Raw genomic sequence first — 55385 nt, 5'->3', positions numbered from 1 at the left:
CCGAAGTCTTTGCCGCAGGCGCGAGCGGGCTTGCCGTCGTCTCCGCCATCTCAGGCACGCCCGACCCGGAAGCGGCGACGCGCCGCATCGCCGCTGAAATTCGAAAGGCCCGCCCATGATCCGCAACGTCCTCTCCATCGCCGGCTCCGATCCCTCGGGCGGCGCCGGCATCCAGGCCGATCTCAAGGCCTTCTCCGCCCGCGGCGTCTACGGCATGGCGGTGCTGACCGCGCTGACGGCGCAGAACACGCAAGGGGTCACCGGCGTGCATCTGGTGCCGGCTGCATTCGTTGCCGATCAGATCAACGCCGTCTTTGCCGATGTGCGTGTCGATGCCGTCAAGATCGGCATGATCGCCAATGCCGGCATCGCCGAAGCCGTTGCTGGAGCGCTCGCCGCAGCTCTGGCCGAGGGACGCGGCATCCCCATCGTCATCGATCCCGTGATGATCGCCAAGGGCGGCGCCGCCTTGCTGGCACCCGAAGCCGTCGACGTGCTGACCCGCCGGCTGCTGCCGCTCGCGACGCTGCTGACCCCGAACCTGCCTGAGGCCGCCGCCCTGCTGCATCAGCCGGTGGCGACAAACCGCGCCGAGATGGCGGCGCAGGCCGAGCAACTGCGCGCGCTCGGCCCGGCCGCCGTGCTGGTCAAAGGCGGTCATCTCGACAGCGAGGAAAGCCCCGACGTGCTTGCCGCGGCCGATGGTCTGCACTGGTTCGAAGCCCGGCGCGTGCCGACCAAGAACACCCACGGCACCGGCTGCACGCTGTCGAGCGCGCTGGCAGCCGAGCTTGCCAAGGGTGCCTCGGCTGAAGAGGCCGTCGCCATCGCCAAGGATTACCTCGCCGGCGCGGTTGCGGCTTCAGGCAGCCTCAGCGTCGGCTCCGGACACGGCCCGGTGCAGCATTTTCATGCGCTTTGGAAAGCGGCGGGATAAGTGCCTCACGTCGCCGCACGCCTTCATTCAAAACGGCTCGGGCTCCCCGGGCCGTTTTGCATTTTGGACCCACCCCGCATTGAAACCCGGCCCTCGCGAGGGCCGGCTCTGCGGCTCATTTCAGAATCCCTGTTGACAAGCCCGGTCGCATGGCCAAATCTATATCATTAAAAGGGGATATATTCCGCAATAACGGAATATTAGGAGGAGTAACAGGGTGCCAGACCTGCTTGTGAGTCTATACTCGACAGAGCTCGCCGACCTGCAACGGAAAGCCGATCATGTCGGCGTCTCCATCCGCCCGGCCCTCCCCCCGGAACTGCATCTCGTCGTCAACTGGGTTCGCGAAGGGTTCAGCGAGAACTGGGCGAGCGAGGTCTCGGTCGCCTTCTCCCGCCAGCCCGTCGCCTGCCTGATCGCCGTCGACGGCAGCAAGCTTCTCGGCTTTGCCTGCTACGACACGACGGCACGCGGCTTCTTCGGCCCGACCGGAGTCGATCCTGAAGCCCGCGGCAAGGGTATCGGGCTCGCCCTGTTTTCCGCCTGCCTTCAGACCATGAAGACGCTTGGCCATGCCTATGCCTTTATCGGCGATGCCGGCCCGGTCGATTTCTACGCCAAGACCGCAGGCGCAATCACCATCCCCGCCCCCGACAAGGGCATCTACGAAGGCATGCTGAGAAGCATGCCGACATGACCATCTGATCCCGGAGCACCAGAATTGTCCTCGACCCCGCTCGCCCTTTTCGTCGGCCTTCCCAATCCCGTCCTTTCGGACGATGAATTCGCCCTGTTCCGCGAGACCAATCCGCTCGGCCTCTTCGTCGGCCGGCGCAATCAGCGCGAGCCGGAGCAGACCAGGCGGCTGATCGAGCGCTTTCGGCAAGCTGTCGGCCGCGACGATGCGCCTGTCTTCACCGACCAGGAAGGCGGCCGCGTGCAGCATCTCGATGCCGGGCCCTGGCCGCTCTTCCGCAGCTTCGGCCAGTTTGCCGAACTGGCGCGCCGCGATTTCGATCTCGGCAAAAAAGCACTGCGCCTTTCCTCCCAGGCGATGGGCGCGATGATGACGGAGCTCGGGCTTTCGAGCGGCTGCTCGCCCGTTCTCGATCTCGTCTTCGAGACGACGAGCGCGGTCATCGGCGCCCGCTCCTTCGGTCCCGATCCCGATGTCATCGCCGCCCTCGGCCGCGAAGTGGTCGATGGCCTGCTCGAGACCGGCAACATGCCCGTGATCAAGCACATTCCCGGCCATGGTCGCGCGACGCTCGACTCTCACAAGGAGCGCCCGGTCGTCGACGCCTCGCGCGAGACCCTCGCAGCGACCGATTTCAAGCCCTTCGTCGCGCTGAAGGATACGCCCTGGGCGATGGTCGCCCATGTCGTCTACTCGGCCTATGACGCGGAGCTGCCGGCCTCTGTATCGCCGGTCATGCACGACGTCATCCGCACGGAGCTTGGTTATGACGGCGTGCTGATTTCCGACTGCATCTTCATGGAGTCGCTCTCCGGCACGCTGCCGGAACGTGTCGCCCAAGTGCTCGACGCGGGCTTCGACATCGCCCTCCATAGCCATGGCGACGTCAGGGAAAGCGAAGCTGCCGCCAAGGCCGCCCGGCCGCTGACCGACGCCGCCTTGAAGCGGATCGCCGCCGGCAAGGCCCGCCTCAGCAATCTCAAGATCGACGTCCGCGCCGCCCATGCTGAGGTCGAAGACATGTTTGCCAGCGCGCTGGTCTCCTGACCGCCGCGCCATCTCTCACCGCATAAAAGAAGGGGAATAAAACATGAAAAAATATCTTCTTACCGCCGCTGCCCTGACACTGCTTTCGGGTTCCGCCATGGCGCAGACGGTCCTGACGGCGAATATCGAACCGGCAACGACCTGGGTTCGCAACTTCAACCCGTTCAACCAGACCTCGTCGCGCCAATCGACACTCGATTTCATCTACGAGCCGCTTGTCATCTTCAATCGCTTCGACAGCAACAAACCGGTCTATCGGCTGGCCGAAAGCTTCAAGCTCTCCGACGATCTGAAGAGCATCGATTTCAAGCTGCGTCCGAACCTGAAATGGTCCGATGGTAAGCCGCTGACCGCAGCCGACGTCAAGTTCACCTATGACTATCTGAAGAAATTCCCGGCGCTCGATTTCGTCAGCATCTGGACCTTCGTTACCGACGTCCAGGCCGTCGACGGCCAGACGGTGCGCTTCACGCTCGCCAATCCGAGCTCGCTTGCCGCCGAGCAGATCTCGCAGCTGCCGATCGTTCCCGAGCATGTCTGGAAGGATGTCACCGATCCCGTCACCTTCGCCAACGAGAGCCCGGTCGGCAGCGGCCCGCTGACGGAAGTGCCGCGCTTCACCGGCCAGACCTACGACCAGTGCCGCAACCCGAACTACTGGGACAACGCGCATCTGAAGGTCGATTGCATTCGCTTCCCGCAGCTTGCCGACAACAACCAGATGCTGACGGCGACAGCCGACGGCACGCTCGACTGGGGCGTCTCCTTCATTCCCGATATCGACAATGTTTATGTCTCCAAGGATCCGGCGCATTTCCACTACTGGTATTCGCCGAGCAGCATGGTCGCCTTCCTGTTCAACCTGGAAACGGCGAACGAGAACAACAAGAAAGCCTTCAACGACGTAAAATTCCGCCGCGCCGTCTCGATGGCGCTCGACCGCAAGACGATGATCGACGTCGCCGGCTACGGCTATCCGACGCTGAACGAAGATCCCGGCCTGATGGGCGAGCTTTACAAGAGCTGGTCGGACCCATCCATCAAATCAGACTTCGGCAAGTTCGCGACCTATGACGCCGACGCCGCCAAGGCGCTGCTCGACGAGGCGGGCTACAAGGACAAGGACGGCGACGGCTTCCGCGACAATCCCGACGGCAGCAAGATTGCCTTCTCGATCATCGTGCCGAATTCCTGGACGGACTGGGTCGACACCGTCAACATCGCCGTCGAAGGCATGCAGGCGGTCGGTATCGACGCCAAGATCGAAACGCCTGAAGAAGCGGTCTGGACCGGTAACCTGATCAACGGCAGCTTCGATGCGGCGATCAACAGCCTGCCGGCCTCGGCCTCACCCTATTATCCCTATAAGCGCGCCTTCAGCGCCTCGGACAAAGGCAAGACCCGCTTCACCGCGCAGCGCTGGTTCAACCCCGATGTCGAGAAGCTCGTCACCGAGTTCACCCAGACCGCCGATCTCGCCAAGCAGAAGGACGCGATGAACAAGGCGCAGCGCATCGTCGCCGAAAACATGCCCATGATCCCGGTGTTCAACAATCCGAACTGGTATCAGTACAACACCAAGCGCTTCACCGGCTGGTCGACCAAGGAAAACCCCTTCGTCAATCCGTCGATCTCGCGGACCAATCCGGCACGCCTGCTGAACCTCTTGGCTCTCGAACCCGTCAAGTAAGCATCGTAGTCCTCGGGAGCGGTGCAAACGCCGCTCCCGTCACGACGGAGTTCCCATGGCCTTCCTGCTTCGCCGCCTCGTCTTCTACATGGCAGCCTTCATCGCGGCAGCGACGATCAATTTCTTCCTGCCGCGGCTGATGCCGGGTGATCCCGTGCAGATCATGTTCTCCAGCGCCGGCACCGAATTGCCGCCGGAAAGCCTGCAGGCGCTGAAGCTCACCTTCGGCTTCGTCGACGGTCCGCTCTGGCAGCAATATCTCACCTATCTCGGCAGCATCTTCACCGGCGATCTCGGCCGCTCGATCAAATATTTCCCGCTGCCGGTCACCTCGGTGCTCGGTCATGCCCTGGTCTGGACCGTCGCCCTGATGGGAACGGCGACGGTCGTCAGCTTCGCGCTCGGCACCTTGCTCGGCATCCTCGCCGCCTGGCGCCGCGGCAGCAGGTTCGATGTCGTCGTTTCCGTCGGTGCGATTTTCGCCACCTCGGTGCCATCAGTCGTCACCTCGCTGATCGTGCTCTTCATCTTCGGCTTCACGCTCGGCTGGTTCCCGAACGGCTATGCCGCCGATCCCTCGCTCGATCCGGCCTTCAGCCTGCGCTATATCGGCAGCGTCGCCTATCACGGCATCCTGCCGATGGTGACGCTCTGCACGGTGCTGATCGGCGGCTTCACCGTCACCATGCGCAACAACATGATCAACCTGCTCGGCGAGGATTATATCGTCATGGCCCGCGCCAAAGGCCTGTCCGACCGGCATGTGATGCTGTGGTACGCGGCGCGCAACGCCCTGCTGCCGACGGTCTCCAGCCTTGCCATCGCCATCGGCACCATCCTCGGCGGCTCGCTGGTGACGGAGGTCGTCTATAACTATCCCGGCCTCGGCAACATTCTCTACCAGGCGATCCTCGCCCGCGATTACCCCGTCATCCAGGGCCAACTGCTCATCATGACCGCGACCATGCTGATCGCCAATTTCATCGTCGACGTCAGCTATATCCTGCTCGATCCGCGGCTGAAGGGAGCGTGAGATGAAGACCCTGCTTCGAAACCGCAAGGCGCTCACCGGCCTCGTCATCATCGCCGTCATCATCATCGTCGCGATCGCAGCACCGCTGCTGACGCAATACGATCCCGCCGCCCGCAGCGGGCGGCCGCACCAGCCGCCGTCGCTCGACCATATTCTCGGCACCACCCGTATCGGCCAGGATGTCTTCGCCCGGCTGATCTATGGCGCCCGCACCTCGCTTGCCGTCGGCTTCGGCGCCGGCCTGCTGATCACCCTCGTCGGCACCGCGCTCGGCATCATTTCCGGCTATCGCGGCGGCAAGACCGACGAGGTCATCAGCTTCTTCACCAACATGGTGCTGGTCGTTCCGAACCTGCCGCTGCTGCTGGTGCTGGCCGCCTTCATCGGCCAGGCAAGTCCCGTCGTCATTGCCCTCATCCTGGGGGCCACCTCCTGGGCCTGGGGCGCACGCGTCACCCGTGCCGAAACGCTTTCCGTCAAGCATAAGGATTTCGTCAAATCCGCCGAGATGATGGGCGAGCCGCAATGGCGCATCATGACATTCGAGATCTTCCCCAACGTCATCTCGATCGTCGGGATCAATTTCATCGGCAGCGTCATCTTCGCGATCATTACCGAGGCGACGCTTGAGTTTCTCGGCCTCGGTGACCCCCGCGCGATCTCCTGGGGCACCATGCTCTACAATGCGCAGAAGGCCTCGGCGCTTTCGGTCGGCGCCTGGTGGGATATCCTCACCCCCTGCTTTGCCCTCGCCTTTCTCGGCATCGGCATGTCGCTTCTGAATTTCGCCGTCGACGAGATCGCCAATCCGCGGCTGCGCACCGGCAATCACCTGAAGCGCTGGTCACTGCTCGTCCGTTCCGGGGAGGGCCGCCTGTGACGCAGCCGCTGCTGTCGGTGAGGAACCTCACCATCGACTATATCGGCGAGGAGAAGGATTTCCGCGCCGTCGACGATGTCAATTTCGACGTCGCGCCCGGCGAGGTCTTCGGCCTTGCCGGCGAATCCGGCTGCGGCAAAAGCACCATCGCCTTCGCCATCAGCCGCCTGCACAAGCCGCCGGCGCTGATCCGCAAGCAGAGCCGCATCCTGCTCGACGGCCGTGACGTGCTCGATCTCGACCGGCAGGCGCTTGCCGCCTTCCGTTGGCGCGAGGTCGCCATGGTCTTTCAGAGCGCCATGAATTCGCTGAACCCGGTGCTGCGCATCGAAACGCAATTCTCCGACATGCTGCACACCCATAAAGGCATGAGCCGCGCTGCAGCCCGCGAGCGCACCGCCGAAATGCTCAGGCTCGTCGATATCGCCCCGGATCGCATGCGCGACTATCCGCACCAGTTTTCCGGCGGCATGCGCCAGCGCATCGTCATCGCCATCTGCATGGCGCTCGATCCGAAGCTCGTCGTCATGGACGAGCCGACGACGGCGCTCGACGTCGTCGTCCAGCGCGAGATCCTGCAGCGCATCAACGAGCTGCGCCGCCGCTTCGGCTTCTCCGTGCTCTTCATCACCCATGACCTCGGGCTGATGGTGCAGTTCTGCGACCGCATCGGCATCATGCTGTCAGGCAGGCTGGTGGAGCAGAATTCAGCCGAGGCGATCTACAAGACTCCGGCGCACGATTACACGAAAAAGCTCTGGGCCTCCTTCCCCTCGCTGCATGGAGGAGTGCTGCTATGAGCGACGCCATCCTCGCACTCGACGCCGTCACCAAGAGTTTCGGCTATGGTTCGGCGGTCGTTCACGCGGCACGCGCCATCTCCTTTTCACTGCATGCCGGCCGGGCGCTGGCGCTGGTCGGCGAATCCGGCAGCGGCAAGACCACCTGCGCCCGCATGGCGATGCGCGAATATCTGCCGACATCGGGCCGCATCCTCTACAAGGGCCGGCCGGTCGAGGCGGCGAATTCCGCCGAAATCGCCCGCTACCGCCGCTCGGTACAGATGATCTTCCAGGATCCCTTCGCCTCGCTGAACCCTGCCCACACCATCGCCCACCATCTGAGGCGGCCGCTGAAGCTGCATCGCCCCGATATCAAGGGGGCCGAGATCGATGCGACGGTCCGCGAACTGCTGCAGCGCGTCAGGCTCGATCCCGATCTCGTCGCGCCGAGATATCCGCACGAACTCTCCGGCGGCCAGCGCCAGCGCGTCAACATCGCCCGCGCCCTTGCCGTCCGGCCAGAGGTGATCGTGGCGGACGAACCGACCTCGATGCTCGACGTCTCGGTGCGCCTCGGCGTGCTGAACCTCTTGAACGAGATGAAGCAGCAGATGAATCTCGGCCTGCTCTATATCACCCATGACATCGCCACGGCCCGTTATGTCGCGGAAGATATCGCCGTGATGTATGCCGGCCAGATCGTCGAATGGGGCAGCACCGCGGGGGTGATCGACAATCCGCAGCATCCCTATACCAGGCTGCTGCTCTCGGCCGTGCCCGACCCCGATGTCCGCTTCGAAGACCCGAAAGCCCGGCTCAGGCCTGAGGAGGTGGAGAATATCCGCAGTCGTTCAGCCGCGCCGCAGGACGAGATCGTCGAAGTGGAGCCGGATCATTTCATGCGGATGATCTGACAGTCCGTTTGATTGCGCCTCAGCTGAGTTCCTGGGCGAGTCCGAGGAGAATCCCTTCGGGCCCTCTTATGTAGCAGAGCCGATATGTATCGCCGTACTGGACGACGTCGCCGACGAGCTGCGCGCCACGCGCACGAAGCCTTTCAAGCGTGTCGTCGATGTCATCGACGGTGAACATGACGCGGAGATAACCGAGCGCGTTGACCGGAGCGTTGCGGTGATCTGCGACGACAGCAGGCATGAGGAAGCGGGAGAGTTCGAGCCGGCTGTGGCCATCAGGTGTGCGCATCATGGCAATCTCGACACGCTGATCGCCCAGCCCCGTGATGCGCCCGGCCCATTCGCCTTCGATCATGGCCCGTCCTTCGAGCGCGAGGCCGAGTTCGCCAAAGAAATCAATCGCCGCTGTGAGGTCTTCGACGACGATTCCGACATTGTCCATCTGCTTGAGCGCCATGTTTCCAATCTCCAAAGTGTCGTTGCAATCCACGAGGTGTCGCCTCGTCTGACAAAGGACGCTTGAGGTGCCCCGACACCGACAGCCTCCAGCCTAAATTCGCTGCTGTTCGCATCAGAAGCTTGAAGCATGGACGGCCTCAAACCACCGCCCGTTTTCAAACGGTCTCCGCCTGCTTACTGGCCCCGCTCATCGCCCTATGCTAGGGGACGGTTCTTTCACGTGAGGCGAAACCGTCATGCTGCCCTGGATCCAGCTCGATTGCGCGACCATTCCCGGCGAAGGCGGCGAACTCAGGCTGAAGCAGCGCGGCAGCGAGTTCTCGATCATGCTCGGCGCCAACGAACTGATGAACAGCCGCCTCAGCGGCTCGGAGGAGGCGCTGGCGACGCTTTCCTGGGAACGGATCAAGGCGCATCCAAAACCGAGGGTGCTGATCGGCGGGCTCGGCATGGGCTTTACCCTGCGCGCCGCTCTCGCCATCCTTCCCGAAGATGCCGGCGTCACCGTCGCCGAACTGGTGCCGGCCGTCGTGACCTGGGCGCGCGGCCCGATGGCCGAAGTCTTCAAGGGCTGCCTCGACGATCCCCGCGTCGGCATCCATCAGGGCGATGTCGGCGAGGCGATCCGCGCCGGCAAGGGCGCCTATGACGCGATCCTGCTCGATGTCGACAACGGCCCGGACGGGCTGACCCGCAAATCCAACGATCGGCTCTATGATTTCGCCGGCCTGCGTGCCGCCCGCGACGCGCTTCGCCCCGGCGGCGTTCTCGCCGTCTGGTCATCCGGTCCGGACCCCGATTTCACCCGACGCCTCAGAGACAGCGGCTTTTCCGTCGATGCCGTCAACACCCGCGCCAATGGCAAGCGCGGCGGCGCCCGCCATGTCATTTGGCTGGCGGTGAAACCGGCCCGCTGATCAAAGCTCCTCAACGAATGAGGTGATATCGCCTGGGTCAGCTGGCCGACACGATCCTGCGGGCGGCATTGATGGCGCGGCGGGCGCCGGACCGCAGCTGCGTGGTCTCGGCGCCGGCAATGACCAGGTCGAAGCCGAATTTCAAAAGTTCGCCGGCCCGCTCGCCGTCGGCGGCAAAGGCGCAGGCGAATTTGCCGTGGGCACGGCAGCGGGCGACGGCATGCTGCATGGCGCTGTCGATTTCGGCCGCGTTCGGCGCCACCTGATCGCCGTTCGACAGCGCGATCGAAAGATCGGAAGGGCCGATGAAAATGCCGTCGATGCCGGTCACGCCGAGAATGCCGTCGATCGCGTCGAGCGCAGCACGGGTCTCGATCATGGCGATGGCGACGGTGAGCGCATTGGCGCTCTTCAAATAATCGTCGGCCGACAGGCCTGTATGGTTCAGCGCCAGCGACGGCCCCCAGCTGCGCTCGCCGACGGGCGGATATTTCGTCGTCCGGACCAGGGCTCTCGCATCGTCGGGCGAATTGATCATCGGCGCGATGATGCCGGAGGCACCGGCGTCGAGCAGCCGTGAGGCGGAGGCGAAATCGCCGACCGGGATGCGCGCCAGGGCCGGCTTGCCGGCCAGACGCACCTGCGCGATGCCATTAGCCGCCGACGGCATGTCCCACATGCCGTGCTGCATATCCAGCACGACGGCATCGAAGGCCTCCTGCGCCAGATGGTTGACGAGCATGGCATCGGGAATGCCGACCCAGGCGGAGATCATGCCGCCCCGGCTGCCCCTGATCCGGTTCGCAAAGCCGTCGATGTCAGTTGCATCCATGCCCTTCTCCTCAATTCGTCAGCGCCCAGCGGCGGCTCACACTCTCCGGCGCAGTCGTGAGACGATGATCATGACGGCAATGCCGGCTGCGGCCAGAAGAGCACCCCACAGCATCCAGATCGTTTGCGCGATCATGAAGCTGGAGGCCGGATAGGGAAAATAGCCGCTTCCCTGCCCGATCCAGATCAGCCCGAGAAGGATCATAAGCAGTCCGATGATATATCCGATCGTTCGCATGCGTCCGCCACTTCGCTAAGGATTCGATCTCACAATGTCCGGCGGCATCGCCGATGACAAGGCTTCCCCGGAGAGAAATGCGGCCGTTGCTAACTGCTCCGCTTCACCTCATCCAATAACCAGGCACTGAGCCTCTCGCTGTGCGCGCTTGGAGATCGCGGCGGCACCAGCCAGTAACCACGGTCCTGCACATCGAGCGGCGGGCCGGCTTCCACAAGCATGCCCGCGGAGAGCAGCGTATCGACGAGCCCCATCCAGCCGATCGCCACGCCTTGCCCGCTCAGCGCCGCCTGAATAACCAGCGAGTAGGTATTGAAGCTGATATCGCCGCGGCCGGCATTGATGTCGCGCAGGACGGCGAATTCAGAGAAATAGCTGCGCCAGTCGAACCAGGGCGATGGCATCGGCGTGTCGAGATGGATCAGCACCGCCCTGGCAAGCTGCCCCGGATCGTCGAACGGGCCGTTTCGGTCGAGAAATCCCTGCGTGCAGACCGGCACGACCTTTTCCCGGAGCAGAAGCGTGCCGATGGCGCCGAATTCCGCCCGCGTGCCGAAAACGACCGCGACATCCGCTTCGTCACGAAAACCGGCTGAAAATCGCTGCGTCGCGACGATCTGGATGTCCGTTTCCGGATGAAGAAGCCGGAAGCCGTCCATGCGCGGGATCAGCCAGAGCGATGAAAAGGCATAGTCGGTTCTCAGCCGGACGACCGGTCTCTGGACTTCGGCACGGAAGCTGCGCGCGAGCGCATCGATATCGCCGACCGCCTTGGCGGTGACGTCGAGAAGCCGCTCGCCTTCAGCAGTCAGTGTCACGCCGCGATGCTGGCGGCGCAGCAGGCTGACGCCGAACTGTTCCTCCAGCCGACGGATCTGATAGCTGACGGCCGGCTGGGTAAGCCCGAGCAGTGCTGCGGCCGAGGAAAAGCTCCCAAGTCTGGCGACCTCGACGAAGACGCGCATCCAGCCAAGTTCAAGCGGATGGTCTGGCATAAAAATTCCTTTGGGCATCCATCGAAACAAGTCATCTTTACAGGCGCGATGATAGGCGCTTCAATAAAATCTTCAAATAGCACAGAGGATCGACATGGCGCGCCCGAATATTCTCATCCTGATGGTGGATCAGTTGAACGGGACCCTCTTTCCCGATGGTCCCATCGATTTCCTTCACGCGCCGCATCTGAAATCATTGGCGGAGCGTTCCGTGCGTTTCGCCAACACCTATACGGCAAGTCCGCTTTGCGCGCCGGCGCGGGCGTCCTTCATGTCCGGGCAATTGCCGAGCCGGACGCGCGTCTACGACAATGCCGCCGAATTTGCCTCCGACATTCCGACCTATGCGCATCATCTGCGCGCCGCCGGATATCAGACGGCATTATCCGGCAAGATGCATTTCGTCGGCCCCGACCAGCTTCATGGCTTCGAGGAGCGGCTGACGACGGATATCTACCCCGCCGATTTCGGCTGGACGCCCGACTATACCAAACCCGGCGAGCGCATCGACTGGTGGTATCACAATTTGGGTTCAGTGACCGGCGCCGGCGTTGCCGAGATCACCAATCAGATGGAATATGACGACGAGGTCGCCTACCACGCCAGCCGCAAGCTGTTCGATCTGTCGCGCGGCCAGGACGGGCGCCCCTGGTGCCTGACCGTCAGCTTCACCCATCCGCACGACCCCTATGTCGCGCGCCGCAAATTCTGGGACCTTTATGAGGATTGCCCGGCCCTCGACCCGGCGGTGGCGCCGATCGCCTTCGAGAAGCAGGATCCGCATTCGCAGCGGCTGATGAAAGCCTGTGAGCATGATGCTTTCGACATCAGCCCGGAAGAAATCCGGCGGGCAAGGCGGGGCTACTTCGCCAATATCTCCTATGTCGACGATAAGATCGGCGAGATTCTCGGCGTGCTGGAACGGACCCGCATGGCCGAGAACACGATCATCCTGTTCGTTTCCGATCATGGCGACATGCTCGGCGACCGCGGCCTCTGGTTCAAGATGAACTTCTTCGAAGGATCGGCGCGTGTTCCACTGATGATCGCGGCCCCCGGCTGGAGGCCCGGGCGTATCGATCAGCCGGTCTCCACGCTCGACGTGACGCCGACGCTGGCTGCCCTTGCCGGGATCGACATAGCCTCGTTGAAACCATGGACCGAGGGTGAGGATCTTTCAGCACTTGCCGCAGGCACGGGCAGCCGCGGCCCGGTGCCGATGGAATATGCCGCCGAAGGTTCCGAAGCGCCGCTCGTCTGCCTCAGGGACGGGCGCTACAAACTCTCGCTCTGCGAAAAGGATCCGCCGATGCTGTTCGACCTCGAAGCCGATCCACAGGAACTCGACAATCTGGCGGAAAAGCCGGCCCATGCCGACACCCTGGCACGACTTGTCGAACAGGCCCGCCGGCGCTGGAACCTTGCCGATTTCGACGCCGCCGTGCGTGAAAGCCAAGCGCGCCGCTGGGTGGTCTATGCGGCGCTGCGCAACGGCGCCTATTATCCCTGGGACCATCAGCCGCTGCAGAAGGCCTCGGAGCGCTACATGCGCAACCACATGGATCTGAACGTGCTGGAGGAAAGCCAGAGATTCCCGCGCCAGGAATGAGCGGCAGAGGCTCGCGGTTTAAGCCGTCCGGCGCGCCGGCGCCTCGCGCGGGAAATCCTCGATGAAGGCCTTTTGCAGCAGGATGCCGTCCCATTCGTCGGGGAAAAAGGGCGAGTCGTAGATCAATGTGAAGGGACCGGCGTAACCGGCCCGCTCGCACATCTCCAGGCATTTGCGGTAATCGTCGGCATCGAGGCCGGCGACGCCGTAATCGGCCTTGGCATGGCAGATTTCCGCCCGGCGCATGATGTCGGCAAGGCCCTCGTATTTCGCCGGTGCCGCCCAATTGCCGAGGTCGCCGTTGAGGCCGACCTTGCCGTCCAGCCGATCCAGCAGCCAGTTCATCTCGACGGGCGACGGCAGCAGGTCGAACCAGTTTTCGACGACGACGCGCACGCCGCTGCCTTCGGCCTTTTCAGCCAGCCAGTTCAGCTGACGGGCTGCACGGCTCAGGTTTTCCTCGATCGGCTTCTGCTTGCCGGCGATGACGCGCATCCTCTGCGCCCCAAGGGAAGCGGCGATATCGATCCACGGCGCCATCCATTTGACATCGCGCTCGGCCGTCTCGGGATGGCTCGGATCGCCGTCCTCGATGAGCAGCGTCTGGAACAGCACGTTTGACGCCGTCATCGCATCGCGCAATTCGCTTAAATAGCCGGAATCGAGGCTCGGCAGATGAAAGGAACAGATCTCCAGCCGGTTGACGCCGCGCGCCGCCAGCGCCGCCGGCATGTCGATCAGTGCCGCGGCCCCCGGGCCATAGGGTTCCTTGGGCGCAGCACTTTTGTCAGGATCGGGGCTATAGGCATAAACGGCGCCGAGCAGCCGATGCAGCGACCATGTCGAAACCGCGAAGCGTCCGTTTTGCAAGATCTGCACGTGCTTTCCTCCAGGATTTCCTCCTGCCATCAATCGCAATAAAAGCCCGGCGGTTCAATTGCCAATCAGGCGAAATCGCCGCGAATGACCGGCTCGGCAGCGAGTGCGACCCCCAGCAGCGCTTCGTCGCGATGGGCCGTGGCGGAGAGCAGCAGCCCGACTGGCATGCCGGAGGCACCCGTGCCGCAGGGGATGGAGACGCCACACCAGTCGAGAAAATTGCCGAGCGCGGTATTGCGCAGCGTCTTGTTATTTGTCGCGAAGAACAGTTCGTCGTCCTGCTCCAGCGGCCCGATCGGCGGAGCGACATGGGCGACGGTCGGAAAAGCGATGAGCCGGTCGCCGACAAGGCGCTCGACATCGGCGATCAGGCGGCTGCGCGCCGCAAGGATCGCCAGGTAATCGGCCAGACTCGTCCTGCTTCCCAAGCGGGTGCGCATGACGACGCGGTGATCCATCCTGTCCGCATCCGGTCCCGCGAGCCGCTCCTGATGCAATGCGAAAGCTTCCGCGGTGACCAGCGGGCCGTATCTCGTCATCAGATCGAAAATCTCGTCGAAGGCGGGAATGACGGCACGGGCAATATGGACGCCAGCCCTTTGAAGACGTTCCAAAGCAGCCTCGAACGCAGCGATCACTTCAGGCTCGGCTCCTTCGAAGACGATATTGTCAGGCACGAGCAATTCCAGCCCCTGAAGCGGACGCTCGACGACATCAGGCGCGGTGCGGCCGCGCATCGCCGCATCGATCCACACCGCATCCCGGACGCTGCGGCAGAGCGGTCCCAGCGAATCCAGGCTCTTGGCCAGCGGATAGACGCCCTCCATCGCATGACGGCCGCGGGTCGCCTTGTAGCCGACAATGCCGTTGAAGGCGGCGGGAATGCGCACCGAGCCGCCAGTATCCGTGCCCATGGCGACCGGCACCAGCCCGGCGGCAACGGCGACACCGGCACCGGAGGACGAACCGCCCGGAATGCGCGACAGATCGGCGCCGCGCGGATTGACCGGCGTGCCGTAATGCGGATTGATGCCGAGGCCGGAAAAGGCGAACTCGCTCATATTGGTGCGGCCGATAGCGACCATGCCCGCCTGCCTGAGGAGACCGACAACGGCCGCATCGCGCTTGGCCGGCGCATCACCGGCCAGCACGGCGGATCCCGCCGTCGTCGCCAGACCTTCGATATCGAAAAGGTCCTTCCAGGCGATCGGAATGCCGTCCAGCAATCCGAGCGATCGGCCCTCCCGCAAACGCATCGAGGAGGCGCGTGCCTCCTCCATCGCGCGGCTTTCCAGCAGCGTCGTGAAAACCGCCTTGTCGGCATAATCAGCGATGGTTCCGAAGACCGCCTCGGCCACGTCGACCGGATCGGCCGCGCCACCTTGAATGAGGACGGAAAGCTGGGCGACCGACATTGCGCCGAAGGATTTGCTCATAGGACGATCCACAGAAAGATGATCCTCTGGACTACCCCGGATCATTCCGGCGAGCCAGAGCATCACGATATTTTGCATTTATTAGGACGATTTTTTGAACACTGCGTTTGCAGATTGCCCCTTCAATTGCCGCGATTAAAGACACACATGCTGCACGCATGCGGGAGTCGGTCCGCCATGAGGGTTGAGAGTTTATTCTTGAGAGGCCGGCGTCGCATGTGTTGCAGGAGTAATTGAGATGACAGATTGTGAAACTTTGACCCGTCGCCAGGATATGGTGACGCTCCATGTGAAAGAGGATGGAACCGCCGGCTTGGGCGAGCGCGATTATGTGGAGCATGTCAGCGCCCAGAAACTTTCGGGCTTCGAGCGCATTGTCGTGGTCGCGGCGCTGGCTCTCTTGAGCTTCGTCGGTTTCGCCGCATATTCTTCCACCGAGACGGACCCGGTGACGACCTCGGCCATTGCCGCCACCGCCGGCGACAGCGCGCCGCACCATCAGCCTTACGGCCATTGCCGTGAGAGCAGCCCCTATGCCGAAAGGGTCTGCTGAGGGCGAGCGCGGCTCGCCTGGATAGAACCACTCGCCGGGCATGGAGACCTTGGCCCAGGCTGCATTGACAGCGAAAAGGGACGGACCATGGCCGGTGATATCGATTACAATCTCGACCGCTTCGTCGATGCCCAGAACGGCGTCTACGAAAAGGCGCTTTCGGAACTGAAAGCCGGGCGCAAGACCTCCCACTGGATGTGGTTCATCTTCCCGCAGATATCAGGTCTCGGCACCTCGCCGATGGCGGAAAAATATGCGATCCGTTCCGCCGAGGAAGCCGCCGCCTATCTCGCCGATCCCATTCTCTCCAGCCGGCTGCTGCGCTGCATCGAGGCGATCTTGTCGGTCAAGGACCGATCCGCGCATGCGATCCTGGGCTCGCCCGACGACCTGAAGCTGCGCTCGTCGATGACCCTGTTTGCCGCGATCAGCGACCATGGCTCGCCCTTCCACCGGGTGATCGAGCATTTCTACCAAGGGAAATTCGACGAGCGGACGATGGAAATCCTCAGGACTTAGATCATGCTCTCGCGGTCCGGCCTGCTTCCAGCGCGGCGATTTCGTCGGAAATTTCGCTCAGCCGCTGGCGCAGATCGCTGTCGGTGCCGTCATCGACCTCTTCCTCGCCGAAACAATAGCGCGCATCGTGAAGCTCCAGCTTGGCTTCAAGCTCGGCGCGTTTGGCATAAAGGCGCTTGAGATAGACGTAGTTCATCTCCCGGTCTCCACTTGTCCTCCGGTGATGGAAGAACGGCATGGAGGCGGTAAGGTTCCCGAAAGACCGGTTCAGGCGAAGGAAGCGATCGCCGCGTTGCAGGCCTTGGCGAAATGACCGCAGCAACTGGCAGCGCCCATGGCCTGGCGGCTGACACGCGCACCTTCGAGCAGCAGCGTCAGCGTATCGGCAAGAAGGTCCGGCTCGCGCGCATCGGCCGCTGAACAGAGCGCGGCCAGCCGATCTCGCTGTTCGGCCTTGTGGCGCTCGATCATTTCATGGGCCGGGTGGCCTTCGCCCTTCAGCTCGATGGCGGCATTGGCGAGATCGCAGCCGGCAGGCTCGCCGGTCAGACATTGCGCCCGCATCTCAACCCAGGCGTAGAGCTGGGCGCGCGGATTACCGGGATAGGCCGCCTCGAGATCGCGCCAGATGGCACCCGCCTTTTCGGAGGCGCGGCGCAGCGTCTCGCAGACGAGTTCGTCCTTCGAGCCGAAATGCCGGTAGAGCGTCATCTTGTTGGTCAGCGCCGCGTCGGCGATCGCATCGACACCGATGCCGCGGATGCCGCGCTCGCGGAAAAGCTCCGATGCGGTGGAGACGATACGTTCCCGCGGCGGGATTCGATCCTCTGGTACGGCTGCGGAGATTACATTCGAAGTTTCGGATTTTTTTGCGGACGTAGTCCTTGACATCAATGTGACCGATCGGTAACAAATGCATTGTTACTTACCGGTAACACCACGAAACGCGAAAGTCAATGTCGAGAACGGCAGCGCACAGTGGAACACGGGCGACCGCCCACGAAAGGAGGACAAGCCATGAGAAAGACCAGAGACGACCTGACGATATCCGAAGCCCTTCGCGACCCCCTGATCGCCATGGTGTTGCGCGCCGACGGCGTGAAGCTTGAAGATTTCAAGCAACTCCTGGAGACGGCGGCCGGCAAACGCGAACCGCGTTCGACCTCGGTGGGCAATATCATCGGAGCCATCGCAAGCCGCGCCAATCTGCCGGCAATGCCCTGCTTCGGCTGAACAGCCTGCTTGAAAATTTCGGGGGATCTCTCCCTGCCCCCGTCAAGGGCTGCCGTCACAAAGAGGCGGCGGCCCTTGCCGCTTGATCGTAGTGCCCGGAAAGCGCACGGAGCATGGCGGCCATCGCTGACGCCGCCGCGGCATCGAGCCCGAGACCTTTCATAGACTCCACCAGCAGCGCTTCACGCACGGCCCGGTATTTCAGGCAGATTTCAACGCCCTTTTCGGTAGCGGCGATCAGTTTCTCCTTGCCCGCCCGTGTGCTCGTCACAAGGCCGCGCCTTTCAAGCTTCTTGATCGCGTAGATCACCAGATGCGTATCCTCGACGCCGAGCACGCTGCAGAGATCGCCGAGCCGCTTCGGCCGCTGCCGGTGGGCAACCGAATGCAGCACCAGCACGTCGATCGCAGCACAACCGGGCTCGCCGGCCGCCGTCATGCAGCGCACCATCCAGCGATCGAAGGCATTGCCGGCGAGGATCAGGCCGAATTCCAGCTCGGAAAGCGCGGGAAGCGCACCGTCGGCCAGATGGGCTGAGGAGACGATCGGTCCGATGCCCTGTTGTCCACGCCCATCCGCCATGCCGACCGGCGGCGGTTACGGCAAGCCGGACTGAAACGGGTCGCGTCAAACCTTGATCGACCCGCTCAGTTCCTTGTTTCACGCATATCTTTAACCCGGAACCGCCAATCCCAGGCGACTTGCGTCAAAGGATCGGCTTGCCGCCAGTGACCGCGATTGTCGTGCCGGAGACATAGCTCGACAAGGGATCGGCCAGCATCACATAGGCTGTCGCCAGCTCGGCCGGCTGGCCCGGCCGTTTCATCGGCACCTGCTTGCCGAAATTGCTGACAGTTTCCTCAGGCAGCGTCGAGGGAATGAGCGGCGTCCAGATCGGCCCCGGCGCCACGGCATTGGCGCGAATGCCTTTCTCCGCCAGAAGCTGGGCAAGACCGGCGGTGAAATTCTGGATCGCGCCCTTGGTCGTCGCATAGGCAAGCAAGGTCGGGTTCGGGCTGTCCGAATTGATCGAGGCGGTGTTGATGATTGAACTGCCGGGCTTCATATGCGGCACGGCCGCCTTGGTCAGGTAGAACATCGCATGGATATTGACCTTGAAGGTCAGTTCCCACTCCTCGTCGCTGATCTCGTCGATGCTCTTGAAGCTCGCCTGATGGGCGGCATTGTTGACGAGGATGTCGATACCGCCGAACTCCTTGACCGCCGTCTCGACGATCTGCCGGCATAAAGCCGGATCCTGGATATCGCCGCTGACGAGCACGGCCTTGCGCCCGGCCTCTTCGACGAGCCGCTTGGTCTCGTCGGCATCCTCATCTTCGTCGAGATAGGAAATTACAATATCGGCGCCTTCCCTGGCATAGGCGATCGCCACCGCCCGGCCGATGCCGCTATCGCCGCCGGTGATGATCGCCCGCTTGCCCTTCAGCCGCTCGAAACCGCGATAGGTTTTTTCGCCATGGTCGGGAACCGGGTCCATCTGCGCGGTAAAACCGGGCATCGGCTGTTTCTGGGACGGGAAAGGCGGTGTCGGATAATTCGTCATCATGACCTCCTGGGTTCAGGGTCAAACTCAGGCTGCGGTTTGTTGTTCCAGTTTATGGGGGAGTTCTTCCCGAGCAGTAGCACCGCGGCGAGAACCATCCCCGCTTCGCATCCGACCGCACGATCAACCTACAAGATGTTGCGATTTGCCACGGCGACCGCTATGCCATAGTAATGTAACATGATCGCAGTTTAACGAGGTGCGTGGAATTGGACGGAAAGACATCACCCGCAGTTTACTCCGAAGATGAGGGCCATGCCGAAGAAGCCGCCGGCAAGGGTGCGCGGCGCGCGCGCGTCAGCGGCATCGACCGTGCGCTTCAGGTGATCGATCATCTCTATGAGACGGGCTCGCCCGCCGGCGTCTATGCCATCGCCAAGGCGGTGAAGGCGCCGCTGTCGACCGTTTACGTCATCGTCGACGATCTGGTCGAGAAGAACATGCTGACGCGCCAGGCCGATGGTTCGATATGGCTCGGTGCCCGGCTCTATCATTACGGGCTCGCCTATGCCCGGTCGCTGGATTTCATGAGCATCGCCACCCACGAGATGCACGATCTCTGCCGCCAGGCCGGCGAAACCGTGCAGGTCTGCGGCCGCGATGGCGATTATATGCTGGTGCTGGCCATGGCCGACGGCCCGAGCCACTTCCAGGTGGCGTCGCGCGTCGGCACCCGGGTGCCGCTGAACTGGACGGCGTCGGGCCGCCTGCTCGCCGGCCACCTGCCCGAGGAGGAGCGCATCGAACTGTTCAAACGTTGCGCCCGCTCGTCACCGACCGGCCGTGCCGAGATCGATCCGCGAACGCTGTCGGAAGCCGCCGGCAAGGCCTTCGAGTCGCGCCTGTCGATCCAGGCAGGAGAATCGGATTATGCGGTTGCCTGCATCGCCTCGCCGATCTGCGACCGCGACGGCCAGTGCGTCGCCACCATTTCCATCGTGCTGCCGGAACAGAAGGCTTTTTCCGACGAGAACCACTATACCGCGCATGTGCGCAGTTCGGCGGAGCGGATCGAAAAGCTGATGGGCTGGCGCAACCGCTGAGGCTTTCCTCAGCAGTCGAACCAAGCGCGGCGGCGGATCTTACCGGTAGGAATAACCATGGCTGTGGCGCACGAGTTTGCGTGCCCGCGGCACGTAGCGGCTGGCGGTAAAGGCATCGGCGCCGATCACCGCGTACCGCGGCTCGAACAGCTTGCTCAAGACCGAGACATCGCCGTTGGAATCCGTCGCTTCGAGTTCTGAATCGACGAGGTCGAAAATGGTGAATTCGGCATTTGCGCCGACCGAAAGCCGGTTCTCCATCGACAACTTGATGACCGATGCCGGCGCATGGGTGACGGCTTCCACCACCTTGTCGAAGGGCATGCCGACGCTGAGCAGCTTCGACATCGTCGTCGCCAGGTCCCAGACCGGAAAATTCATCGAGTGGCCGTGCAGGTCGGTCGAGATCGAGAAGGGCAGCAGCCCGCGCGCGATCGCCGCTTCCGCCACCTTGAAGGAGAAGGAGGCGCCGCCATGGCCGATATCGAGGCGGATGCCCTCGGAGGCGCAGCGCTCGGCGAGATTGAAGAGATCCTCGTCCTCCATGATGCTCGAACCGGCCTTGCCGTTGAAACAATGGGTGACGACGTCGCCGGGGCCGAGGATCTCCAGCACTTCGTCATAGAGCGCCGGCGGCTCGCCGACATGCACCATCATCGGCACTTTCAGGATCTTGGCGATCTTCTTGCCGAGCTTGACAGGGGTGACGCCCCAGGAGCCGGTGATGACATGGCTGGCACGCACCTTGATGCCGACGATGTGCTCGCTGTTTTCGGCATAGACTTCGAGGATGCGGTCGAGATCGATATCTCTTATATCCCTGAGTTCGGCGACGCGGTTGCAGGCGACGAGGCCGATCGAGCCGAGGTTCAGGAAGGCCTTGATGCGCTCGCGCGAGGGCTCGATGATATATTCGCGGAAACCGTGGAAATTCGCCTCGCCGGCCGAGCCGGCATCGACCAGCGTGGTGACGCCGCGCTCGAGACCGCATTCGGAGGGGCGAATGGAAATATCGGTGCCGCCGTGCCAGATATGCACGTGCAGATCGATCCAGCCCGGCGAGACGAAGGCGCCTTTGCCGTCGATGCGCGTCACATCATCGGACACCGCAAGCGACGGACCGATCTTGGCGATCCGGCCCTCGGCATCGACGAGAATGTCGATCGTCCCCTCGGCTGTGCCGGCACCGAAAGCCATCGGTCTGATATTGCTGAGAAGAAGCGGCTTCTTCGCCTGCTCGCCTGATACGATCATATCGCTGAATTCCACAGTTATGCTATATAAATCTTTATAATAGAATAAAGCTGAAGATGCAGCTGTCAAGGAAAATGAGGCGGTCTCCATCGCTCGGGAAACGGCAACGGCGCGCTCGTTCTATAGTGCGCCTGTTGCGGGGATCCGGTAAATCCGCGTTTATTTTCAATCCCGAAGGATCGAATAATCAAGCCGTTCCAGGTGATCCGGATCGGCAATGGCGTCGATCGCAGCGATCCTGCCATCGGCGATCGTCAGCGCCACGACCACGCGGAGCTGGCCGCCGATCTGCACGACGAATCCGAGTTCGCCGTCGACGACGGCGATTTCTGCCGCCTGCGCCCGGCCCTTGAAGGCTCGGGCAACCTCATCTGCGCCACGCATTTCGCCGATCGTGCCGAATCGCGCCGCCGTTGCATCCGGCCGGAAGACGACATCGGGGGCAAGCACGGCAAGCAAGGCTTCCAGATCGCCGTTGCGCGATGCCGTCAGAAAGGCCTCCGCGACCGTCCGCTTGCGGCCGAAATCGACATCGGGCGCCTCATCCGTGCCCTGCACCCGGCGGCGTGCGCGGCTTGCGAGCTGGCGGGCGGCGGCAGACGAGCGGCCGATGATCGGCGCGATCTCGTCGAAGGGCAGATCGAACATGTCGTGCAGCACGAAGGCGACACGCTCGGCGGGCGCCAGCGTCTGCAGCACGACCAGCAACGCCACGCCGACCGATTCGGCGAAGGCTGCGTCCCGCTCCGGATCGTTTGCCGGATCGGCGATCGCGGCATGGACCGGCATTTCCAGCGGCTCCTCGCGCCGCGTCTTGCGGGTGCGCAGCATGTCGAGGCAGATGCGCGCCACCACTGTCGTCAGCCAGCCGCCGAGATTGCCGACATCTGTCGTGTCGGCGCGGCTGAGCCGCAGCCAGGCCTCCTGAACGGCGTCATCAGCCTCGCTGCGTGACCCGAGCATCCGATAGGCGGCGGCCCGCAGATGCGCCCTGTTCGCCTCGAATTGATCGGCCAGCCATTTTTTCTCGTTCATCCGTCACATTCCTCCGCTGCGTTCCGTCAAGGCCATGACGAATGAAACCCGGCCGATGTGACAGCGCCGGCGGATCGTCGAAGAGTAAAACGCATCAAGGAGACATACCATGCAGGAAAAATTGGCCATGCAGGAGAGAATGGGAAATCCCGCGCTGGTCCTTCCCGAGGCCATGCAGGCGCTCACTGCCCTCAGCAAGGTGCCGACCGAGACCGGCCTTTCACCGAAGCTGCTCGAACTCGTCAATCTGCGCGCCAGCCAGATCAATGGCTGCAGCGTCTGCATCGACGGGCATCCGCGCATCGCAAAGAAGCTCGGCGAGACGGACGAACGGCTTTTCGCCGTCAGCGCCTGGCGCGACACGCCCTATTTCAGCGAAGCCGAGCGGGCAGCCCTGGCGCTGACCGAGGCGGTGACCCGCACCAGCGACCGCGCCGACCCCGTGCCGGACGAGATCTGGGACGAGGCGACCCGGCACTATGACGGCAGGAGCCTTGCGGCCCTCGTCATCGCCATCGCCAATATCAATGTCTGGAACCGGCTGAACATCGCCACCCGCCAGATCGCCGGCGCCTGGAAGCCGTAAACGGCAATTGCCGGCAGCGGGTCACCCCTGCGCTGCCGGCAATCGTTCTCTTATTCAGGTCGAAACTCAGATGATACCGCCGCCGCCGGCAGCGGAGGCGGGACGCTCGGCCGCCACCTTCCTGCGGTAGCCGCTGGCGCGGTAGGCGGCGATCGGGTCGATCGCGCCGCCGGCCCGGCGCCGGGCTTCGGCGAGGATCGGCTCGACATCGGCGCGATAGGCGCGCTTCAGGGTTTCCGACGCCATCAGCGCGTCATTGTCCTGCTGGTATCCGTCGAGCGCCTTGCGGTCGACGAGCAGCGCCTGCGCATAAGCGCGGCGGATTTCGTTGGCGCTGTTGATCAGGCTTTCGATCGGGTCGGTGACATTGTGCGACTGGTCGATCATATGGGCCGGGTTGAAGTCGTTGACGCCACGCTGCTCGGCATCGACCAGTTCGTTGAAGACGAGGAACAGCCGGTAGGGATCGATCGCGCCGGCGTCGAGATCGTCATCGCCATATTTAGAATCGTTGAAATGGAAGCCGCCGAGCTTGCCGAACTGGATCAGCCGAGCGACGATCATCTCGATATTGGTGTTCGGCGCATGATGGCCGAGATCGACGAGGCAATGGGCCTTGGGGCCGAGCGTCTGGGCGATCAGGTAATTGGTGCCCCAATCCTGCACGATCGTCGAATAGAAGGCCGGCTCGTACATCTTGTGCTCGGAGAACAGCTTCCAATCGTCCGGCAGCGCCTTGTAGATGTCGGCCATCGAAGCGAGGTAACGCTCGAATGCCCTGGTGAAATTGCTCTGGCCGGGGAAGTTCGAGCCGTCGCCGATCCAGACGGTGAGCGCCTTGGAACCCAGCGCCTGGCCGATTGCGATACATTCGAGATTGTGCTCGACCGCCTGCGCCCGCGTCGCCGCATCGGTATGGCTGAGCGAACCGTATTTATAGGAATGGGCCTGTCCCGGCGCATCGGAAAAGGTGTTCGAATTCATCGCGTCGAAGCCGAGGCCGAGCGCATCGCCCTTGGCCTTCAGCTCCTTGGCATCCGCCTTGTCCCAGGGAATATGCAGCGAGACATTCGGTGTCGCCTGCGTCAGCTGGTTGATGACGGCGCAATCGTCGAGCTTGTCGAAGATGCCGCGCGGCTCGCCGGTGCCTGGGAAGCGGGCAAAACGTGTGCCGCCGGTGCCGACGCCCCAGGAGGGAACGGCGACGAAAAACTCGGCGACCTTGCGGGTGATTGCTTCGATATCGACGCCGCGGCGGTCAAGGTTCGCGCCCAGCGCCTCGTAGTCGGCTTTCAGTGCGGTTGCCCGCTTGTCGTTTTCTGTCGCGACCAGATCCTGTGCGATCCTGAACTCGGCCATTTTTTCCTCCCGATTGTTTCTCTATTCTCTTCTCCCCAGCGGGGAGAAGGTGGCCCGAAGGGTCGGATGAGGGGGCGACACGGCATGACGCCAATAGTTCTTCGCTTTCCGCTCAGAACACGCATCGCTTCGCTCAGCGCCCCCCTCATCTGCCTGCCGGCATCTTCTCCCCGCCGGGGAGAAGAGACCAGGCCTTACCGCGTAAAGCTCTGCACGTTGCCGGCATCAACATTGATGATATTGCCGGTCGATTTTGCCGAAAGGTCCGAGGCCAGGAAGTAGATCGCCTCGGCGATATCCTCCGGAAACACGTTGAGTTTCAGCATCGAACGCTTGCGGTAATGTTCCTCGAGATCATCCACCTCGATCTTCGAGGAGGCGGCGCGTTGTTCGCGCCATTCGCCGCTCCAGATCTTCGAGCCGCGCAGCACCGCATCCGGATTGACGGTGTTGACGCGGATGCCGGCATCCGCGCCTTCCAGCGCCAGGCAGCGGGCGAGATGGATTTCAGCAGCCTTTGCCGTGCAATAGGCAGAGGCATTCGGCGAAGCGGCGAGACCGTTTTTCGAGGCGACGAAGACGATGTTGCCGCCGAGCGCCTGACGGCGGAACAGCCGGAAGGCTTCGCGCGAAACGAGGAAATAGCCGGTCGCCAAAATATCGATATTGCGGTTCCAGATCGCAAGCTCGGTGGCTTCGATCGGCGCGGAGGAGGCAATGCCGGCATTCGAGACGAGGATATCGATGCCGCCGAATTCGACCGAGGCTTCCGCGAAGGAGGCGATCACCGCATCTTCTTTGGTGACGTCGAGCCGGACGCTGCGCACGGCGTCGGCGCCAAACTTCTTGACGAAATCGGCCTCGGTGCCTTCAAGCGCCGCCTGGTCGATATCGGCAAGCACCACGCAGGCGCCCTCGCCGACGAGGCGCGCCGCCGTCGCCCGGCCGATGCCGCCGGCGCCGCCGGTGACGAAGGCCACCCGGCCGGCGAGGCTCTTCGGCTTCGGCATGCGCTGGAGCTTCGCCTCTTCGAGCAGCCAGTATTCGATATCGAAGGCCTCCTGTTCCGGCAGGCCCTGATATTCCGAAACCGTCGAGGCGCCGCGCATGACGTTGATGGCGTTGACGTAGAATTCGCTGGCGATGCGTGCCGTCGCTTTGTCGCGGGCAAAGGACAGCATGCCGACGCCGGGAACGAGGAAGATGACGGGATTGGCGTCGCGCATGGCGGGCGAATTGTCATGCTTGCAGTCGTTGTAATAGCGGGCGTAATCGGCGCGGTAATCCTCCAGCGCCTGGTCGAGGCCGGCAACGATCGCGTCTACATCCGGCCTGGCCGGGTCGAAATCGACGATCAGCGGGCGGATCTTGGTGCGCAGGAAATGATCCGGGCAGCTGGTGCCGAGCGCGCCGAGCGGGCGCAAATCCTTCGAATTGACGAATTCGAGCACGGCGTCCTGATCGTCGAAATGACCGAGCTTGCGTTCCTGCTTGCCAATGCGGCCGCGAATCTCCGGCATCAGCCGGGCGGCGATGGCGCGGCGCGCGGCAACGGGCAGGCTCTCAGTGACCGCGCCGCCGAAAATCGTCTTGCCTTCGGTCTTTTCGGCAAACCAGACGATCGCCTTGTTGATGATGTCGAGCGTCAGCTCGTAGCAGGCCTTGGCATCATTCGCCCAGGTGAAGAGGCCGTGGCTTTCGAGCACAACGCCCTTGGCATTCGGGTTCACCTTGACGAAGGCTTCGAGATCGAGGCCGAGCTGGAAGCCCGGACGACGCCAGGGCAGCCAGCCGATCTCGTTGCCAAAGATCTGCTGCGTCAATTCTTTCGAATTCTTCGAGGCGGCAATGGCGATGATGGCGTCAGGATGCATATGATCGACATGGGTGAAAGGCACGAAACCATGCAGCGGCGTGTCGATCGAGGCGGCACGGCCGTTGAGGTTGAAGGTGCAGTGCGGCAGGAAGCCGACCATGCGGTCTTCGTCTTCGACACCTTTATAGATGGATTTCAGCGATTCCAGCTTGTCCTGGTAGAGGGTGGCGAAACCGTCGAGCTTGATGGTGCCGACGTCACCGCCCGAGCCCTTTACCCAGAGCACCTTGACCTTGCCGCCATCAAGCGGATCGGTTTCCATCACCTTCGCCGAGGTGTTGCCGCCGCCGTAATTGGTGATGCGCTTGTCGGCGCCGAGCAGATTGGAGCGATAGAGCAGCTTGCCGGGCTCATCGAGGCCCGCCGCATAACCATCATCCCACCGGTTTTCCAAAAGCCGGACGTTCGCCGCCATGTCATCCTCCCTATAGGCTTGCAAGGCGCAGCGATCAGCGCGCCCTTTCGCTCACGGTATCGCGCATCAAAAGTGCGCTTGTCAATCGAAAACGATCAAATTCGATTATTGTGCAGCGCAATATGAAAATTTATGATCGTTTGTGATTGACAGTCTTTAACGGATACGAAATAAATATGACAAGAGGAGGAGCCCAATGCACGAACGCGAACGCCATCGCATTATCTTAAGCGCCGTTCAGGAAAAGTCCGTCGTTACGATCCAGGACATTTCCGAGCTGACGGAAGCTTCCGAAGCGACAATCCGGCGCGACATTGCGGCTCTTCACGTGCAGGGCAAGATCCGCCGTGTCCGCGGCGGCGCGGAGGCGGTGCATCCGCCGCAGCTCGGCAATCTCGCCGGCCGGCCCTTCCGGGTTTCAGAATCAGTCAATATCGATAAAAAGCGCGCAATTGCCCGCGCCGCCGTCGATCTCTGCGAGGCCGGCGACGCCATCATCATCAATGGCGGCACGACGACCTTCCAGATGGTGCATTACATGGCCGGCCACCGCCTGCAGGTGATGACCAATTCTTTCGCCATTGCCGAACATCTGGTCAAACACTCCAAAAACACCGTGACGGTGCCGGGCGGCGCGATCTACCGCGAGCAGAGCCTGATCCTGTCGCCTTTCGACAATGACGCGATCCGCAATTTTTATGCGCGGCGCATGTTCATCGGCGCCCAGGGCGTCGGCCCGCTCGGCATCATGGAGGCGGACGCCCTCATTATCCAGAGCGAGCAGAAGCTGATGCACCAGGCCGACGAACTCGTCGTCATGGCCGATTCAAGCAAATTCAATCGCCGGTCGAGCCTCATTCTCTGCGCGCTCGACCGCGTGTCTGTGATCATCACTGATGACGCGATTTCGGACGAGGCGGCTCGCATGGTCGAGAATGCCGGCGTCCGGCTCGTTGTCGCAAGTCCGGTGGCCCAGGCGGTGAAGGAGGATTCCTCGTCGGTCGCATGAGGCGCCGGCGAGGTGTGGAAGTCTAATCTTTAAGGGAGGAAAGTACATGAAACTCGCAAAGACACTTGCGCTCGGCGCAGCGCTCGCCGTCGCCATGATGGCCGGCACCGCCAGCGCCAAGGACATCAAGATCGGCCTGGTCGTCAAGTCGCTCGGCAACGGCTTCTTCGACGCCGCCAACAAGGGCGCCCAGGAAGCCGCCAAGGAACTCGGCGGCGTTGAGGTCATCTACACCGGCCCGACGTCGACGACGGCGGAAGGCCAGATCGAAGTCATCAACTCGCTGATCGCCCAGGGCGTCGACGCCATCGCCGTCTCCGCCAACGATCCCGACGCGCTCGTCCCAGCGCTGAAGAAGGCTGCCCAGCGCGGCATCAAGGTCATTTCGTGGGATTCCGGCGTCGCACCGGAAGGCCGTATCCTGCAGCTCAATCCGTCGTCCAACGAGCTGATCGGCAAGATGTGCCTGACGCTCGCCAAGGATCATCTGGAAGGCGGCAAGGGTGACTTCGCCATCCTGTCGGCCACGACCACCTCGACCAACCAGAATATCTGGATCGACCAGATGAAGAAGCAGCTCAAGGATTTCCCGGGCCTCAACCTCGTCACCACGGTTTACGGCGACGACCTCTCGGATAAGTCCTATCGTGAAGCCGAAGGCCTCTTGAAGTCGAACCCGAACGTCAAGGTCATCGTCGCTCCGACGACGGTCGGCGTTCTCGCCGCTTCCAAGGTCGTCGAAGACAAAGGCCTTGTCGGCAAGGTCTACGTCACCGGTCTCGGCCTGCCGTCCGAAATGGCCGGCGCGATCAAATCGGGCGCCACGAAGGAATTCGCCATCTGGAATCCGATCGACCTCGGCTACTCTGCAACGCAGATCGCCTATCACCTGGCAAAGGGTGATGCCGACGGCAAGCCGGGCAGCGAAATCGAAGCCGGCCGCATGGGCAAGATCAAGATCGGCGACAATGGCGAAGCCGCCATGGCTGATCCCTTCGTCTACAATGCCTCGAACATCGACCAGTTCTCCAAGGTCTTCTGATCCGAAGAAACACAGAAAAACCCGGCGGCCTCAAGCCGCCGGGATTTCCCATTCGACACTGGTAGAAATCTGATGAACGCCGCCTTCCAACAAACCGCCACGGACAGCAAAACCGGCGATGCGCCCGCCATTCTGGAAATGCGCGGCATCTCCCAGATCTTTCCGGGCGTGAAGGCGCTCGACAATGTCAGCATCGCCCTTCATCCCGGCACGGTGACAGCACTGATCGGCGAAAACGGCGCCGGCAAATCGACGCTCGTCAAGATCCTGACCGGCATCTACCGGCCGAACGAAGGCGAGATCCTGGTCGACGGCCGGACAGTGACCTTCGCCAGCGCCCAGGCGGCGATCGATGCCGGCGTCACCGCTATCCATCAGGAAACCGTGCTGTTCGACGAACTGACGGTTGCCGAAAACATCTTCCTCGGCCATGCGCCGCGCACGCGCTTTCGCACCATCGACTGGCAGGTGATGAACAGCCGCTCGAAGACGCTGCTGACGGCGCTTGAAAGCAATATCGATCCGACGATCCGGCTGAAAGACCTCTCGATTGCGCAGCGCCACCTGGTGGCGATTGCCCGCGCTCTGTCGATCGAGGCCCGCATCGTCATCATGGACGAGCCGACGGCCGCCCTTTCCCGCAAGGAGATCGACGATCTCTTCCGCATCGTCCGCGGCCTGAAGGAACAGGGCAAGGCGATCCTCTTCATCAGCCATAAGTTCGACGAGGTTTACGAGATCGCCGACGATTTCGTCGTCTTCCGCGACGGCCGCGCCATCGGCCAGGGCCGGCTCAAGGAAACGCCGCAGGACGAGATCGTCCGCATGATGGTCGGCCGCGACGTCGAGAACGCCTTTCCGAAAATCGACGTGGCGATCGGCGCTCCGGTGCTCGAAGTGGAAAAATACAGCCACCGCACCGAATTCCGCGATATTTCGCTGACCCTGCGCAAGGGTGAGATTCTCGGCATCTACGGCCTGATCGGCGCCGGACGGTCGGAACTCGCACAGTCGCTCTTCGGCATCACCCGGCCGCTCTCCGGCCGGCTGACGCTCGAAGGCCGGGAGATTTCGATCAACTCGCCGCATGATGCGATCAAAGCCGGCATCGTCTATGTGCCGGAAGAGCGCGGCCGCCACGGCCTGGCGCTGCCGATGCCGATCTATCAGAACATGACGCTGCCGTCGCTGACGCGGACCTCGCGCAAGGGCTTCCTGCAGGCGGCGGAAGAATTCGCGCTCGCCCGCAAATATGCCGAGCGACTGGATCTGCGCGCCGCCGCCCTCTCCGTGCCGGTCGGCACGCTGTCGGGCGGCAACCAGCAGAAGGTCGTCATCGGCAAGTGGCTCGCCACCATGCCCAAGGTCATCATCCTCGATGAACCCACAAAGGGCATCGACATCGGCTCGAAGGCTGCCGTCCACGGCTTCATCAGCGAGCTTGCGGCCGAGGGCCTCTCCATCATCATGATCTCTTCCGAACTGCCCGAAATCATCGGCATGTCGGACCGTGTGCTTGTCATGAAGGAAGGCCTATCGGCTGGGCTCTTCGAGCGCGATCAGCTTTCGCCGGAAGCGCTGGTGCGCGCGGCGACCGGAAATGCATGAGGTGATGGGCATGGCCAAACTGATCAGAAAACGCGAAACCCTGCTCTTTGCCATCATCGTGCTGATGATTGGCATCTTCTCGACGCGGGCGGCCGATTTCGCGACACCGGATAATCTCGCCGGCATTTTCAACGACACAGCGATCCTCATCATTCTGGGCCTTGCCCAGATGACGGTTATCCTGACGAAATCGATCGACCTCTCGGTTGCCGCCAACCTTGCCTTTACCGGCATGGCGATCGCGATGATGAACGCCGCCTTTCCGGGCCTGCCGCTGATCGTGCTGATCCTCGCCGCGGTCGTGATCGGCGCCGCCCTCGGCGCTATCAACGGCTTCCTCGTGTGGCGGCTGGAAATCCCGCCGATCGTCGTGACCCTCGGCACGCTCACCATCTATCGCGGCATGGCCTTCGTGCTCTCGGGCGGCGCCTGGGTGAACGCCCATCAGATGACGCCGACTTTCCTGGCTGTCCCCCGCACGCCGATCCTCGGCCTGCCGGTGCTGAGCTGGGTTGCGATCATCATCGTCGCGCTGATGTACATGCTGCTGCGCTACAGCCCGTTCGGCCGCTCGGCCTATGCGACCGGCGGCAATCCTACGGCTGCCGTCTATGCCGGCATCGATACCGGCCGGACGAAATTCCTGGCCTTCGTGCTCTCGGGCGCGCTCGCCGGCCTGGCGAGCTATCTCTGGGTGTCGCGTTATGCCGTCGCCTATGTCGATATCGCCAACGGCTTCGAGCTCGACAGCGTCGCGGCCTGCGTCATCGGCGGCATCTCGATTGCCGGCGGCGTCGGCTCGGTCGCCGGCACCGTGCTCGGCGCACTCTTCCTCGGCGTCATCAAGAATGCGCTGCCGGTAATCGGCATCTCACCCTTCACCCAGATGGCGATCTCCGGAACCGTCATCATTCTCGCCGTCGCCTTCAATGCCCGGCGCGAGCGCAACCGCGGCCGCATCATCCTGCGCGACCGCGCCGCAGCGGAGGTCGCAGTATGAGCATGATGTCTTCAACACCCGAAAAGCGCATCATTCCCGACCGGCTCGGCACCCCCTTCCGCCGCATCGCCGCGAGCTGGGAAGTCCTGCTCTTTGCCGTCGCCGTCCTGATCTTCGTCTTCAATTCCCTGGCATCGCCCTATTTCCTCGATGCCTGGAACCTCTCGGACGCCACTTTCAACTTCACCGAAAAGGCAATGATCGCCTTCGCCATGGCGCTGCTGGTCATCTCGGGCGAGATCGACCTCTCCGTCGCCGCGATTATCGCGCTAGCCTCTACGGCGATGGGGGCGGCAGCGCAGCTTGGCGTCGGCACGCCGGGCCTGGTATTGATCGGCATCGGCACCGGCCTTGCCTGCGGCACCTTTAACGGAGTGCTGGTCTCGGTGCTGAAACTGCCGTCGATCGTCGTCACCATTGGCACGATGAGCCTTTTCCGCGGCATTTCCTATATTGTGCTCGGCGACCAGGCCTATGGCAAATACCCTGCTGATTTCGCCTATTTCGGCCAGGGCTATGTCTTCTGGGTATTCTCCTTCGAATTCGTGCTGTTCTTCGTGCTGGCAATCGCCTTCGCCATCCTGCTGCATGCGACGAATTTCGGCCGGCAGGTCTATGCGATCGGCAACAATGATTTCGCCGCCCGCTTCTCCGGCATCCCGGTCGAGCGCGTCAAATTCATCCTCTTCCTGCTGACCGGCGTCATGAGCGGTGTTGCCGCCGTCTGCCTGACCTCGCGCCTCGGCTCGACCCGGCCGTCGATCGCGCAAGGCTGGGAGCTCGAAGTCGTCACCATGGTCGTGCTCGGCGGCATCTCGATCCTCGGCGGCTCCGGCACGATCGGCGGCGTCGTCATCGCCGCCTTCGTCATGGGCCTCGTCACCTTCGGCCTCGGCCTCTTGAACGTGCCCGGCATCGTCATGTCGATCTTCATTGGCCTGCTGCTGATTATCACTATCGCCATCCCGATCATCGCCCGTCGCATCAAGCTCATGAGCTCCCGATGACCTTGGAAAAACACGCCTTCAAGATGCAGCTCAATCCCGGCATGGAAGCCGAATACCGCAAGCGGCATGACGAAATCTGGCCGGAACTGGTCGATCTCCTGCACCAGTCGGGCGCCAGCGACTATTCCATTCATCTCGACCGCGACACCAACACGCTGTTCGGCGTGCTGACGCGGCCGGGCGACCACACGATGGCAAGCCTGCCGGAGCATCCCGTCATGAAAAAATGGTGGGCTCACATGGCCGATATCATGGCTGTAAATCCGGATAATTCGCCGGTTCAAAGCGACCTCGTCACCCTCTTCCATATGCCATGACCGCAACCTCCTATCGCCGCATCGCCGTTCTCGACATCGGCAAGACCAATGCCAAGGTCGTCGTGCTCGACAGTGGGACAGGCGCCGAGATCGCTGTCCTGAAACGGCCGAACATCACGATCAAGACCGGCCCCTACCCGCATTATGATATCGAAGCTCTGTGGTCCTTCGCCCTCGACGCGCTGAAGAGCCTTGCGCGGGAACCCGGCTTCGACGCCATCTCGATCACCACCCATGGCGCCGCAGCCGCGCTGCTCGACCGGGACGGTGCGCTCGCCATGCCCGTGATCGACTACGAGCATGAATACCCAGAAGCGATCCGCAATGCCTATACTGCCTTGCGTCCTTCCTTCGGCGAAACCTTCTCGCCGCACCTGGCGATGGGGCTCAATGTCGGCGCGCAGCTGCACTACCAGAAGAGCGCCTTTCCGGAAGACTTCGCTGGGGTCGCAACCATCCTCACCTATGCGCAATACTGGACGGCGCGGCTGACCGGTGTCGCCGTCAATGAACTGACCTCGCTCGGCTGCCATACCGACCTCTGGAACCCGAAAACATCAGACTATTCCTCGCTCGTCGACAAGCTCGGCATCCGCGATCTGATGGCGCCGATCCGGTCCGCCTTCGATGCGCTCGGCCCGGTCCTGCCCGAAATCGCCGCCGCGCTTGGCCTTGCCGCACCGGTGCCGGTCTATTGCGGCATTCACGATTCCAACGCCTCGCTGCTGCCGCATCTCGTCCATCGGCAGGCCCCTTTCGCCGTCGTCTCCACCGGCACCTGGGTCATCAATTTCGGCGTCGGCGGCGATCTCGATCATCTCGATCCGGGCCGCGATGCGCTCGCCAATGTCGATGCCTATGGTCGCGCCGTTCCCTCCTCGCGTTTCATGGGCGGGCGGGAATTCGAGATGCTTTCGGCCGAAATTGGTCCCGTCGATGAAAAAGCCGCCCAGGCGGTGATCGGCCCAGTCGTCGAAAAGGGCTTGATGCTGCTGCCCAATATTGCCCCCGGTTCCGGGCCCTTCCCCGGAAAGACCAGCCGCTGGATCGGCGCCGACGAGGCGAGCCGCGAGGAGCGTCATGCCGCCGCCTGCCTCTATCTCGCTTTGATGACCGATGCCTGCCTCGGACTGACCGGCGCCAAAGGCCCGGTTATCGTCGAGGGTCCCTTTGCGCTCAACGAGACCTATCTGAAGCTGCTTGCAGCGCTCATCGGCCGCGAGGTCCTGGCCCTTCCCGGCTCGACCGGCACAAGCCAGGGGGCTGCCCTTCTCACCGGCATCCGGCCGATATCCGGCGCCGAGACGCATGTTCCGCCGTCCGAGATCGAGGGGCTTTCCGTCTATCGCGATCGCTGGTACGCGGCGATGGAATAAGAGCTTTTCCAAAGACGGCCCAAGAACGGTCTTGCTCGCTCCTGCCTTGCGGTTAGTGTGCCCCTCGAAAACCAAGTCGAGGAGACAGCATGACAGAGGCATTCGATCCACGCGGGCTCGCAGCCAGGCTTCACAGCCTGCGCCAGGCCGGCAGGCAGGAAGAAACCGGCAGTTTCGCGCTGCCGGCCGATCTGCATCAGGCGATGGAGGCGCAGAATTTCCTGACCGCGGCCGACGGCATTTCCAGCAATGCCTGGAAAGTGACAGTCTCGCCTGAGGGTCAGGCGGTCACCGGTCCGCTGCATCCCTATGCCGAAGCCGCCTCAGGCGCGAGCATTCCCTGGTATGCCGGCCTGAAATTCGAAACCGAGATCGCCGTGCGCCTCGGCAAGGACCTGCAGATCCGCACCGGCTCTCCCTATAGCCGCGCCGAGGTCGTCGAGGCGATCTCCGCCGTCCATCTCGGCGCCGAGCTGCTGGTCAGCGCCGTCAAGGAAGGTGGCAGCGTCTCCTTTCTGCTGTTTATTTCAGACCGCCTCGGCAATAGCGGCTATGTGCTTGGCCCGAAGCTCGACAAAAGCGTGGTCGATACCGCCGGCGGCACGCCGCTCAAGGTTACCCATGCCGGCCGCACGATCTATGACGGCCCGGCGCAGCATCCGAAGGGCGACGTCCTCACCTGGCTTGTCGATTACGCCAATGACGGTCTGCGCCCCGAGACATCGCTGAAGGCAGGCGCGCTGATCACCACAGGCACGTTGAGCGGCGCGATCGAACTGACCGAACCCGGCGAGATCGATATCCTGTTCGGGGACAGCCGACTGCACTTTTCCGTGTCGAGGGTTTAATGTCCGAAGCGTAAGTTGACAATTCCGGTTTAGTTTTGCAGGGAAAGGGAGGGTTCACCCTCCCGAGCCCGTTCGCAGCGCCGAACCTGGAGCAGATCATGCCTTCGCCTTTCCTCGCCCTGTCGGGAATCGAATATGCCATCGGGCCGAAATCCATCCTGCATGGCATCGACTTGACGCTCGAGCAGGGCCGCATCTACGGTCTAGTGGGGCCGAACGGCTCCGGCAAAAGCACGCTTTTGAAGATCATCGCCCGCCAGGTCGCGCCGAAGTGCGGCGCCATCACCTTCAACGGCAAGCCGGCGGGTGATTGGGGTGCCCGCGAATTTGCCCGGCACCTCGCCTACATGCCGCAGTTCACGCCGGCGACCGACGGCATGACCGTGCGCGAACTGGTGGCGCTCGGCCGTTTTCCCTGGCACGGCACGCTCGGCCGCTTCACCGCGACCGATCGCAACAAGGTCGAGGAGGCGATCGTCCGCACCGAGCTCGAGAATTTTGCCGATCGCCTCGTCGCCAACATGTCCGGCGGCGAGCGTCAGCGCGCCTGGATCGCCATGATGCTCGCCCAGGACGCCCGCTGCCTGTTGCTGGACGAGCCGACGTCGGCGCTCGACCTCGCCCATCAGGCAAGCGTCCTCTCATTGGTGCAGGAGCTCAGCCACGAACGCGGGCTGACCGTCATCATCGTGCTGCACGACATCAATCTCGCCGCACGCTATTGCGATGCGATCGTCGCGCTCAACCGCGGCCGGATCACCGCCGAAGGCACGCCCGCCGAGATCATGCAGGCCGACACGCTGCATTCGATTTTCGGCGTCGGCATGGGCGTCTTTCCCCATCCGGTGCGCAACGAGCCGGTCAGCTATCTCCTATAGGTACCGCCTACGGCTTTTCGCGGAACATCTCGATGATGGCGGAAAAATCCCTGCCGCCGTTACCCTGCTTTTCGAAGAGCGCAAAAAGCTGGGCCGCTTCCGCACCCATCGGCGTCGACGCGCCGCTCGCCAGCGCCGCCTCCTGCGAAAGCCTCAGATCCTTCAGCATCAGTGCGGCGGCGAAACCGGGTTTGTAGCCGTTGTTGGCCGGCGAGGTCGGGACCGGTCCGGGCACCGGGCAATAGGTATTGATCGCCCAGCACTGGCCGGAGGAGGTCGAGGCGACGTCGAACAGCGCCTGGTGCGAGAGGCCGAGTTTTTCGGCGAGCACGAAGGCCTCGCAGACGCCGACCATCGAGATGCCGAGGATCATGTTGTTGCAGATCTTCGCCGCCTGGCCGGCGCCGGCTTCGCCGCAATGGACGATCTTTTTGCCCATCGCCTCAAGGATCGGTTTCGCCCTGGCGAAGGCCTCGTCCGAACCGCCCGCCATGAAGGTCAGGGTGCCGGCGGTCGCCCCGCCGGTGCCGCCGGAGACGGGCGCATCGAGCGACAGGCAGCTTGCGGCCTTGGCCATCTCATGCGCCTTGCGGCTGCTGTCGACATCGATTGTCGAGCAATCGATGACCAGCGTGTCCTGCGCGGCGGTCTGCAGAATATCGGTCCAGGCCGTCAGCACGTGCCGGCCCTGCGGCAGCATCGTGATGACGATTTCTGCGTCCTTGACCGCCTGGCTGGCATGGCTTGCCGGCTTGACGCCGCTCGCCTCGGCCGCCTTCAGCACGGGAGCGGCGAGATCGAAGCCAAGGACTTCGTGACCTGCTTTGACGAGATTGGCCGCCATCGGCCCGCCCATATTGCCAAGCCCGATGAATGCGATCCTTGCCATGGTCTTCTCCTATCGATTGTCTTCGAGGATCATCGCCGCCGCCTTTTCGGCGATCATGATCGTCGGCGAATTGGTGTTGCCCGAGGTGATCGACGGCATCACCGAAGCGTCGGCGATCCTGAGCTTGCCGAGCGCCCTGAGTTTCAGCCGCGGATCGACGACGCTGTCCCGGTCGGCGCCCATGCGGCAGGTACCCACCGGATGGAAAATCGTCGTGCCGATTTCGCCCGCCGCCCGCTCCAGATCGGCCTCGGTCCGATAGTCGGGCCCCGGCTTGAATTCCTCCGGCCGGAACCTCGCGAAGGAAGGCTGCGCGACGATCCTGCGCGTCAACCGTATCGAACGGACAGCTATGTCACGATCGCGCTGTGTCGAGAGATATTTCGGGCTGATCGTCGGCTGCGCGGCGAAATCCGGGCTCGACAGATGCACCGAGCCGCGGCTTTCCGGCCTCAGATTGCAGACACTCGCGGTGATCGCCGGGAAAGGATGGACGGGATCGCCGAACTTCTCCAGCGAGACCGGCTGCACGTGATATTGCAGGTCGGGCGTTTCCCGGTCCGGGCCGGAGCGGGTGAAGATGCCGAGTTGGCTCGGCGCCATCGCCATCGGTCCGGAGCGGCGAACGAGATATTCGAGCCCGATCGCCGCCTTGCCGATCAGCTTGGTCGCCTTCTCGTTCAGCGTCGGGACACCCGTCACCTTATAGGCGAGCCGCAGCTGCAGATGATCCTGCAGGTTTTCGCCCACACCCTTCACCTCGGTGACGACATCGACACCCGCCTGGCGGAGAACCTCGCCCTTGCCGATGCCGGAGAGTTCCAGAATATGCGGCGAGCCGATCGAACCGGCGGAAAGGATGGTTTCCTTGCCGGCATAGGCGCGTTTCGCCACGCCGCCATGCTGGAACTCGACGCCGGCAACCGCCCCCTCCTCCACCAGCAGCCGACGCACCTGCGCCTTGGTCAGAACGGTCAGGTTGGAGCGCTTCATCGCCGGGCGCAGGAAGGCCTTCGAGGTGTTCCAGCGAATGCCGGAACGCTGGTTGACGTCGAAATAGCCGGAGCCTTCGTTGCTGCCGCGGTTGAAATCCGCCGTCTCCGGAATGCCCGCTTCTCTCGCCGCCTGCTGGAAGGCATCGAGCACGGCCCAGCGCACCCGCGCCTTCTCGATGCGCCATTCGCCGCCGGCGCCATGCATCTCGTCTTCGCCGCGATAAAAATCCTCGGACCTGCGGAAGAAGGGCAGAACATCGTCCCAGCCCCAGCCGCTGCAGCCCATCTGCCGCCAGAGATCGTAATCGCGCGCCTGGCCGCGCATATAGATCATGCCGTTGATCGAGGAGGAGCCGCCGAGCACCTTGCCGCGCGGATAGCTGAGCGCCCGGCCGTTCAGTCCGGCTTCCGGCGCCGTGGTGAAACACCAGTCGGTGCGCGGATTGTTGATGCAATAGAGATAACCGACAGGGATATGGATCCAGTGGTAATTGTCGCTGCCGCCGGCCTCCAGCAGCAGCACCCGGCTCCTGCCATCGGCCGACAGCCGGTTGGCAAGCACGCAGCCGGCGCTGCCCGCCCCGATGATGATATAGTCGTATCGATCCATCTGCCCCACACGAAACTTCAGATGCTTGCCGCTTCCCCTCCCCGCGGACGGAAAGAGGTTCGCCCGTTCAGCGGCGATAGACGAAGCCCAGCTTCCGCCCCAGCCGCGAAGCGTAGAATTCGCCGATGATGCCGCGGCGGAAGATCAGCACGCAGACCATGAAGACGATGCCGGTGATGATCGTCACCGGGAATTCCGACGTCGCGAGGTAGTTTTCCAGCGCCACCACCAGCCCGGCGCCGAAGAGCGGGCCGATCAGCGTGCCGATGCCGCCGAGCAGCGTCATCAGGATCACCTCGCCCGACATCTGCCAGGCGACGTCAGTGAGCGTCGCGAACTGGAAGACGATCGATTTTACCGCGCCCGCGAGCCCGGCAAGGGCTGCCGACATGACGAAGGCGCCGAGCTTGTAGCGCGCCACGGAATAACCGAGCGAGATCGCCCGGTTTTCGTTCTCGCGGATCGATTTCAGGATCATGCCGAAGGGCGAATTGATGAAGCGCCAGATAATCAGCACCCCGATGATGAACACAGCAAGCACGAAATAATACATGTTGGTCGAACTGTTCAGATCGATGAAGCCGAAGAGATGGCCGCGGGGCACCGACTGGATGCCGTCCTCGCCTTCGGTAAACTTCGCCTGCAGGCAGAAAAAGAAGAACATCTGCGACAGCGCCAGCGTGATCATCGCGAAATAGATGCCCTGGCGGCGGATGGCGAAGAAACCCATCACCAGGCCGAGGAACGCCGCACCCGCCACGCCGATCAGGATGCCGAGCTCCGGCGGCAGGCCCCATTCCTTCACGGTATAGGCGGTGAAATAGGCCGCGCCCCCGAAGAAGGTGGCATGGCCGAAGGAGAGCAGGCCGGTGTAGCCGAGCAGCAGGTTGAAGGCGCAGGCGAAAAGCGCGAAGCAGAGCAGCTTCATCAGGAAGATCGGATAGAAGAAGAACGGCGCAAGCAGCAGGAGCAGCAGGCCGGCAAGCAGGAAACCGGCCTGGACCGAAAGGGCGGTCCGGCTTTTTTCCGTGCGGATGGTGTCGGTGATGTCAGCCATGTCAAGCATCCCGGCCGAAGAGGCCCGCGGGCCTGATGAGAAGCACGATCGCCATGATGACGAAGATCACGATGTTGGAAGCCTCGGGATAGAAGACCTTGGTCAGACCCTCGGCGATGCCGAGCACGTAACCGGTGATGATCGCGCCCATGATCGATCCCATGCCGCCGACGACGACCACGGCGAAGACGACGATGATCATGTTCGAGCCCATCAGCGGCGAGACCTGGTAGATCGGCGCCGCCAGCACGCCGGCAAAGGCGGCAAGACCGGCGCCGAGCGCGTAAGTCAGCGTCAAGAGCACCGGCACGTTGACGCCGAAGACCTGCACCAGCACGGCATTTTCGGTGGCGGCCCGCAGATAGGCGCCGAGCTTGGTCTTCTCAATCAGCAGCCATGTGCCGAGGCAGACGACCAGCGACACGACGACCACCCAGCCGCGATAGATCGGCAGGAACATGAAGCCGAGGTTCGCTCCGCCCGCAAGAGCCGCTGGCGTCGCATAGGGCTGGCCGGACGAGCCGTAGAGATAACGGAAGGTCCCTTCGACCGCGAGCGCCAGGCCGAAGGTGAAGAGCAGGCCGTAAAGCGGATCGAGATCGTAGAGCCGGCGCAGGAACAGTCGCTCGATGATCGCCCCGGCAAACCCGACGATGACGGGCGCCAGGATCAGCGACGGCCAGTAGCCGATGCCGGCATAGGTGAGCAGCAGATAGGCGGCGAAGGCGCCGAGCATATATTGCGCACCGTGAGCGAAGTTGATCACTCGGAGCAAGCCGAAAATGATGGCGAGGCCGAGGCTGAGCAGCGCATAGAACGAACCGTTGATCAGGCCGATCAACAGCTGGCCGAGCAGCGCCTGCAGGGGAATGCCAAAGATCATCGTCATCTGGTCATACTCCCAGAACCTTGTGCAGCGTATCCATGCGCTGCGGCAGTTCGCCGACCGGGAATTCCGACACCATCTGCCCATGATCCATCAGATAGAAGCGATCGGCAATACGGCTGGCGAAGCGGAAGTTCTGCTCGACGAGCAGGATCGTCATGCCGCGTCCCTTCAGCGTCTGCAGCACCTCGCCGATGCGCTGGACGATAACAGGGGCAAGCCCCTCCGTCGGTTCGTCGAGAATGAGCAGCCGGACGCCGGTGCGCAGGATCCGGGCGATCGCCAGCATCTGCTGCTCGCCGCCTGAGAGTTTGGTGCCCGGGCTGCCGCGGCGCTCGTAGAGATTGGGGAAGAGTTCGTAGATCTCATCGAGCGTCATGCCGCCCTTCGCCACCACAGGCGGCAGCAGCAGGTTTTCCGACACGGTCAGCGTCGAGAAGATGCCGCGCTCCTCCGGCACGAAGCCGATGCCGCGATGCGCCGTCTTGTGCAGCGGCACCTGCATCATGTCGCTGCCGGCAAAGCTGATCCTGCCCTTGCGGGCCCGCACGATGCCAGTGATGGTGCGCAATGTCGTCGTCTTGCCGACGCCGTTGCGGCCGAGAATGGTGATCGTCTCGCCTTCGCCCACGCGCATGTCGACGCCGTGCAGAATATGGCTTTCGCCGTACCAGGCGTTCAGTCCCTGGACTTCGAGGAGAGCGGCCATCAATGCTCCTCCGTGCCCATATAGGCGACGCGCACGCGCTCGTCCTGGCTGACGGTGGCGTAGTCGCCCTCGGCGAGGATCTCGCCGCGCTGCAGCACGGTGACATGCTGGCAGATATTGGCGACGACGGAGAGATTGTGCTCGACCATCAGCACCGCCCGGTCACGGGCGACATCGCGGATGATCGCCGAGACGACGCCGACATCCTCAAGCCCCATGCCGGCCATCGGCTCGTCTAGCAGCAGCACTTTCGGATCCAGCGCCAGCGTCGTGGCGATCTCCAGCACCCGCTTGCGGCCATAGGAAAGATCGGCGGCGATATGATCGCGCTCCTTGGAAAGCCCGACGCTGGCGAGCAGCTGCTCGGCGCGCTCGTTCAGCCGGTCGAGCGCCGAGAGCGGCCGCCAGAACTGGGTGGAAAGATTGTTCGGCCGCTGCAGCGCCACGCGCACATTGTCGAGAACGCTCAAATGCGGGAAGACCGCCGAGATCTGGAAGGAGCGCACCAGCCCCATGCGCGCCACCCTGTCGGGCGGCGTTCCGGTGATGTCGGTGCCCATCAGGGTGATCGTGCCTGCCGTCGGCTGCAGGAACTTGGTCAGCAGGTTGAAGACGGTCGTCTTGCCGGCGCCGTTTGGGCCGATCAGCGCATGCACGCTGGCGTCATGCACGTCGAGATCGACGTTCTTGACGGCGGTGAAGCCGCCGAAATCGCGGCGCAGGCCGCGGGCGGATAAAACCACCCGCGGCTTCGCCTGAGTTTCAATCGCGGAAACCGCCATCGCGCTCACTTCACCAGATCGCAACCGCTCTTGGCGGGATCGATATAGGCTTCCTTGCCGGGAATGGTGGCGAGAACGTTGAAGTAATCCCACGGCTCCTTGCTGTCGGCCGGTTTCTTGACCTGAAGCAGATACATGTCGTGGATCATGCGGCCATTGGCGCCGACCGTGCCGCCGCGGCCGAAGACGTCATCAACAGGCATTTCATGCAGCTGTTTGGCGACGGCTTCCGTCTCGTCGGTGCCGGCCTTCTGCACCGCCTTCAGATATTGCGTCACCGCCGAATAGGTGCCGGTATGGATCATGTTCGGCATCTTGCCGGTGCGGGCGAAGAATTTCTTGGCGAAGGCGCGGCTTTCGTCATCGCGGTTCCAGTAATAGCCTTCGGTCAGCGTCAGCCCCTGCGCCGCCTCGAGACCGAGGCCATGCACTTCGGCGAGCGTGAAGAGCAGCGCCGCCAGATGCTGGCCGCCCTGGGTGATGCCGAATTCGGCCGCCTGCTTGATGGCGTTCGAGGTATCGAGGCCGGCATTGGCGAGACCGATCACCTTGGCGCCTGAGGATTGCGCCTGCAGCAGGAAGGACGAGAAGTCCTGGGTCGACAGCGGATGGCGGACCGCGCCGACAACCGTGCCGCCGCTCGCCTTGACATAGTCGCTGGTCTGCTGCTCCAGCGAATAGCCGAAGGCATAGTCGGCGGTCAGGAAGAACCAGCTGTCGCCGCCCTGCTTGACGAGGGCGCCGCCGGTGCCGACGGCGAGCGCATGGGTGTCGTAAGCCCAGTGGAAGCCGTAGGGCGAGCAGGCCTTGCCGGTGAGATCGGTCGTCGCAGCGCCGGTGACGATATCGATCTTCTTCTTTTCCTTGGCGATCGCCTGCACGGCGAGCGCCACCGAAGAGGTCGTCAGTTCCATGATCGCATCCACCTGCTCGGTGTCATACCACTGGCGGGCGATGTTGGAAGCGATATCCGGCTTGTTCTGGTGGTCGGCATCGACGATCTCGATCGGCACATCAAGCACCTTGCCGCCGAAATCCTCGACCGCCATCTTGGCAGCCTCGACGGAGGACTTGCCGCCGAAATCGGCATAGACGCCCGACTGGTCGTTCAGGATGCCGATCTTGACCTTGCCGTCGGTCGCACTCTGCGCGAGCACCGCCGTGCTGCTTGCCAGCAGAAATGCAACTGATGCAATGAGATTCTTACGCATATTCTCTCCTCCCAGAGATGAGCCAGATTGCGGTTCTGTTCAGATTTGGCCAGCCGCACTCTTCAGAACGACGGACCCTCTCCTTACGATCACGGAAATTCCGCGTTGAAGCAACGGGTGGTTTACAACTAATTCCAAACAGTATCTGTTCATTTTTGAACAGATGGGGATCGCCATGAACAATCCGCCGCAGTTTACTTGGGACGACCTTCAATTTTTTCTAGCCGTCGCCCGCACCGGACAGCTGTCGACGGCGGCCCGGCAGCTGCGCTCCAGCCATGCCACCGTTTCGCGGCGCATCGATCGGCTGGAATTCACCCTCAAGGTCAAGCTTTTCGAGCGCAATCCGCGCGGCTATGTGCTGACCGCCATGGGCACGCGCTTCGTCGAGACAGCCGAGCGGATGGAGCAGGAGACCGAGCGGCTGCGCGCCGACCTCGCCGACGGCTCGATGGCGCAGCGCGGCCTGGTGCGCCTGAGCGCGCCGGAGGGTTTTGCCAATTTCTTCTTCGCGACCGTGCTGCACCGGTTTGCCGCCCAGCATCCGCATCTGTCGCTCGAGCTGGTGACGATCCAGCAGATCATGTCACTGTCGCGCAAGGAGGCCGATCTTTCCGTCGTGCTCGACGAGCCGAAGGGCGGGCCCTATTTCGCCGAGAAGCTGACCGACTATCATCTGCAGATCTACGGCTCGCGCGACTATCTGGCAAAGGCGCCCGCGATCACCCGGCGCGAGGACCTGCTTGAGCATCCCTTCGTCAGCTATATCGAGGAGATGATTTTCGCGCCGGGCCTGGATTATCTCAGCGATGTGCATCCGCGCATCAAGCCGCAGTTCCAGAGTTCCAGCATCTTCGCGCAGCTGACCGCCACCCGAAACGGCCTCGGCCTCTGCATCCTGCCCTATTTTTTCGCCAGCCGTTATCCCGAGCTGGTGCGGGTGCTGCCCGCGGAGATCGACCTCAAGCGCCAGTACTGGATCACCTGCCACCGCGACCTGAAACAGGCGCCGCGCGTGCGCGCCGTCATCGACTTCCTGCGCGAGGCCGTGCGCGGCGAGGATGCGCGCTTCGTGCCGCCCTATGTCACGCCAGCCGGCCCGGCGCGCCGATCGGAAGCGGAAATCTGACTATTGGAGAAATTCGGCCCGGTGTGGGGTGAAGGTATCGATCAGCCGTCCCCTTTCCAGCGCCTTGACACCGTGGACCAGATTGGGCGGCACGATGAAGCTGCCGCCCTGGCGCAGCACCTCGGTCCGCCCGTCGATCGTCACTTCGAAGCTGCCCTCGGCGACATAACTTGCCTGAATGTGCGGATGCGAATGGGCCGCACCGACCGCACCGCTTTCGAAAGCCACTTCCACCATCATCATCTCGGGCAGATAGGTCATGATGCGCCTGGTAACGCCGGGCTCGGGATTGACCCATTCGGCGCCTTCGGCCGATACGAACAGATCGCTTGACGACATTTCCGTCTCCTCATTCCAGAATCGATCGCCGGCAAAGTGGAGCATGGCAGCGCTTTTGAAAAGGTGGCGCGCCCGGTCTTTTCGAGAGGGCCGCCTTCTGTTGACGCGGTCGGCTGGCGGGTCTATGCGACCTTGAGCGAGGCAAGCCTGAAGTCTAGGGTGAGGAGACGCCGACATGCAGCATACGCGCGAGGTTTTCGACTGGGCCGACCCGTTCCGCCTGGTGGAGCAGCTGACCGACGAAGAGCGCATGGTGCAGGATACGGCCCATGCCTATGCGCAGGAGAAGCTTGCGCCCCGCGTTCTCGACGCCTTCCGCAATGAAAAGACCGATCCCGAAATCTTCCGCGAAATGGGCGAACTCGGCCTGCTCGGCCCGACGATCTCGCCTGATTACGGCGGCGCCGGCCTCGGTTACACCGCCTATGGCCTGATCGCCCGTGAGGTCGAGCGGGTCGACAGCGGTTATCGTTCGATGATGAGCGTGCAGTCGTCGCTGGTCATGGTGCCGATCGACACATTCGGGTCTGAGGCGCAGAAGCTGAAATACCTGCCGAAACTTGCAACCGGCGAGTGGATCGGCTGCTTCGGCCTCACCGAACCCGATCACGGCTCCGATCCCGGCTCGATGGCGACACGCGCCAGGAAGGTCGACGGCGGCTACAGCCTGACCGGCTCGAAGACCTGGATCTCGAACGCGCCGATCGCCGATGTCTTCGTCGTCTGGGCCAAGACCGAGGATGGGCTCATCCGCGGCTTCATCCTCGAAAAGGGCTGGAAAGGGCTTTCGGCCCCCGCCATCCACGGCAAGGTGGGATTGCGCGCCTCGATCACCGGTGAAGTGGTGATGGACGGGGTCTTCGTGCCCGAGGAAAATCTTCTGCCCAATGTTACCGGTCTCAAGGGGCCGTTCACCTGCCTCAACTCCGCCCGCTTCGGCATCGCCTGGGGCGCGCTGGGGGCCGCCGAGGATTGTTATGCCAGGGCACGGCAATATACGCTGGAGCGCAAGCAGTTCGGCCGGCCGCTCGCCGCCAACCAACTGATCCAGAAGAAGCTCGCCGACATGGCGGCGGAGATCTCGCTCGGCCTGCAGGGCTGCCTGCGGCTCGGCCGCATGAAGGAGGAAGGCCATCCGCCCGTGGAGCTAACCTCGATCCTCAAGCGCAACAGCTGCGGCAAGGCGCTGGAGATTGCGCGCGCCGCCCGCGACATGCTCGGCGGCAACGGCATCTCCGACGAATTCGGCATCGCCCGCCATCTCGTCAACCTCGAAGTGGTCAACACCTATGAGGGCACGCACGACATCCATGCGCTGATCATCGGCCGGGCGATCACCGGCATCGCCGCCTTTGCCAACTAAACCGTCGGTTCGGCAGAGCGAATTGCCACGCGCCTGACAATGTGCAACCTTCCCGATGCGGCACAAAGCCGGCAATGAGGGGATCGCGCATGTTTCTGCTTCTTGCATTGCTGATCGGTGTCATCTCCGGCCTTCGCACCATGACGGCGCCGGCCGCCGTCGCCTGGGGCGCGGCGCTTGGCTGGTTCGATGTCTCGCAGACGCCGCTTGCCTTCATGGGTTACCGCTGGACGCCGTGGATCTTCACGATCCTCGCGGTCACCGAGCTGGTCACCGACCAGCTGCCGTCGACGCCGTCGCGCAAGGTGCCGATGCAGTTTGCCGCCCGTATCGTCTCGGGGGCGCTGTCGGGTGCTGCGATCGGAGCCGCCAGCGGCCTGCTCTTCGGCGGGCTGATCGCCGGCGTGATCGGCGCCGTGATCGGCACCTATGGCGGGGCGGCCGTCCGCAGCCGGCTTGCCGGCTCCTTCGGCAGGGACCTGCCGGCCGCTCTCATCGAGGATGCCGTCGCCGTCATCGGCGCGGTGCTGATCGTGGGGGCCGTGTCATGAAGAGCTTCGACGCCATCGTCATCGGCGCCGGCCAGGCCGGCCCGTCGCTTGCCGCCCGCATGGTCGACAAGGGCATGAAAGTGGCGCTGATCGAGCGCAAGTTCCTCGGCGGCACCTGCGTCAATGCCGGCTGCATGCCGACGAAGACGCTGGTCGCCAGCGCTCGCGCTGCCCATGTCGCCAGAAGCGGTGCCGCCTACGGCGTCAAAATCGCCGGCGAGATCGCCATCGACATGAAGGTGGTCAGAGCCCGGGCCGAAACGGTGACGATGAATGCCCGCAACGGCCTGATCGGCTGGCTGACCGGCATGGCCGGCATGAGCGTGATCTACGGCCATGCCCGTTTCGAAGGCCCGAACACCATCAGCGTCAACGGCGAGACGCTGACAGCGCCGCGCATCTTCCTCAATGTCGGGGCGCGGCCGGTCATCCCCGCGCTGCCCGGTATCGATGATATCGATTACCTCACCAGCACCTCGATCATTCATCTCGACACGCTGCCGCGGCATCTGGCGGTGATCGGCGGCAGCTATATCGGCCTGGAATTCGCGCAGATGTATCGCCGCTTCGGCGCCGAAGTCAGCGTCATCGAACACGGGCCGAAGCTCGCATCGCGCGAGGACGAGGATATATCCGATGCGATCGCCGAGATCCTGCGTTCGGAAGGCATCGGCGTCCATACCGACGCCGATAACATCGCCTTCGCCAGCAACGGCAACGGCGTGAGCGTTACCGCCGGCTCGGCGACGATCGATGCGAGCCATGTGCTGATTGCCACCGGCCGCAAGCCGAATACCGACGATCTCGGCCTCGATGCCGCCGGCGTCGCCACCGACAAACGCGGCTTCATCATGGTCGACGACAGGCTCGCCACCAATGTCGAGGGCATCTGGGCGCTCGGCGACTGCAACGGCCACGGCGCCTTCACCCACACCTCCTACAATGATTTCGAGATCGCCGCCGCCAACCTGCTCGACGGCGACGACCGCAAAGTTTCGAGCCGCATCCCGGCCTATGCGCTCTATATCGACCCGCCCCTCGGCCGCGTCGGCATGACGGAGAAGCAGGCGCGGGAATCGGGACGCAGGATCATGGTCTCGACCCGGCCGATGAGCCGCGTTGGCCGCGCCAACGAGCGCGGCGAGGCCAAGGGCTTCATGAAGGTGATTGCCGACGCCGAGACCAAACAGATCCTCGGCGCGGCGATATTGGGCATCGAGGGCGACGAGGTGATCCATGGGCTTATCGACGCGATGAATGCGGGCACGACCTATCCGGCCTTGCAATGGTCGGTGCCGATCCATCCGACAGTGTCGGAGCTGATCCCGACGCTGCTCGGCGATCTGAAGCCGGTTCAGCTTTGAGCTGACGCTTCGGGAACAGTTGGGGGCGGGCCGCGATGTCTATCGAACTGCTGATCGAAAATTACGGCCTGCTGGCGATCTTTCTGGGCGCCGCCTTCGAAGGCGAGACAGCCGCCTTCCTCGGCGGCGTGATTTCCCACCGCGGACTGCTGTCCTATTGGTCGGCGTCGCTCGCGGCCACGGCCGGATCTTTCGCCGGCGATCAATTGTGGTTCCTCGCCGGTCGTTACGCCTCCCGCTGGAGCCTCGTCCGGCGGCTGATGGAAAAGCCGGCGCTCGCCCGCGTTACCGAACTTCTGGAAAAATATCCGACAGGCTTCATCCTTGCCTTTCGTTTCCTTGTCGGGTTGCGGACGATCAGCCCTGTCGTCATCGGAACGACGCGGATACCGACCGGAAAATTCGTCGTCTTGAACGCCGCAGCCGCGCTGGTGTGGGGACAGCTTTTCACCGCGCTCGGCTATTTGTTCGGGCACGGCATCGAGCAGATATTGGGCCACCTTTCCCTTCACCGGCATCTGCTGGTGGCCATCGGCGCCGCGGCTGTCGTCGCGGCCGCGGCCCTTGCCTTTCGCAAGATGAGACCGAGCGCCGGGCATTCATAGAAGTGGCGCGGCGCCCTACTCCATCACGATCTGCAGCTTGACGTCGCTCGGCCGCGCCTCGACGGCGCGGTCGAAGGCCTTGATCGAATCCGCGAATGTGAAGGTCTCCGATATCAGCGGCTTCAGATCGACGCGGCCAGATGCCAAGAGCGCGATCGAGCGCTCATATTGATGTGCGTAGCGGAACACCGTCTCGATGCGGATTTCCTTGGTCGAAGCCGTGGAGACGTCGAAACCAATCGGGTTGACCGGCAGGCCGACGGCGACGATGACGCCGCCCGGGCGCGGCAGCGCCATGATCGTCTCCCAGGCCTTCGGCGAACCGGAGCATTCGAAGACGACATCGGCACCCCAGCCGTCCGTCAGCCGGCCGACCTCTTCGCTCAAGTTCTTTTCGCGGATATTGACCGGGATGACGCCCTGATATTGCGCGGCGATATCGAGCTTCGGCTGGGCGAGATCGGCGACGATCGCCCGGGCGCAGCCGCCGGCAAGGGCGGCGATCGCCACCATCGTGCCGATCGGCCCGGCGCCGAGGACGACGGCGGTATCACCAGGCGCAATCTTCGCTTTACCAGCCGCCTGCATGCCGACGGCGAAGGGCTCGACCATGGCGCCTTCGGCAAAACTGACATTGTCGGGCAGCTTGAAAGTATAATTGGCGGGATGCACGACCTCAGGCGTCAGCACGCCGTGGATCGGCGGCGTCGCCCAGAAGGTCACCGCGGGATCGATATTATACATGCCGAGCCGGCTTGCCTTAGAATTCGGATCGGGAATGCCGGGCTCCATGCAGACGCGATCGCCGACTTTCAAATGCGTCACACCTGTCCCGACTTCGACCACCGTGCCCGCCGCCTCATGGCCGAGCACCATCGGCGCGTTGACGATGAAGGGACCGATCTTTCCATGCGTGTAATAATGGACATCGGAACCGCAGACACCGACCGTGTGGATCCTGATTTTCACCTCGCCGGGGCCGGTTTCGAGCGGCAGATCGATATCGCGAAGCGCAAGCTCATGCTGGCGCTCTAGCACCAGCGCACGGACTTTGGTCATGATCGGTTTCCTCCCTATTGCCCCGCGGTTCATCGCGTGCCGTTGAAGCGACTATAAGACTGTAAGGGGCGGCAATTCAATCGTTGAGATCAAGCTTTTGCTCAACATGCGATGAATTGCCCATATTCTATAATCCGAAAGATTTGCCTTCCAAGACCTCTGTATGATTCCAGCAGAGGCCGCCGGGGAGTACATTCTCCATTCGAGATCCCGGCCATGAGGACAGGCAGAGAGCGATGAAGAACCATCATGATAATGCCGGCGGAAATCGGTCCTACGGCCCGACGAAATCAAGCTCATTACGGCAATTCTGGCGCAGGCTTGTGGATCTGATCGCCGCGCTGCCGAAAGGTCCCCGGCCGCGGCCGGCGCGCGTTATCGCAAAAACTAGGGATCGAAATCCTCCGCCACAGCGTTAATAATAATGCGTCGGCATGACGTCACGGAAGCATGATGGCTCCGGGCACATGCGGGTCGGCACGATAGGGAAGACCATCATGAAGTCGATCGCGTCATTCTGTCTGTTCGTCTCCCTTCTCTTCATCGCAAGTGAGGCGTCTGCGGCCCTGGAACAAGCCTCTCTTCCGCCGCAGGAGCAGGAAGAAAGGCTGGCGCCGGCCAACCTCGAGCTCACCTTCACCGGCCCTGTCGATCTTGCCCGCTCGACGGCCGTGCTGCTGGATGCCCAGGGTATGGCGGTTCCCACGGGCAAGCCGTTTCTCTCCGGCCCCGAGGGATCGATCTTCAAGATTCCGCTCGATCCTGCCATGGCGCCCGGCTTCTACACCATAGACTGGCGCGTCCTCTCGATGGACGGTCGCAGCGCCGAAGGCCAATACCGGTTCCGGATCGATCCTTAGAGCATGTCGCGCAAAAGTGTGCAGCGGTTTTCCCAGGCAAAGCGCGAAGCAGTTTTGCCAGGCAAAGCGCGAAGCGCTTTTGCCGCAACGACATGCTTAAAAACCAAGGGCTCGCTGCAAAGCATTTATAAGATTTTTATATTGACGGCTCCTTGCCCGTCTCGAACCTTTATGCCCTTCGGCTCCATATTCATGGCCGAGAGATCGAACGATCATCTCCACGCCAGAAAGCATGAAAGGCGCCCCTCCCGGGTCGCGCCCTTTGTCTTGTCTGACTCCAACGAGAACAACCGGAGTCACGATCATGATGGATATCATTCTGCTGGGCACCGCGATCCTATTTTTCGCGCTGTGCTTTGCCTACACCAAAGCCTGCGACAGGCTTTGACGGAGAAACGACGATGACCCTCGACTACGTCTTGAGCGGTGCCGTGACCGTGTTTCTCACCGTCTACCTCACCTACGCTCTGCTTCGCCCGGAACGCTTCTGAAGAGAACCGGCGCTTGCGAGGTCGCGCATGCGCGACCGGAAAGCAGCCGGGTATTGAAAGTTTACCTCCATGACCCTCAACGGATGGCTTCAGATCCTGCTTTATTGCGGGATCGTCCTCGTGCTCGTCAAACCGCTCGGCGGTTACATGACGCGTGTCTTCAGCGGCGAGCGCACATTCCTCTCACCCGTCCTCGTTCCGATCGAACGCGGACTTTACCGCATGGCCGGCACCGGCGAGCGCGAGGAGCAGCATTGGACCTCTTATGCTTTCGCCATGCTGCTCTTCAACCTTCTTGGCGTCGTCGTGCTTTATGCGCTGCAGCGCCTGCAGGGCATCCTTCCCTATAATCCAGCCGGCATGGCGGCCGTCCCGCCGGAGCTTTCGTTCAACACCGCCGTCAGTTTCGTCAGCAATACCAACTGGCAGAACTACGGCGGCGAAAGCACCATGTCCTATCTCACCCAGATGGCCGGCTTCACCGTCCAGAACTTCGTCTCCGCCGCGACCGGCATGGCCATCGCACTCGCCTTCATCCGCGCCTTCGCGCGCACCTCGGGCAAGGCCATCGGCAATTTCTGGGTCGATATGACGAGGGCGACCTTCTATGTGCTGCTGCCGATCTCGATCGTGCTGACGCTGATCTATGTCTATCTCGGCGTGCCGCAGACGCTCGGCCCTTATGTCAACGCGACGACGCTCGAAGGCGCGCAGCAGACGATCGCCGTCGGCCCCGTCGCCTCGCAGCTTGCGATCAAGATGCTCGGCACCAATGGCGGCGGCTTCTTCAATGCCAATTCGGCCCATCCGTTCGAAAACCCCGATGCGATCTCCAACCTCATCCAGATGATCTCGATCTTCGCGATCGGCGCAGCGCTGACCAACGTCTTCGGCCGCATGGTCGGCAACCAGCGCCAGGGCTGGGCGATCCTCGCCACGATGGGTGTGCTGTTCCTCGCCGGCGTCAGCGTCACCTATTGGGCGGAAGCGGCCGGCAATCCGCTGATGCATGCCTTCGGTCTTGGCGGCAGTAATATGGAGGGCAAGGAAGTCCGCTTCGGCGTCGCCCTTTCCTCGCTTTTTGCCGTTATCACCACCGCCGCCTCCTGCGGCGCGGTCAACGCCATGCACGGCAGCTTCACCGCGCTCGGCGGCCTCATTCCGCTGATCAACATGCAACTCGGCGAAGTCATCGTCGGCGGGGTCGGCGCCGGCTTTTACGGCATCCTGCTGTTCATCATCGTCGCCGTCTTCGTCGCCGGCCTGATGGTCGGCCGCACGCCGGAATATCTCGGCAAGAAGATCGAGGCGAAGGAAATGAAGATGGCTGTCCTCGCCATCCTCTGCCTGCCGCTCGCCATGCTGGTTTTCACCGCGATCGCCACGGTGCTGCCGTCGGCCGTCGCCTCGGTCAGCACCGCCGGCCCGCACGGTTTCTCCGAAATCCTCTATGCCTATACCTCGGCTGCGGCCAATAACGGCTCGGCGTTCGGCGGCCTGACGGGCAATACGCCCTGGTACAATGTGACGCTTGGCATCGGCATGCTCGCCGGCCGCTTCCTGGTCATCATCCCGGCGCTGGCCATCGCCGGCTCGCTGATCGCCAAGAAGACGATCCCGGCCTCGGCAGGCACGTTCCCGACGGACGGCCCGCTCTTCGTCGGCCTGCTCGTCGGCACGATCCTGATCGTCGGCGGCCTGACTTTCTTCCCGGCGCTGGCCCTCGGCCCCGTCGTCGAACACCTGGTCGCGATTGCCGGACAAACCTTCTGAGGCGATGCCCGACCCTGCATCGCCGGGGTCCTTCGCCATCCTCGTTTCAAGCTGGAGTCTCTTATGAGCCAGGCAAAATCCGCGAGCATCGTCGATTCTCGCATCCTCATTCCGGCAGCGGGCGCCGCCTTTAAAAAGCTCGATCCGCGCGCGCTCGCCCGAAACCCGGTCATGTTCGTGGTGGCCACGGTCTCGGTGCTGACCACCGTGCTTTTCCTGCGCGACCTCGTCGCCGGCAACAGCAATCTCGGCTTCTCCTTCCAGATCAATCTCTGGCTCTGGTTCACCGTGCTGTTTGCCAATTTCGCCGAAGCCGTCGCCGAAGGCCGTGGCAAGGCGCAGGCGGATTCGCTGCGCAAGGCGCGCACGGAAACCCAGGCCAAACTGCTGACCGCCAACAATGGCAGCGACTATCGCATGGTGGCGGGCACCAGCCTGAAGGTCGGCGACATCGTGCTCGTCGAAGCCGGCGACATCATCCCGTCGGACGGTGAAGTCGTCGAAGGGGTCGCCTCGGTCAACGAGGCGGCGATAACAGGCGAATCCGCCCCGGTCATCCGCGAATCCGGCGGCGACCGCTCAGCAGTCACCGGCGGCACCCAGGTGCTGTCCGACTGGATCCGCGTGCGCATCACCGCGGCGGCCGGCTCGACCTTCATCGACCGGATGATCGCGCTGGTCGAAGGTGCGGAGCGCCAGAAGACGCCGAACGAGATCGCGCTCAACATATTGCTGGCCGGCATGACGCTGATCTTCGTGCTCGCCACCGCGACGATCCCGAGCTTTGCCATCTATGCCGGCGGCTCGATCCCGATCATCGTGCTCGTCGCCCTCTTCGTCACCCTGATCCCGACGACGATCGGCGCGCTGCTGTCGGCGATCGGCATTGCCGGCATGGACCGTCTCGTCCGCTTCAACGTGCTCGCCATGTCCGGCCGCGCCGTCGAGGCCGCCGGCGACGTCGACACGCTGCTGCTCGACAAGACAGGCACGATCACCCTCGGCAACCGCCAGGCGACGAGTTTCCGGCCGGTGCGCGGCGTTTCCGAACAGGATCTCGCCGATGCCGCCCAACTCGCCTCGCTGGCCGACGAAACGCCTGAGGGACGCTCCATCGTCGTGCTCGCCAAGGAGAAATATGCGATCCGCGGCCGCGACATGGCGAGCCTCAAGGCGACCTTCGTGCCCTTCACCGCCCAGAGCCGCATGAGCGGCGTCGATCTCGAAGGCGCCTCGATCCGCAAGGGCGCGGTCGACGCCGTGCTGACCTATGTCAATGGCGACGCGCCTTCGAAGAACGGCAGCGAGGTCGTGCGCGAACTGCAGTCGATCGCCGACGAGGTCGCCAAATCGGGCGGCACGCCGCTCGCCGTCGCCCGCGACGGCCGGCTGCTCGGCATCATCCAGCTGAAGGACATCGTCAAGGGCGGCATCCGCGAGCGCTTCACGGAGCTGCGCCGCATGGGCATCCGCACCGTGATGATCACAGGCGACAACCCGCTGACGGCAGCGGCCATCGCCGCCGAGGCCGGCGTCGACGATTTCCTCGCCCAGGCAACGCCGGAGATGAAACTGGCGCTGATGCGCGAGGAACAGGCCAAGGGCAAGCTCGTCGCCATGTGCGGCGACGGCACCAACGATGCGCCTGCCCTTGCCCAGGCTGATGTCGGCGTCGCCATGAACACCGGCACGGTCGCCGCCCGCGAGGCCGGCAACATGGTCGATCTCGACTCGGATCCGACCAAGCTCATCGAGATCGTCGAGATAGGCAAGCAGCTGCTGATGACGCGCGGCGCGCTGACCACCTTTTCGATCGCCAACGACATCGCCAAATACTTCGCCATCATCCCGGCGATGTTCCTGACCTTCTACCCGCAGCTCGGCGTGCTGAATGTCATGGGGCTTTCGACGCCGCAAAGCGCCATCCTCTCGGCGATCATCTTCAACGCACTGATCATCGTCGCGCTGATCCCGCTGTCGCTGAAGGGTGTGCGCTACCGCCCGATCGGCGCCGGCGCGCTTCTGTCGCGCAACCTGCTGATCTACGGCCTCGGCGGCATCATCGTCCCCTTCGTCGGCATCAAGGCGATCGATCTGGCCGTCGCAGCCCTCGGCCTCGCTTAAAGGAGTAGGAATAATGTTTAGAGAACTTCGCCCGGCCGTCGTCATGATCGTTGCCACCACCGCCATCACCGGGCTTCTTTATCCACTCGCCATGACCGGTGCTGCCCAGGCCCTCTTCCCCGCCCAAGCGAACGGCAGCCTCATCGAGAAGAACGGCCAGGTGATCGGCTCGGCGCTGATCGGCCAGGCATTTACGTCAGACAAATATTTCCACGGCCGTCCCTCGGCGGCCGGCGACGGCTACAATGCGGCCGCCTCCAGCGGCTCCAACCTCGGCCCGACCAGCCAGAAACTGATCGACCGCGTCAAGGGCGACTACGAGGTCGCCAAGGCGACGAACCCGAATACGCAAGTGCCCGCCGACCTCGTCACCGCGTCGGGCAGCGGCCTCGATCCCGATATTTCGCCCGAGGCCGCCTACTTCCAGGTGGCCCGTGTCGCCAAGGCGCGGAACCTGGATGAAGCCAAGGTCAAGGCGCTGGTCGACGGCGCCGTCCAGGCCCGCGAACTCGGCCTCCTCGGCGAACCCACAGTCAATGTTCTGGCGTTGAATCAGAGGCTTGATGCTTCTATGACTGAGTGAGTTTGGGCAAGCGAGGGGCAGTTTGATAAAGCATCCGACGCTGTCTGCCATATACGCCGGGGAGAGTTAGGCGCGAAAGCCAACCCCACTCTCCGTCATCCTCGGGCTTGACCCGAGGATCCATGCCGCGGCCGCTGG

At 63.0% G+C, this 55385-nt stretch carries 58 protein-coding genes (1 of these 58 running past the window's edge); 35 read left to right on the top strand and 23 right to left on the bottom strand.

Going from position 1 to position 55385, the window contains the following annotated elements; translation table 11 throughout:
- The 9 genes from thiE to AF337_RS35600 all read left to right on the top strand — a co-directional run.
- Window positions 1–119, top strand: partial view of a thiamine phosphate synthase gene (thiE, locus tag AF337_RS35640; protein ID WP_049735774.1) — the 3' end only. The gene continues 517 nt to the left of window position 1, outside the view; 119 of the gene's 636 nt are visible here — the last part of the coding sequence; its start codon lies beyond the left edge, outside the window; the stop codon is at window positions 117–119.
- Window positions 116–937 (top strand): bifunctional hydroxymethylpyrimidine kinase/phosphomethylpyrimidine kinase, encoded by an 822-nt coding sequence (thiD, locus tag AF337_RS35635; RefSeq protein WP_049735773.1) that lies wholly within the window; start codon window positions 116–118, stop codon window positions 935–937. The genes thiE and thiD overlap by 4 nt, the downstream gene beginning before the upstream one ends.
- 217 nt (window positions 938–1154) lie before the next feature.
- A complete protein-coding gene (locus tag AF337_RS35630; protein WP_049735772.1) occupies window positions 1155–1634 on the top strand; it encodes a GNAT family N-acetyltransferase in 480 nt (159 codons plus the stop codon).
- Between the two features lie 24 nt (window positions 1635–1658).
- Window positions 1659–2681 (top strand): glycoside hydrolase family 3 N-terminal domain-containing protein, encoded by a 1023-nt coding sequence (locus tag AF337_RS35625; RefSeq protein WP_049735771.1) that lies wholly within the window; start codon window positions 1659–1661, stop codon window positions 2679–2681.
- 43 nt (window positions 2682–2724) lie between these two features.
- Window positions 2725–4371: an ABC transporter substrate-binding protein gene (locus tag AF337_RS35620; protein WP_049735770.1), complete on the top strand. Its 1647-nt coding sequence runs from the start codon at window positions 2725–2727 to the stop codon at window positions 4369–4371.
- Between the two features lie 55 nt (window positions 4372–4426).
- Window positions 4427–5404, top strand: coding sequence for an ABC transporter permease (locus AF337_RS35615; RefSeq protein ID WP_049735769.1), 978 nt, complete (start codon window positions 4427–4429; stop codon window positions 5402–5404).
- A gap of 1 nt (window position 5405) precedes the next feature.
- Window positions 5406–6284: an ABC transporter permease gene (locus AF337_RS35610; RefSeq protein WP_049735768.1), complete on the top strand. Its 879-nt coding sequence runs from the start codon at window positions 5406–5408 to the stop codon at window positions 6282–6284.
- Entirely contained in the window at window positions 6281–7084 is an 804-nt protein-coding gene (locus AF337_RS35605) for an ABC transporter ATP-binding protein (protein WP_049735767.1), read from the top strand. Before AF337_RS35610 ends, AF337_RS35605 begins: the two co-directional genes overlap by 4 nt.
- Window positions 7081–7980: an ABC transporter ATP-binding protein gene (locus AF337_RS35600; RefSeq protein ID WP_049735766.1), complete on the top strand. Its 900-nt coding sequence runs from the start codon at window positions 7081–7083 to the stop codon at window positions 7978–7980. Before AF337_RS35605 ends, AF337_RS35600 begins: the two co-directional genes overlap by 4 nt.
- A gap of 19 nt (window positions 7981–7999) precedes the next feature.
- Here the strand turns inward: AF337_RS35600 and AF337_RS35595 are convergent, their stop codons facing one another.
- Window positions 8000–8437: a VOC family protein gene (locus AF337_RS35595; RefSeq protein ID WP_049735765.1), complete on the bottom strand. Its 438-nt coding sequence runs from the start codon at window positions 8435–8437 to the stop codon at window positions 8000–8002.
- A 238-nt stretch (window positions 8438–8675) separates the two neighbouring features.
- Between AF337_RS35595 and AF337_RS35590 the strand changes: the two genes are divergently transcribed.
- Window positions 8676–9356, top strand: coding sequence for a spermidine synthase (locus tag AF337_RS35590; protein ID WP_049735764.1), 681 nt, complete (start codon window positions 8676–8678; stop codon window positions 9354–9356).
- Window positions 9357–9393: 37 nt separating this feature from the next.
- Here AF337_RS35590 and AF337_RS35585 read toward each other — a convergent pair whose 3' ends face one another.
- The 3 genes from AF337_RS35585 to AF337_RS35575 all read right to left on the bottom strand — a co-directional run bounded on the left by AF337_RS35585 (window position 9394) and on the right by AF337_RS35575 (window position 11420).
- On the bottom strand, window positions 9394–10188 hold the full coding sequence (locus tag AF337_RS35585; protein WP_049735763.1) for an HpcH/HpaI aldolase family protein: 795 nt from the start codon (window positions 10186–10188) through the stop codon (window positions 9394–9396).
- A 36-nt stretch (window positions 10189–10224) separates the two neighbouring features.
- The gene (locus tag AF337_RS35580) at window positions 10225–10425 is read right to left on the bottom strand and encodes a hypothetical protein (RefSeq protein WP_049735762.1); all 201 of its coding nucleotides are present in this window, start codon (window positions 10423–10425) and stop codon (window positions 10225–10227) included.
- An 89-nt stretch (window positions 10426–10514) separates the two neighbouring features.
- Window positions 10515–11420: a choline sulfate utilization transcriptional regulator gene (locus tag AF337_RS35575; RefSeq protein ID WP_049735761.1), complete on the bottom strand. Its 906-nt coding sequence runs from the start codon at window positions 11418–11420 to the stop codon at window positions 10515–10517.
- Between the two features lie 94 nt (window positions 11421–11514).
- Between AF337_RS35575 and betC the strand changes: the two genes are divergently transcribed.
- Window positions 11515–13029, top strand: a complete 1515-nt coding sequence (gene betC, locus AF337_RS35570; protein WP_049735760.1) for a choline-sulfatase — start codon at window positions 11515–11517, stop codon at window positions 13027–13029.
- Between the two features lie 18 nt (window positions 13030–13047).
- Here the strand turns inward: betC and AF337_RS35565 are convergent, their stop codons facing one another.
- Both AF337_RS35565 and AF337_RS35560 read right to left on the bottom strand, forming a co-directional pair.
- Entirely contained in the window at window positions 13048–13908 is an 861-nt protein-coding gene (locus AF337_RS35565) for a sugar phosphate isomerase/epimerase family protein (protein WP_049735759.1), read from the bottom strand.
- A 65-nt stretch (window positions 13909–13973) separates the two neighbouring features.
- The gene (locus tag AF337_RS35560) at window positions 13974–15344 is read right to left on the bottom strand and encodes an amidase (protein WP_049735758.1); all 1371 of its coding nucleotides are present in this window, start codon (window positions 15342–15344) and stop codon (window positions 13974–13976) included.
- A 274-nt stretch (window positions 15345–15618) separates the two neighbouring features.
- Between AF337_RS35560 and AF337_RS35555 the strand changes: the two genes are divergently transcribed.
- The gene (locus AF337_RS35555; protein ID WP_190238050.1) at window positions 15619–15897 is read left to right on the top strand and encodes a hypothetical protein; all 279 of its coding nucleotides are present in this window, start codon (window positions 15619–15621) and stop codon (window positions 15895–15897) included.
- A gap of 87 nt (window positions 15898–15984) precedes the next feature.
- On the top strand, window positions 15985–16416 hold the full coding sequence (locus tag AF337_RS35550; protein ID WP_049735756.1) for a DUF1810 domain-containing protein: 432 nt from the start codon (window positions 15985–15987) through the stop codon (window positions 16414–16416).
- Between the two features lies 1 nt (window position 16417).
- On the opposite strand, the gene AF337_RS35545 is transcribed toward AF337_RS35550, so the two are convergent.
- Window positions 16418–16612, bottom strand: coding sequence for a hypothetical protein (locus AF337_RS35545; RefSeq protein WP_049735755.1), 195 nt, complete (start codon window positions 16610–16612; stop codon window positions 16418–16420).
- Window positions 16613–16683: 71 nt separating this feature from the next.
- The gene (locus AF337_RS35540) at window positions 16684–17307 is read right to left on the bottom strand and encodes a TetR/AcrR family transcriptional regulator (RefSeq protein WP_049735754.1); all 624 of its coding nucleotides are present in this window, start codon (window positions 17305–17307) and stop codon (window positions 16684–16686) included.
- Window positions 17308–17433: 126 nt separating this feature from the next.
- Between AF337_RS35540 and AF337_RS35535 the strand changes: the two genes are divergently transcribed.
- Window positions 17434–17649 (top strand): hypothetical protein, encoded by a 216-nt coding sequence (locus AF337_RS35535; protein WP_049735753.1) that lies wholly within the window; start codon window positions 17434–17436, stop codon window positions 17647–17649.
- 55 nt (window positions 17650–17704) lie between these two features.
- Here AF337_RS35535 and AF337_RS35530 read toward each other — a convergent pair whose 3' ends face one another.
- Together AF337_RS35530 and AF337_RS35525 are read right to left on the bottom strand one after the other, a co-directional pair.
- Entirely contained in the window at window positions 17705–18232 is a 528-nt protein-coding gene (locus AF337_RS35530) for a winged helix DNA-binding protein (protein ID WP_049735752.1), read from the bottom strand.
- A gap of 124 nt (window positions 18233–18356) precedes the next feature.
- Entirely contained in the window at window positions 18357–19214 is an 858-nt protein-coding gene (locus AF337_RS35525; protein ID WP_049735847.1) for an SDR family oxidoreductase, read from the bottom strand.
- 203 nt (window positions 19215–19417) lie between these two features.
- On the opposite strand from AF337_RS35525, the gene AF337_RS35520 reads away from it, so the two are divergent.
- On the top strand, window positions 19418–20257 hold the full coding sequence (locus AF337_RS35520) for an IclR family transcriptional regulator (protein WP_049735751.1): 840 nt from the start codon (window positions 19418–19420) through the stop codon (window positions 20255–20257).
- A 39-nt stretch (window positions 20258–20296) separates the two neighbouring features.
- On the opposite strand, the gene AF337_RS35515 is transcribed toward AF337_RS35520, so the two are convergent.
- Window positions 20297–21511 (bottom strand): amidohydrolase/deacetylase family metallohydrolase, encoded by a 1215-nt coding sequence (locus AF337_RS35515; protein WP_049735750.1) that lies wholly within the window; start codon window positions 21509–21511, stop codon window positions 20297–20299.
- Between the two features lie 165 nt (window positions 21512–21676).
- Window positions 21677–22546, bottom strand: a complete 870-nt coding sequence (locus tag AF337_RS35510; protein WP_049735749.1) for a sigma-70 family RNA polymerase sigma factor — start codon at window positions 22544–22546, stop codon at window positions 21677–21679.
- A gap of 127 nt (window positions 22547–22673) precedes the next feature.
- On the opposite strand from AF337_RS35510, the gene AF337_RS35505 reads away from it, so the two are divergent.
- Window positions 22674–23132, top strand: coding sequence for a carboxymuconolactone decarboxylase family protein (locus AF337_RS35505; RefSeq protein ID WP_049735846.1), 459 nt, complete (start codon window positions 22674–22676; stop codon window positions 23130–23132).
- Window positions 23133–23198: 66 nt separating this feature from the next.
- On the opposite strand, the gene rhaI is transcribed toward AF337_RS35505, so the two are convergent.
- Window positions 23199–24491, bottom strand: coding sequence for an L-rhamnose catabolism isomerase (gene rhaI / locus AF337_RS35500; protein WP_049735748.1), 1293 nt, complete (start codon window positions 24489–24491; stop codon window positions 23199–23201).
- Window positions 24492–24685: 194 nt separating this feature from the next.
- Window positions 24686–26782 (bottom strand): bifunctional rhamnulose-1-phosphate aldolase/short-chain dehydrogenase, encoded by a 2097-nt coding sequence (locus tag AF337_RS35495; protein WP_049735747.1) that lies wholly within the window; start codon window positions 26780–26782, stop codon window positions 24686–24688.
- A gap of 196 nt (window positions 26783–26978) precedes the next feature.
- Between AF337_RS35495 and AF337_RS35490 the strand changes: the two genes are divergently transcribed.
- The 9 genes from AF337_RS35490 (at window position 26979) to AF337_RS35450 (ending at window position 35867) form a co-directional block, all read left to right on the top strand.
- On the top strand, window positions 26979–27791 hold the full coding sequence (locus tag AF337_RS35490) for a DeoR/GlpR family DNA-binding transcription regulator (RefSeq protein ID WP_049735746.1): 813 nt from the start codon (window positions 26979–26981) through the stop codon (window positions 27789–27791).
- A 46-nt stretch (window positions 27792–27837) separates the two neighbouring features.
- On the top strand, window positions 27838–28833 hold the full coding sequence (gene rhaS, locus AF337_RS35485) for a rhamnose ABC transporter substrate-binding protein (protein ID WP_049735745.1): 996 nt from the start codon (window positions 27838–27840) through the stop codon (window positions 28831–28833).
- A gap of 72 nt (window positions 28834–28905) precedes the next feature.
- Window positions 28906–30441: a sugar ABC transporter ATP-binding protein gene (locus AF337_RS35480; RefSeq protein ID WP_049735744.1), complete on the top strand. Its 1536-nt coding sequence runs from the start codon at window positions 28906–28908 to the stop codon at window positions 30439–30441.
- 10 nt (window positions 30442–30451) lie between these two features.
- Window positions 30452–31441 (top strand): ABC transporter permease, encoded by a 990-nt coding sequence (locus AF337_RS35475; protein ID WP_049735845.1) that lies wholly within the window; start codon window positions 30452–30454, stop codon window positions 31439–31441.
- The gene (locus tag AF337_RS35470; RefSeq protein WP_049735743.1) at window positions 31438–32448 is read left to right on the top strand and encodes an ABC transporter permease; all 1011 of its coding nucleotides are present in this window, start codon (window positions 31438–31440) and stop codon (window positions 32446–32448) included. The genes AF337_RS35475 and AF337_RS35470 overlap by 4 nt, the downstream gene beginning before the upstream one ends.
- Window positions 32445–32765, top strand: a complete 321-nt coding sequence (rhaM, locus tag AF337_RS35465) for an L-rhamnose mutarotase (RefSeq protein ID WP_049735742.1) — start codon at window positions 32445–32447, stop codon at window positions 32763–32765. Before AF337_RS35470 ends, rhaM begins: the two co-directional genes overlap by 4 nt.
- A complete protein-coding gene (locus AF337_RS35460; protein ID WP_049735741.1) occupies window positions 32762–34141 on the top strand; it encodes an FGGY-family carbohydrate kinase in 1380 nt (459 codons plus the stop codon). Before rhaM ends, AF337_RS35460 begins: the two co-directional genes overlap by 4 nt.
- An 89-nt stretch (window positions 34142–34230) precedes the next feature.
- Complete coding sequence (locus tag AF337_RS35455; protein ID WP_049735740.1) at window positions 34231–34989, top strand: fumarylacetoacetate hydrolase family protein; 759 nt, start codon at window positions 34231–34233, stop codon at window positions 34987–34989.
- 98 nt (window positions 34990–35087) lie between these two features.
- Window positions 35088–35867 carry an ABC transporter ATP-binding protein gene (locus AF337_RS35450; protein ID WP_049735739.1) on the top strand — a complete coding sequence of 260 codons (780 nt, stop codon included), beginning with the start codon at window positions 35088–35090 and terminating at the stop codon, window positions 35865–35867.
- Window positions 35868–35874: 7 nt separating this feature from the next.
- Here AF337_RS35450 and mmsB read toward each other — a convergent pair whose 3' ends face one another.
- From mmsB to AF337_RS35415, 7 genes are all read right to left on the bottom strand, one after another.
- Complete coding sequence (mmsB, locus tag AF337_RS35445; protein WP_049735738.1) at window positions 35875–36756, bottom strand: 3-hydroxyisobutyrate dehydrogenase; 882 nt, start codon at window positions 36754–36756, stop codon at window positions 35875–35877.
- Between the two features lie 9 nt (window positions 36757–36765).
- On the bottom strand, window positions 36766–38361 hold the full coding sequence (locus tag AF337_RS35440; protein WP_049735737.1) for a GMC family oxidoreductase: 1596 nt from the start codon (window positions 38359–38361) through the stop codon (window positions 36766–36768).
- Window positions 38362–38428: 67 nt separating this feature from the next.
- Window positions 38429–39418, bottom strand: a complete 990-nt coding sequence (locus AF337_RS35435; protein WP_049735736.1) for a branched-chain amino acid ABC transporter permease — start codon at window positions 39416–39418, stop codon at window positions 38429–38431.
- Between the two features lies 1 nt (window position 39419).
- Complete coding sequence (locus AF337_RS35430; protein ID WP_049735735.1) at window positions 39420–40307, bottom strand: branched-chain amino acid ABC transporter permease; 888 nt, start codon at window positions 40305–40307, stop codon at window positions 39420–39422.
- 4 nt (window positions 40308–40311) lie between these two features.
- Window positions 40312–41013: an ABC transporter ATP-binding protein gene (locus AF337_RS35425; protein ID WP_049735734.1), complete on the bottom strand. Its 702-nt coding sequence runs from the start codon at window positions 41011–41013 to the stop codon at window positions 40312–40314.
- Complete coding sequence (locus AF337_RS35420; RefSeq protein ID WP_049735733.1) at window positions 41013–41795, bottom strand: ABC transporter ATP-binding protein; 783 nt, start codon at window positions 41793–41795, stop codon at window positions 41013–41015. The genes AF337_RS35425 and AF337_RS35420 overlap by 1 nt, the downstream gene beginning before the upstream one ends.
- 5 nt (window positions 41796–41800) lie before the next feature.
- Entirely contained in the window at window positions 41801–43006 is a 1206-nt protein-coding gene (locus tag AF337_RS35415) for an ABC transporter substrate-binding protein (protein WP_049735732.1), read from the bottom strand.
- Between the two features lie 175 nt (window positions 43007–43181).
- Between AF337_RS35415 and AF337_RS35410 the strand changes: the two genes are divergently transcribed.
- Complete coding sequence (locus AF337_RS35410; protein ID WP_049735844.1) at window positions 43182–44135, top strand: LysR family transcriptional regulator; 954 nt, start codon at window positions 43182–43184, stop codon at window positions 44133–44135.
- Here the strand turns inward: AF337_RS35410 and AF337_RS35405 are convergent, their stop codons facing one another.
- Complete coding sequence (locus AF337_RS35405) at window positions 44136–44474, bottom strand: cupin domain-containing protein (protein WP_049735843.1); 339 nt, start codon at window positions 44472–44474, stop codon at window positions 44136–44138.
- A gap of 175 nt (window positions 44475–44649) precedes the next feature.
- On the opposite strand from AF337_RS35405, the gene AF337_RS35400 reads away from it, so the two are divergent.
- The 4 genes from AF337_RS35400 to AF337_RS35385 all read left to right on the top strand — a co-directional run bounded on the left by AF337_RS35400 (window position 44650) and on the right by AF337_RS35385 (window position 48357).
- Window positions 44650–45837 (top strand): acyl-CoA dehydrogenase, encoded by a 1188-nt coding sequence (locus tag AF337_RS35400; protein ID WP_049735731.1) that lies wholly within the window; start codon window positions 44650–44652, stop codon window positions 45835–45837.
- An 89-nt stretch (window positions 45838–45926) separates the two neighbouring features.
- Complete coding sequence (locus AF337_RS35395; RefSeq protein ID WP_049735730.1) at window positions 45927–46388, top strand: hypothetical protein; 462 nt, start codon at window positions 45927–45929, stop codon at window positions 46386–46388.
- The gene (locus AF337_RS35390; RefSeq protein WP_049735729.1) at window positions 46385–47752 is read left to right on the top strand and encodes an FAD-containing oxidoreductase; all 1368 of its coding nucleotides are present in this window, start codon (window positions 46385–46387) and stop codon (window positions 47750–47752) included. The genes AF337_RS35395 and AF337_RS35390 overlap by 4 nt, the downstream gene beginning before the upstream one ends.
- Window positions 47753–47787: 35 nt before the next feature.
- On the top strand, window positions 47788–48357 hold the full coding sequence (locus AF337_RS35385) for a DedA family protein (protein ID WP_049735728.1): 570 nt from the start codon (window positions 47788–47790) through the stop codon (window positions 48355–48357).
- 15 nt (window positions 48358–48372) lie between these two features.
- Here the strand turns inward: AF337_RS35385 and AF337_RS35380 are convergent, their stop codons facing one another.
- Window positions 48373–49416, bottom strand: a complete 1044-nt coding sequence (locus AF337_RS35380; RefSeq protein ID WP_049735727.1) for an NAD(P)-dependent alcohol dehydrogenase — start codon at window positions 49414–49416, stop codon at window positions 48373–48375.
- 497 nt (window positions 49417–49913) lie between these two features.
- On the opposite strand from AF337_RS35380, the gene AF337_RS35375 reads away from it, so the two are divergent.
- From AF337_RS35375 to kdpC, 5 genes are all read left to right on the top strand, one after another.
- Window positions 49914–50276: a copper resistance CopC family protein gene (locus AF337_RS35375; RefSeq protein ID WP_049735726.1), complete on the top strand. Its 363-nt coding sequence runs from the start codon at window positions 49914–49916 to the stop codon at window positions 50274–50276.
- A gap of 401 nt (window positions 50277–50677) precedes the next feature.
- Window positions 50678–50767, top strand: coding sequence for a K(+)-transporting ATPase subunit F (locus AF337_RS35370; protein ID WP_003547774.1), 90 nt, complete (start codon window positions 50678–50680; stop codon window positions 50765–50767).
- A 69-nt stretch (window positions 50768–50836) separates the two neighbouring features.
- Window positions 50837–52540 carry a potassium-transporting ATPase subunit KdpA gene (gene kdpA, locus AF337_RS35365; protein ID WP_049735725.1) on the top strand — a complete coding sequence of 568 codons (1704 nt, stop codon included), beginning with the start codon at window positions 50837–50839 and terminating at the stop codon, window positions 52538–52540.
- Between the two features lie 63 nt (window positions 52541–52603).
- Window positions 52604–54664 carry a potassium-transporting ATPase subunit KdpB gene (kdpB, locus tag AF337_RS35360; RefSeq protein WP_049735724.1) on the top strand — a complete coding sequence of 687 codons (2061 nt, stop codon included), beginning with the start codon at window positions 52604–52606 and terminating at the stop codon, window positions 54662–54664.
- Window positions 54665–54677: 13 nt separating this feature from the next.
- Complete coding sequence (gene kdpC, locus AF337_RS35355; RefSeq protein WP_049735723.1) at window positions 54678–55247, top strand: potassium-transporting ATPase subunit KdpC; 570 nt, start codon at window positions 54678–54680, stop codon at window positions 55245–55247.
- The last annotated feature ends 138 nt before the right edge of the window (window positions 55248–55385 follow it).

This window comes from Rhizobium ecuadorense, from assembly GCF_001187535.1.
GTDB lineage: Bacteria > Pseudomonadota > Alphaproteobacteria > Rhizobiales > Rhizobiaceae > Rhizobium > Rhizobium ecuadorense.
The sequence above is the reverse complement of the archived record's forward strand: the minus strand, read 5'-3'. Positions and strand labels throughout refer to the sequence as shown.

Excerpts from the sequence above, each read along its gene's own strand:
- thiD (WP_049735773.1), top strand. The coding sequence starts at position 116 with ATGATCCGCAACGTCCTCTCCATCGCCGGCTCCGATCCCTCGGGCGGC.
- AF337_RS35620 (WP_049735770.1), top strand. The coding sequence starts at position 2,725 with ATGAAAAAATATCTTCTTACCGCCGCTGCCCTGACACTGCTTTCGGGT.
- AF337_RS35615 (WP_049735769.1), top strand. The coding sequence starts at position 4,427 with ATGGCCTTCCTGCTTCGCCGCCTCGTCTTCTACATGGCAGCCTTCATC.
- AF337_RS35610 (WP_049735768.1), top strand. The coding sequence starts at position 5,406 with ATGAAGACCCTGCTTCGAAACCGCAAGGCGCTCACCGGCCTCGTCATC.
- AF337_RS35600 (WP_049735766.1), top strand. The coding sequence starts at position 7,081 with ATGAGCGACGCCATCCTCGCACTCGACGCCGTCACCAAGAGTTTCGGC.
- AF337_RS35595 (WP_049735765.1), bottom strand. The coding sequence starts at position 8,437 with ATGGCGCTCAAGCAGATGGACAATGTCGGAATCGTCGTCGAAGACCTC.
- AF337_RS35590 (WP_049735764.1), top strand. The coding sequence starts at position 8,676 with ATGCTGCCCTGGATCCAGCTCGATTGCGCGACCATTCCCGGCGAAGGC.
- AF337_RS35585 (WP_049735763.1), bottom strand. The coding sequence starts at position 10,188 with ATGGATGCAACTGACATCGACGGCTTTGCGAACCGGATCAGGGGCAGC.
- AF337_RS35580 (WP_049735762.1), bottom strand. The coding sequence starts at position 10,425 with ATGCGAACGATCGGATATATCATCGGACTGCTTATGATCCTTCTCGGG.
- AF337_RS35575 (WP_049735761.1), bottom strand. The coding sequence starts at position 11,420 with ATGCCAGACCATCCGCTTGAACTTGGCTGGATGCGCGTCTTCGTCGAG.
- betC (WP_049735760.1), top strand. The coding sequence starts at position 11,515 with ATGGCGCGCCCGAATATTCTCATCCTGATGGTGGATCAGTTGAACGGG.
- AF337_RS35560 (WP_049735758.1), bottom strand. The coding sequence starts at position 15,344 with ATGAGCAAATCCTTCGGCGCAATGTCGGTCGCCCAGCTTTCCGTCCTC.
- AF337_RS35555 (WP_190238050.1), top strand. The coding sequence starts at position 15,619 with ATGGTGACGCTCCATGTGAAAGAGGATGGAACCGCCGGCTTGGGCGAG.
- AF337_RS35550 (WP_049735756.1), top strand. The coding sequence starts at position 15,985 with ATGGCCGGTGATATCGATTACAATCTCGACCGCTTCGTCGATGCCCAG.
- AF337_RS35545 (WP_049735755.1), bottom strand. The coding sequence starts at position 16,612 with ATGAACTACGTCTATCTCAAGCGCCTTTATGCCAAACGCGCCGAGCTT.
- AF337_RS35540 (WP_049735754.1), bottom strand. The coding sequence starts at position 17,307 with ATGTCAAGGACTACGTCCGCAAAAAAATCCGAAACTTCGAATGTAATC.
- AF337_RS35535 (WP_049735753.1), top strand. The coding sequence starts at position 17,434 with ATGAGAAAGACCAGAGACGACCTGACGATATCCGAAGCCCTTCGCGAC.
- AF337_RS35530 (WP_049735752.1), bottom strand. The coding sequence starts at position 18,232 with ATGGCGGATGGGCGTGGACAACAGGGCATCGGACCGATCGTCTCCTCA.
- AF337_RS35525 (WP_049735847.1), bottom strand. The coding sequence starts at position 19,214 with ATGACGAATTATCCGACACCGCCTTTCCCGTCCCAGAAACAGCCGATG.
- AF337_RS35515 (WP_049735750.1), bottom strand. The coding sequence starts at position 21,511 with ATGATCGTATCAGGCGAGCAGGCGAAGAAGCCGCTTCTTCTCAGCAAT.
- AF337_RS35510 (WP_049735749.1), bottom strand. The coding sequence starts at position 22,546 with ATGAACGAGAAAAAATGGCTGGCCGATCAATTCGAGGCGAACAGGGCG.
- AF337_RS35505 (WP_049735846.1), top strand. The coding sequence starts at position 22,674 with ATGCAGGAGAGAATGGGAAATCCCGCGCTGGTCCTTCCCGAGGCCATG.
- rhaI (WP_049735748.1), bottom strand. The coding sequence starts at position 24,491 with ATGGCCGAGTTCAGGATCGCACAGGATCTGGTCGCGACAGAAAACGAC.
- AF337_RS35495 (WP_049735747.1), bottom strand. The coding sequence starts at position 26,782 with ATGGCGGCGAACGTCCGGCTTTTGGAAAACCGGTGGGATGATGGTTAT.
- AF337_RS35490 (WP_049735746.1), top strand. The coding sequence starts at position 26,979 with ATGCACGAACGCGAACGCCATCGCATTATCTTAAGCGCCGTTCAGGAA.
- rhaS (WP_049735745.1), top strand. The coding sequence starts at position 27,838 with ATGAAACTCGCAAAGACACTTGCGCTCGGCGCAGCGCTCGCCGTCGCC.
- AF337_RS35480 (WP_049735744.1), top strand. The coding sequence starts at position 28,906 with ATGAACGCCGCCTTCCAACAAACCGCCACGGACAGCAAAACCGGCGAT.
- AF337_RS35475 (WP_049735845.1), top strand. The coding sequence starts at position 30,452 with ATGGCCAAACTGATCAGAAAACGCGAAACCCTGCTCTTTGCCATCATC.
- AF337_RS35470 (WP_049735743.1), top strand. The coding sequence starts at position 31,438 with ATGAGCATGATGTCTTCAACACCCGAAAAGCGCATCATTCCCGACCGG.
- rhaM (WP_049735742.1), top strand. The coding sequence starts at position 32,445 with ATGACCTTGGAAAAACACGCCTTCAAGATGCAGCTCAATCCCGGCATG.
- AF337_RS35460 (WP_049735741.1), top strand. The coding sequence starts at position 32,762 with ATGACCGCAACCTCCTATCGCCGCATCGCCGTTCTCGACATCGGCAAG.
- AF337_RS35455 (WP_049735740.1), top strand. The coding sequence starts at position 34,231 with ATGACAGAGGCATTCGATCCACGCGGGCTCGCAGCCAGGCTTCACAGC.
- AF337_RS35450 (WP_049735739.1), top strand. The coding sequence starts at position 35,088 with ATGCCTTCGCCTTTCCTCGCCCTGTCGGGAATCGAATATGCCATCGGG.
- mmsB (WP_049735738.1), bottom strand. The coding sequence starts at position 36,756 with ATGGCAAGGATCGCATTCATCGGGCTTGGCAATATGGGCGGGCCGATG.
- AF337_RS35440 (WP_049735737.1), bottom strand. The coding sequence starts at position 38,361 with ATGGATCGATACGACTATATCATCATCGGGGCGGGCAGCGCCGGCTGC.
- AF337_RS35435 (WP_049735736.1), bottom strand. The coding sequence starts at position 39,418 with ATGGCTGACATCACCGACACCATCCGCACGGAAAAAAGCCGGACCGCC.
- AF337_RS35430 (WP_049735735.1), bottom strand. The coding sequence starts at position 40,307 with ATGACGATGATCTTTGGCATTCCCCTGCAGGCGCTGCTCGGCCAGCTG.
- AF337_RS35425 (WP_049735734.1), bottom strand. The coding sequence starts at position 41,013 with ATGGCCGCTCTCCTCGAAGTCCAGGGACTGAACGCCTGGTACGGCGAA.
- AF337_RS35420 (WP_049735733.1), bottom strand. The coding sequence starts at position 41,795 with ATGGCGGTTTCCGCGATTGAAACTCAGGCGAAGCCGCGGGTGGTTTTA.
- AF337_RS35415 (WP_049735732.1), bottom strand. The coding sequence starts at position 43,006 with ATGCGTAAGAATCTCATTGCATCAGTTGCATTTCTGCTGGCAAGCAGC.
- AF337_RS35410 (WP_049735844.1), top strand. The coding sequence starts at position 43,182 with ATGAACAATCCGCCGCAGTTTACTTGGGACGACCTTCAATTTTTTCTA.
- AF337_RS35405 (WP_049735843.1), bottom strand. The coding sequence starts at position 44,474 with ATGTCGTCAAGCGATCTGTTCGTATCGGCCGAAGGCGCCGAATGGGTC.
- AF337_RS35400 (WP_049735731.1), top strand. The coding sequence starts at position 44,650 with ATGCAGCATACGCGCGAGGTTTTCGACTGGGCCGACCCGTTCCGCCTG.
- AF337_RS35395 (WP_049735730.1), top strand. The coding sequence starts at position 45,927 with ATGTTTCTGCTTCTTGCATTGCTGATCGGTGTCATCTCCGGCCTTCGC.
- AF337_RS35390 (WP_049735729.1), top strand. The coding sequence starts at position 46,385 with ATGAAGAGCTTCGACGCCATCGTCATCGGCGCCGGCCAGGCCGGCCCG.
- AF337_RS35385 (WP_049735728.1), top strand. The coding sequence starts at position 47,788 with ATGTCTATCGAACTGCTGATCGAAAATTACGGCCTGCTGGCGATCTTT.
- AF337_RS35380 (WP_049735727.1), bottom strand. The coding sequence starts at position 49,416 with ATGACCAAAGTCCGTGCGCTGGTGCTAGAGCGCCAGCATGAGCTTGCG.
- AF337_RS35375 (WP_049735726.1), top strand. The coding sequence starts at position 49,914 with ATGAAGTCGATCGCGTCATTCTGTCTGTTCGTCTCCCTTCTCTTCATC.
- AF337_RS35370 (WP_003547774.1), top strand. The coding sequence starts at position 50,678 with ATGACCCTCGACTACGTCTTGAGCGGTGCCGTGACCGTGTTTCTCACC.
- kdpA (WP_049735725.1), top strand. The coding sequence starts at position 50,837 with ATGACCCTCAACGGATGGCTTCAGATCCTGCTTTATTGCGGGATCGTC.
- kdpB (WP_049735724.1), top strand. The coding sequence starts at position 52,604 with ATGAGCCAGGCAAAATCCGCGAGCATCGTCGATTCTCGCATCCTCATT.
- kdpC (WP_049735723.1), top strand. The coding sequence starts at position 54,678 with ATGTTTAGAGAACTTCGCCCGGCCGTCGTCATGATCGTTGCCACCACC.